The organism is Enterococcus faecalis (genome assembly GCF_029024925.1).
GTDB classification, from domain to species: Bacteria; Bacillota; Bacilli; order Lactobacillales; family Enterococcaceae; genus Enterococcus; species Enterococcus faecalis.
On record NZ_CP118962.1, the window covers coordinates 2,467,103 to 2,524,773 of the forward strand.

The 57,671-nt window shown below is 37.7% G+C and carries 59 protein-coding genes, 3 pseudogenes and 1 other annotated feature (2 of these 63 running past the window's edge); of the genes and pseudogenes, 8 read left to right on the forward strand and 54 right to left on the reverse strand.

The genetic code is table 11. From position 1 onward, the window contains the following. The 15 genes and pseudogenes from PYW42_RS12265 to PYW42_RS12335 form a co-directional block, all read right to left on the reverse strand. Positions 1 to 98, reverse strand: the 5' portion of a protein-coding gene (locus tag PYW42_RS12265) for an N-6 DNA methylase (protein WP_010816190.1). The gene continues 556 nt to the left of window position 1, outside the view; the window shows 98 of its 654 coding nt (coding positions 1-98); the start codon lies at positions 96 to 98; its stop codon lies off the left edge, out of view. Between the two features lie 53 nt (positions 99 to 151). Next, positions 152 to 736, reverse strand: a pseudogene (locus PYW42_RS12270) (DNA methyltransferase); the annotation flags it as partial. A 9-nt stretch (positions 737 to 745) separates the two neighbouring features. Next, positions 746 to 1,705, reverse strand: coding sequence for an IS30-like element IS6770 family transposase (locus tag PYW42_RS12275; RefSeq protein WP_000221326.1), 960 nt, complete (start codon positions 1,703 to 1,705; stop codon positions 746 to 748). Positions 1,706 to 1,792: 87 nt separating this feature from the next. Further along, a pseudogene (locus PYW42_RS12280) lies at positions 1,793 to 1,963 on the reverse strand (DNA methyltransferase); the annotation flags it as partial. Positions 1,964 to 2,016: 53 nt separating this feature from the next. After that, a complete protein-coding gene (locus PYW42_RS12285; RefSeq protein ID WP_002385650.1) occupies positions 2,017 to 2,223 on the reverse strand; it encodes a hypothetical protein in 207 nt (68 codons plus the stop codon). A gap of 15 nt (positions 2,224 to 2,238) precedes the next feature. Continuing rightward, positions 2,239 to 2,844, reverse strand: a complete 606-nt coding sequence (locus tag PYW42_RS12290; protein ID WP_002410885.1) for a hypothetical protein — start codon at positions 2,842 to 2,844, stop codon at positions 2,239 to 2,241. 11 nt (positions 2,845 to 2,855) lie between these two features. Next, entirely contained in the window at positions 2,856 to 3,320 is a 465-nt protein-coding gene (locus PYW42_RS12295; protein WP_010708607.1) for a DUF1064 domain-containing protein, read from the reverse strand. Positions 3,321 to 3,605: 285 nt separating this feature from the next. Next, on the reverse strand, positions 3,606 to 4,445 hold the full coding sequence (locus PYW42_RS12300; protein WP_002410882.1) for an ATP-binding protein: 840 nt from the start codon (positions 4,443 to 4,445) through the stop codon (positions 3,606 to 3,608). A gap of 11 nt (positions 4,446 to 4,456) precedes the next feature. Beyond that, positions 4,457 to 5,233, reverse strand: a complete 777-nt coding sequence (locus PYW42_RS12305) for a DnaD domain protein (protein ID WP_010816191.1) — start codon at positions 5,231 to 5,233, stop codon at positions 4,457 to 4,459. Between the two features lie 15 nt (positions 5,234 to 5,248). Continuing rightward, the gene (locus PYW42_RS12310) at positions 5,249 to 6,064 is read right to left on the reverse strand and encodes a PD-(D/E)XK nuclease-like domain-containing protein (RefSeq protein ID WP_010816192.1); all 816 of its coding nucleotides are present in this window, start codon (positions 6,062 to 6,064) and stop codon (positions 5,249 to 5,251) included. After that, positions 6,027 to 6,992 carry a recombinase RecT gene (locus tag PYW42_RS12315; protein WP_010717378.1) on the reverse strand — a complete coding sequence of 322 codons (966 nt, stop codon included), beginning with the start codon at positions 6,990 to 6,992 and terminating at the stop codon, positions 6,027 to 6,029. Before PYW42_RS12315 ends, PYW42_RS12310 begins: the two co-directional genes overlap by 38 nt. Before the next feature lie 100 nt (positions 6,993 to 7,092). Further along, complete coding sequence (locus PYW42_RS12320; protein WP_002367281.1) at positions 7,093 to 7,317, reverse strand: hypothetical protein; 225 nt, start codon at positions 7,315 to 7,317, stop codon at positions 7,093 to 7,095. A 108-nt stretch (positions 7,318 to 7,425) separates the two neighbouring features. Then, a complete protein-coding gene (locus PYW42_RS12325) occupies positions 7,426 to 7,842 on the reverse strand; it encodes a hypothetical protein (protein ID WP_002370016.1) in 417 nt (138 codons plus the stop codon). Between the two features lie 193 nt (positions 7,843 to 8,035). Then, positions 8,036 to 8,179 (reverse strand): hypothetical protein, encoded by a 144-nt coding sequence (locus tag PYW42_RS12330; RefSeq protein WP_002393055.1) that lies wholly within the window; start codon positions 8,177 to 8,179, stop codon positions 8,036 to 8,038. A 10-nt stretch (positions 8,180 to 8,189) separates the two neighbouring features. Continuing rightward, on the reverse strand, positions 8,190 to 8,366 hold the full coding sequence (locus PYW42_RS12335) for a helix-turn-helix domain-containing protein (protein WP_002364354.1): 177 nt from the start codon (positions 8,364 to 8,366) through the stop codon (positions 8,190 to 8,192). A 320-nt stretch (positions 8,367 to 8,686) separates the two neighbouring features. On the opposite strand from PYW42_RS12335, the gene PYW42_RS12340 reads away from it, so the two are divergent. The 4 genes from PYW42_RS12340 to PYW42_RS12355 all read left to right on the forward strand — a co-directional run bounded on the left by PYW42_RS12340 (position 8,687) and on the right by PYW42_RS12355 (position 11,377). Next, on the forward strand, positions 8,687 to 9,019 hold the full coding sequence (locus PYW42_RS12340; RefSeq protein ID WP_002406160.1) for a helix-turn-helix domain-containing protein: 333 nt from the start codon (positions 8,687 to 8,689) through the stop codon (positions 9,017 to 9,019). Between the two features lie 17 nt (positions 9,020 to 9,036). Continuing rightward, the gene (locus tag PYW42_RS12345) at positions 9,037 to 9,381 is read left to right on the forward strand and encodes an ImmA/IrrE family metallo-endopeptidase (protein ID WP_002406159.1); all 345 of its coding nucleotides are present in this window, start codon (positions 9,037 to 9,039) and stop codon (positions 9,379 to 9,381) included. Between the two features lie 87 nt (positions 9,382 to 9,468). Next, complete coding sequence (locus PYW42_RS12350) at positions 9,469 to 9,900, forward strand: hypothetical protein (RefSeq protein WP_010784248.1); 432 nt, start codon at positions 9,469 to 9,471, stop codon at positions 9,898 to 9,900. 109 nt (positions 9,901 to 10,009) lie between these two features. Beyond that, positions 10,010 to 11,377 carry a recombinase family protein gene (locus PYW42_RS12355; RefSeq protein ID WP_002406157.1) on the forward strand — a complete coding sequence of 456 codons (1,368 nt, stop codon included), beginning with the start codon at positions 10,010 to 10,012 and terminating at the stop codon, positions 11,375 to 11,377. Between the two features lie 24 nt (positions 11,378 to 11,401). On the opposite strand, the pseudogene radC reads toward PYW42_RS12355, so the two are convergent. The 3 genes and pseudogenes from radC to PYW42_RS12370 form a co-directional block, all read right to left on the reverse strand. Next, positions 11,402 to 11,950, reverse strand: a pseudogene (gene radC, locus PYW42_RS12360) (RadC family protein); the annotation flags it as partial. A gap of 55 nt (positions 11,951 to 12,005) precedes the next feature. After that, positions 12,006 to 12,665, reverse strand: a complete 660-nt coding sequence (locus tag PYW42_RS12365) for an HAD family hydrolase (RefSeq protein WP_002398690.1) — start codon at positions 12,663 to 12,665, stop codon at positions 12,006 to 12,008. Continuing rightward, positions 12,649 to 13,971, reverse strand: a complete 1,323-nt coding sequence (locus PYW42_RS12370) for a bifunctional folylpolyglutamate synthase/dihydrofolate synthase (RefSeq protein ID WP_002410879.1) — start codon at positions 13,969 to 13,971, stop codon at positions 12,649 to 12,651. The genes PYW42_RS12365 and PYW42_RS12370 overlap by 17 nt, the downstream gene beginning before the upstream one ends. A gap of 248 nt (positions 13,972 to 14,219) precedes the next feature. Between PYW42_RS12370 and PYW42_RS12375 the strand changes: the two genes are divergently transcribed. Beyond that, a complete protein-coding gene (locus PYW42_RS12375) occupies positions 14,220 to 16,784 on the forward strand; it encodes a YfhO family protein (RefSeq protein WP_002396518.1) in 2,565 nt (854 codons plus the stop codon). Further along, the gene (locus PYW42_RS12380) at positions 16,777 to 17,376 is read left to right on the forward strand and encodes a TVP38/TMEM64 family protein (RefSeq protein ID WP_002361109.1); all 600 of its coding nucleotides are present in this window, start codon (positions 16,777 to 16,779) and stop codon (positions 17,374 to 17,376) included. Before PYW42_RS12375 ends, PYW42_RS12380 begins: the two co-directional genes overlap by 8 nt. 46 nt (positions 17,377 to 17,422) lie before the next feature. On the opposite strand, the gene PYW42_RS12385 is transcribed toward PYW42_RS12380, so the two are convergent. The 7 genes from PYW42_RS12385 to PYW42_RS12415 all read right to left on the reverse strand — a co-directional run bounded on the left by PYW42_RS12385 (position 17,423) and on the right by PYW42_RS12415 (position 25,971). Beyond that, on the reverse strand, positions 17,423 to 20,065 hold the full coding sequence (locus tag PYW42_RS12385) for a valine--tRNA ligase (RefSeq protein ID WP_002401043.1): 2,643 nt from the start codon (positions 20,063 to 20,065) through the stop codon (positions 17,423 to 17,425). 102 nt (positions 20,066 to 20,167) lie between these two features. Continuing rightward, positions 20,168 to 20,407, reverse strand: a binding site (T-box leader). 49 nt (positions 20,408 to 20,456) lie between these two features. Next, entirely contained in the window at positions 20,457 to 20,945 is a 489-nt protein-coding gene (tpx, locus tag PYW42_RS12390; RefSeq protein ID WP_010730870.1) for a thiol peroxidase, read from the reverse strand. A gap of 63 nt (positions 20,946 to 21,008) precedes the next feature. Continuing rightward, a complete protein-coding gene (locus PYW42_RS12395) occupies positions 21,009 to 21,656 on the reverse strand; it encodes a redox-sensing transcriptional repressor Rex (protein ID WP_002380866.1) in 648 nt (215 codons plus the stop codon). 129 nt (positions 21,657 to 21,785) lie between these two features. Beyond that, positions 21,786 to 23,000, reverse strand: coding sequence for a tRNA uracil 4-sulfurtransferase ThiI (gene thiI / locus PYW42_RS12400; protein WP_010709068.1), 1,215 nt, complete (start codon positions 22,998 to 23,000; stop codon positions 21,786 to 21,788). A 158-nt stretch (positions 23,001 to 23,158) separates the two neighbouring features. After that, complete coding sequence (locus tag PYW42_RS12405) at positions 23,159 to 24,472, reverse strand: NCS2 family permease (RefSeq protein WP_002410876.1); 1,314 nt, start codon at positions 24,470 to 24,472, stop codon at positions 23,159 to 23,161. A 180-nt stretch (positions 24,473 to 24,652) separates the two neighbouring features. Next, the gene (locus tag PYW42_RS12410; RefSeq protein ID WP_002359155.1) at positions 24,653 to 25,390 is read right to left on the reverse strand and encodes an SDR family oxidoreductase; all 738 of its coding nucleotides are present in this window, start codon (positions 25,388 to 25,390) and stop codon (positions 24,653 to 24,655) included. Next, complete coding sequence (locus PYW42_RS12415) at positions 25,390 to 25,971, reverse strand: DapH/DapD/GlmU-related protein (RefSeq protein WP_002355105.1); 582 nt, start codon at positions 25,969 to 25,971, stop codon at positions 25,390 to 25,392. The genes PYW42_RS12410 and PYW42_RS12415 overlap by 1 nt, the downstream gene beginning before the upstream one ends. Before the next feature lie 107 nt (positions 25,972 to 26,078). Here PYW42_RS12415 and PYW42_RS12420 point away from each other — a divergent pair, with 107 nt between their 5' ends. Continuing rightward, positions 26,079 to 26,963, forward strand: a complete 885-nt coding sequence (locus PYW42_RS12420) for a LysR family transcriptional regulator (protein WP_002410875.1) — start codon at positions 26,079 to 26,081, stop codon at positions 26,961 to 26,963. A 19-nt stretch (positions 26,964 to 26,982) separates the two neighbouring features. On the opposite strand, the gene rbsU is transcribed toward PYW42_RS12420, so the two are convergent. From rbsU to rbsR, 4 genes are all read right to left on the reverse strand, one after another. Beyond that, on the reverse strand, positions 26,983 to 27,870 hold the full coding sequence (gene rbsU / locus PYW42_RS12425) for a ribose/proton symporter RbsU (protein WP_002410874.1): 888 nt from the start codon (positions 27,868 to 27,870) through the stop codon (positions 26,983 to 26,985). A 20-nt stretch (positions 27,871 to 27,890) separates the two neighbouring features. Next, on the reverse strand, positions 27,891 to 28,286 hold the full coding sequence (gene rbsD / locus PYW42_RS12430) for a D-ribose pyranase (protein WP_002372966.1): 396 nt from the start codon (positions 28,284 to 28,286) through the stop codon (positions 27,891 to 27,893). 15 nt (positions 28,287 to 28,301) lie between these two features. Beyond that, the gene (gene rbsK, locus PYW42_RS12435) at positions 28,302 to 29,219 is read right to left on the reverse strand and encodes a ribokinase (protein ID WP_002381157.1); all 918 of its coding nucleotides are present in this window, start codon (positions 29,217 to 29,219) and stop codon (positions 28,302 to 28,304) included. Positions 29,220 to 29,310: 91 nt separating this feature from the next. Then, positions 29,311 to 30,306, reverse strand: coding sequence for a ribose utilization transcriptional repressor RbsR (gene rbsR / locus PYW42_RS12440; protein ID WP_010816193.1), 996 nt, complete (start codon positions 30,304 to 30,306; stop codon positions 29,311 to 29,313). 211 nt (positions 30,307 to 30,517) lie between these two features. On the opposite strand from rbsR, the gene PYW42_RS12445 reads away from it, so the two are divergent. Beyond that, positions 30,518 to 31,492, forward strand: coding sequence for an alpha/beta hydrolase (locus PYW42_RS12445; RefSeq protein WP_002406155.1), 975 nt, complete (start codon positions 30,518 to 30,520; stop codon positions 31,490 to 31,492). A 62-nt stretch (positions 31,493 to 31,554) separates the two neighbouring features. On the opposite strand, the gene PYW42_RS12450 is transcribed toward PYW42_RS12445, so the two are convergent. The 25 genes from PYW42_RS12450 to PYW42_RS12570 all read right to left on the reverse strand — a co-directional run. After that, complete coding sequence (locus PYW42_RS12450; protein ID WP_010816194.1) at positions 31,555 to 32,922, reverse strand: PTS ascorbate transporter subunit IIC; 1,368 nt, start codon at positions 32,920 to 32,922, stop codon at positions 31,555 to 31,557. A 14-nt stretch (positions 32,923 to 32,936) separates the two neighbouring features. Next, on the reverse strand, positions 32,937 to 33,236 hold the full coding sequence (locus PYW42_RS12455; RefSeq protein WP_002367331.1) for a PTS sugar transporter subunit IIB: 300 nt from the start codon (positions 33,234 to 33,236) through the stop codon (positions 32,937 to 32,939). A 1-nt stretch (position 33,237) separates the two neighbouring features. Then, complete coding sequence (locus tag PYW42_RS12460; protein WP_002410871.1) at positions 33,238 to 35,247, reverse strand: BglG family transcription antiterminator; 2,010 nt, start codon at positions 35,245 to 35,247, stop codon at positions 33,238 to 33,240. A 165-nt stretch (positions 35,248 to 35,412) separates the two neighbouring features. After that, a complete protein-coding gene (locus PYW42_RS12465; protein ID WP_002355093.1) occupies positions 35,413 to 35,637 on the reverse strand; it encodes a hypothetical protein in 225 nt (74 codons plus the stop codon). A gap of 45 nt (positions 35,638 to 35,682) precedes the next feature. Further along, positions 35,683 to 36,084 (reverse strand): LPXTG cell wall anchor domain-containing protein, encoded by a 402-nt coding sequence (locus PYW42_RS12470; RefSeq protein WP_002355092.1) that lies wholly within the window; start codon positions 36,082 to 36,084, stop codon positions 35,683 to 35,685. After that, positions 36,065 to 37,198, reverse strand: coding sequence for a DUF916 and DUF3324 domain-containing protein (locus tag PYW42_RS12475; RefSeq protein WP_002385299.1), 1,134 nt, complete (start codon positions 37,196 to 37,198; stop codon positions 36,065 to 36,067). The genes PYW42_RS12470 and PYW42_RS12475 overlap by 20 nt, the downstream gene beginning before the upstream one ends. 87 nt (positions 37,199 to 37,285) lie before the next feature. Continuing rightward, positions 37,286 to 37,975 (reverse strand): WxL domain-containing protein, encoded by a 690-nt coding sequence (locus tag PYW42_RS12480; protein WP_002410869.1) that lies wholly within the window; start codon positions 37,973 to 37,975, stop codon positions 37,286 to 37,288. 425 nt (positions 37,976 to 38,400) lie between these two features. After that, on the reverse strand, positions 38,401 to 39,372 hold the full coding sequence (locus PYW42_RS12485) for a dimethylarginine dimethylaminohydrolase family protein (RefSeq protein ID WP_002359145.1): 972 nt from the start codon (positions 39,370 to 39,372) through the stop codon (positions 38,401 to 38,403). 111 nt (positions 39,373 to 39,483) lie between these two features. Continuing rightward, positions 39,484 to 40,929: an alkaline phosphatase gene (locus tag PYW42_RS12490; RefSeq protein ID WP_002387323.1), complete on the reverse strand. Its 1,446-nt coding sequence runs from the start codon at positions 40,927 to 40,929 to the stop codon at positions 39,484 to 39,486. Between the two features lie 87 nt (positions 40,930 to 41,016). Next, positions 41,017 to 42,930, reverse strand: coding sequence for an endonuclease MutS2 (locus tag PYW42_RS12495; RefSeq protein WP_010709066.1), 1,914 nt, complete (start codon positions 42,928 to 42,930; stop codon positions 41,017 to 41,019). Positions 42,931 to 43,276: 346 nt separating this feature from the next. Further along, positions 43,277 to 44,020: a 2-dehydro-3-deoxy-phosphogluconate aldolase gene (gene dagF / locus PYW42_RS12500; protein WP_002361094.1), complete on the reverse strand. Its 744-nt coding sequence runs from the start codon at positions 44,018 to 44,020 to the stop codon at positions 43,277 to 43,279. Positions 44,021 to 44,023: 3 nt separating this feature from the next. Continuing rightward, on the reverse strand, positions 44,024 to 45,127 hold the full coding sequence (locus PYW42_RS12505; protein WP_010816195.1) for a DgaE family pyridoxal phosphate-dependent ammonia lyase: 1,104 nt from the start codon (positions 45,125 to 45,127) through the stop codon (positions 44,024 to 44,026). An 11-nt stretch (positions 45,128 to 45,138) separates the two neighbouring features. Next, positions 45,139 to 45,990, reverse strand: coding sequence for a PTS system mannose/fructose/sorbose family transporter subunit IID (locus tag PYW42_RS12510; protein ID WP_002359140.1), 852 nt, complete (start codon positions 45,988 to 45,990; stop codon positions 45,139 to 45,141). Then, complete coding sequence (locus PYW42_RS12515; protein WP_002355079.1) at positions 45,990 to 46,739, reverse strand: PTS mannose/fructose/sorbose/N-acetylgalactosamine transporter subunit IIC; 750 nt, start codon at positions 46,737 to 46,739, stop codon at positions 45,990 to 45,992. Before PYW42_RS12515 ends, PYW42_RS12510 begins: the two co-directional genes overlap by 1 nt. Before the next feature lie 23 nt (positions 46,740 to 46,762). Next, positions 46,763 to 47,257 carry a PTS system mannose/fructose/N-acetylgalactosamine-transporter subunit IIB gene (locus PYW42_RS12520; protein WP_002355078.1) on the reverse strand — a complete coding sequence of 165 codons (495 nt, stop codon included), beginning with the start codon at positions 47,255 to 47,257 and terminating at the stop codon, positions 46,763 to 46,765. 19 nt (positions 47,258 to 47,276) lie between these two features. Then, positions 47,277 to 47,678, reverse strand: a complete 402-nt coding sequence (locus PYW42_RS12525) for a PTS sugar transporter subunit IIA (RefSeq protein ID WP_002410934.1) — start codon at positions 47,676 to 47,678, stop codon at positions 47,277 to 47,279. Positions 47,679 to 47,749: 71 nt separating this feature from the next. Beyond that, positions 47,750 to 50,563: a sigma 54-interacting transcriptional regulator gene (locus PYW42_RS12530; protein WP_010709064.1), complete on the reverse strand. Its 2,814-nt coding sequence runs from the start codon at positions 50,561 to 50,563 to the stop codon at positions 47,750 to 47,752. Positions 50,564 to 50,684: 121 nt separating this feature from the next. Next, positions 50,685 to 51,212 (reverse strand): histidine phosphatase family protein, encoded by a 528-nt coding sequence (locus tag PYW42_RS12535; protein WP_002359138.1) that lies wholly within the window; start codon positions 51,210 to 51,212, stop codon positions 50,685 to 50,687. A gap of 65 nt (positions 51,213 to 51,277) precedes the next feature. Next, positions 51,278 to 52,726, reverse strand: a complete 1,449-nt coding sequence (locus tag PYW42_RS12540; protein ID WP_002410932.1) for an amidase — start codon at positions 52,724 to 52,726, stop codon at positions 51,278 to 51,280. A gap of 96 nt (positions 52,727 to 52,822) precedes the next feature. Beyond that, entirely contained in the window at positions 52,823 to 53,488 is a 666-nt protein-coding gene (locus tag PYW42_RS12545) for a helix-turn-helix domain-containing protein (protein WP_002359135.1), read from the reverse strand. 380 nt (positions 53,489 to 53,868) lie between these two features. Further along, positions 53,869 to 55,077: an ABC transporter permease gene (locus tag PYW42_RS12550; RefSeq protein WP_010709063.1), complete on the reverse strand. Its 1,209-nt coding sequence runs from the start codon at positions 55,075 to 55,077 to the stop codon at positions 53,869 to 53,871. After that, positions 55,074 to 55,748, reverse strand: coding sequence for an ABC transporter ATP-binding protein (locus PYW42_RS12555; protein ID WP_002365285.1), 675 nt, complete (start codon positions 55,746 to 55,748; stop codon positions 55,074 to 55,076). Before PYW42_RS12555 ends, PYW42_RS12550 begins: the two co-directional genes overlap by 4 nt. Continuing rightward, positions 55,741 to 56,907 carry an efflux RND transporter periplasmic adaptor subunit gene (locus PYW42_RS12560; RefSeq protein ID WP_002410929.1) on the reverse strand — a complete coding sequence of 389 codons (1,167 nt, stop codon included), beginning with the start codon at positions 56,905 to 56,907 and terminating at the stop codon, positions 55,741 to 55,743. Before PYW42_RS12560 ends, PYW42_RS12555 begins: the two co-directional genes overlap by 8 nt. Before the next feature lie 171 nt (positions 56,908 to 57,078). Next, complete coding sequence (locus PYW42_RS12565) at positions 57,079 to 57,378, reverse strand: rhodanese-like domain-containing protein (protein WP_002355066.1); 300 nt, start codon at positions 57,376 to 57,378, stop codon at positions 57,079 to 57,081. Beyond that, on the reverse strand, positions 57,371 to 57,671 hold the end of the coding sequence (locus tag PYW42_RS12570; protein ID WP_002410928.1) for an FAD-dependent oxidoreductase. The gene runs 1,349 nt beyond the window's last position; 301 of the gene's 1,650 nt are visible here — the last part of the coding sequence; the start codon falls outside the window, past its right edge; its stop codon occupies positions 57,371 to 57,373. Before PYW42_RS12570 ends, PYW42_RS12565 begins: the two co-directional genes overlap by 8 nt.

Below are 57,671 nucleotides of genomic sequence, written 5' to 3' on the forward strand. Positions count from 1 at the left end.
TTATCGCGACTTAGTAATATATTCATGAGCGCTTCTGGCGCTTTGTAGGCATCATCAACACCTAGCAGTTCATTTATTTTTTCTGTTGTTAATTTCATAATTCCAAAGGAGCAAAAAGCTTTTTATGCGGCCGCAAATCTCCCACTCCTTTCTATTTATTTTTCTCTAAAACTTTTTTAAATATGTCATCGACTAATTTTTCTGGAATATTTGATCGTTCATTATAGCTTTTGGAAAAATTGCCCCAGGCAATTTCTTGTTTAATAACTTTATTTTTCAATCCCAAATGAATATTACTGGCAAATTTCGTGGGCTTCTGTAATGGATAATCATAATTGTTATACCTGGTTAAATTTTTAAATGGTAGTTTAAAATTCAAGACATCTTCAATATATTCCCAAATTTTACCATTAGCCGGGTTCTCAATAATGAAATATCTGGGTTGGTACTTTTTTATAATTTTTATAGTATTAAAAACCGTTAACTCACCATTCACTCTTTTTAAAAATTGTCGTTCATAAACATAATTAGTATCTTCGTAATCTTTTGTGGTTCTTATAGTAAACGGGCTTGGTAATATCTGTGGTGCAAATAAATTATCTGTTACATCTTCTCTTTTCCAACAAGCATTACCATTTTTCATTGCACTAGCTACTGACCAGCTTTCGCACGGTGGGCTTGCAATGATTAAATCTGGCTTAGGTAATTTGTCTAAAACTTTGAATAATTTATTATCTATGATTTGTCAAATTAAGTTAGAATAAAATGCTTCTTGTACATAGCTCAAAAATATCTCAATTGGTGTTCTGTAATTCAATGATTTTCTTGGAATATGATTACGTTGATTGCTGACACTGGAAATAAATGTCTGATTCACTTCTCTAAAATCCATTGATTTCGGCAGTCCATTACGACGCAGAATCCCGTTAGAATTCTCGTTTAATGGGCGTTGAGAAGGTGTTCCAGGGTCCGCAAAATATATATCAATATCGTGTTGGTTACTAATGGCTTTCCAGTTAGAAAATTCTTTTCCACAGTCAAACGTAATAGATTTAAAGAAGTTTTTAGGGAAGCGAGAAAACCATTGATTAAGGGCGGTTTCAATATCTAATGCCTTACGGCCGTTGGGTTTAATCGTGATAATGACTTTAGATAATCTTTCAACTAAAGTAATGACGGCACTTTTATGATGAATGCCAACGATCGTATCACCTTCAAGGTGACCAAACTCAGAATTGAAATCAGGATAATTATCAGGTCGATCATGGATTGAGCGCTGATATTGTTGTTTTCCCCGTTTTTCCTGATGGCCATTGGGTTTTCTTTTACCTTTCATCGGTAGTGTGTCAATATCAAATATCCCTTTAGAAAATAAACGATAAAGTGTTCTCATACCGCATGAAACAGGCCTTTCTTTTCGCCCGATAATGACGTCAGGCGTCCAACCAAGAGTGACTTTCTCTTTAATGTAATCTACTTCATGAGCAGGTAATTGAATGACTTTTCTACCACATTTTTTCTTATTTTCTTTATACTGGTGCCAATAATCAAGAGCAGTCTTGCCTTGCTTGAACTTATTGACTACATTATAAATAGTTTGTATAGCACGTCCCATTCGGTTAGCGATTTCAACCGGTTTATTATGTTGAAGATAATATGATTCTATCATTGTCAGTTCGTCTATGGTAAGATGTTTGTAGGTCATTTATGGTTACACTCCTTTGTTTTCTTTCGTCGGAAATACAATTTGAGTGTACCATAAATGCCTTTTTATTTTTCTAACTTAATTTTACAATTCGCGATCATTAAACATATAAGAATAGTCCGCTAAATTCAGATGAATAAAATGGTCATTCTTGTTTTCAATATCCAAACCTATGCTGTATATTTCTATATCTTCAAACTTTTGTGCAGAACGTTTATAACACCCGTTCCCACTATCAAATAGTGCCCATACTATCATAATTTCAAAGGAGTAAAGAATTCTTTGTGGTCGACCAAACCTCCACTCCTTCCTCACAAATTCACTGGCTCTTTTTTATAACCAGCATCAATCAAAATTCCCTCAATCACATAAAGGTCAGTTTTCTGCTTTAAACTAGCCTTAAATTTCTTGGCAATATTTCTAGCTTTGTCTAAAGAAACGACCTCATATGTTTTAGCCAATGCATCCGCAATTATTGCGGATGTTGGCGTATAATAAATCTCAAGCAAAATGAACACTCACTTTCTACGAGATTATTCTTCGATTTCTTCTTCATCATCTTCAACTGTCTTTTCAGGGAAAATGATGTTCTCTTTGTTTTTGCTCCAAGAATCTGCAAACGGTGCAAAATGTTGGCGTGCGATTTCTACTTGATTGATTAGATTATCAACTGAAACATCATGATCAGCTGCAATTTCTTCTAGCGCTTCCCCTTCATCGATTCGATGCAACACGCCACGAACGTTGATTGTTACTGATTCTGGCCATTCGATAGTCGTTGCCTTCTTGATGAATTCGTCAATAGTTTCTTTCGATACTTGCACAGCAACTTCTTCGACTTCTTGCACATCATCGCCCATTTCTAAAGAAGTTTGTTCCTCTTTTAGAACTTCAACTGTTCCGTCGTTATTTACAACGTATTCGACATTTGGTTTATTGGTCTGTTTGTTAACTGGTATCTTGTATTCTACTGTTTCTGGTTCGATGGTTGTTGATACTGTTTTGCCTAAAAATTCGTTTAAACTCTCATATTTCCCTTTTAATGAAGCGTTGCTAACCACTAATAGCACTTCGATATTTCCGTTTGATTTAGATGTCACTTTCTTTACTTCTGGTCTGAAATTTACTTGTTTTGTCATGGTAAAACCTCCTAGTAGTTTGTGGCTTGTCGCCAGTGATAATTAAAATTATTTGTGATGAATGGTTTTTTCTCATTAAGCGGCTTAGTTACGCCTTGTGTAATGACTTTAAAATCATTTGACCTAATAACAACCGCCTCGACTGGATGACCATATTTCATGGCAAACAGTCTAAATCTAAGCTTATTTGATTGATCAATGCCATAGGCACCAAAACTATTTTTTATATCGATCACATGTAGCCAATTGCCATCGTGATCCTTGATGATAAAATCTGGTGAATAGGCAATGCTCGAAATGTTCCCTCCTGGTATTTCGCACTTCTCGTGCATTATAAATCTTGGGTGTACTTCAAAAGGCAGACCACACGTTTTGACAAATCGCTGATAAAACTTTGCTTCTTTTTCCGAGTCAAATATATATCCATCAAGTGTGACTTTATTTCCTCGCTTATTCAGGGCTGTTGGTGATTGCATTGTTTTAACTCCCTTTCCTTGGTTGCGGTTTCCGCTCGAACTGCTTTTCCATCTTTGTTGCATCCTGGACATGGAATAGGTGTTGCATAATTAAATCTGTCTTTGCCCCAAATCACACGCTGATCTTGACATCTAACACACTTCATTCTTATTTAGCCCCTTTCTATCGATTTATTTTTAAGGCTTTAAAATGCGTTTTAAGCCGTTTTTCTTTCTTTACATCTATTTATATTCGCTTGATTGTAAAACTTCCCTACGCTGAATATATTCGCTAAAAATAACATTTTAGATACCTGATACTCGCTTATCCGATGTTCCCTCAATTTTCATCACAAAACCTTGTGAATTACTCATGATGCGAGAAAGGATTCTCTCCCCATAAGCTTGGCTCATTTCTTTACCTGTTAAGTTCGTTGTAAATACTGTTGCTTTATTCTGCCGAGCTTCTACAATGCGATTTAAGGTGTCATTATTAAAGTTGGTACTGTCATTCCCTTTAACGCCTAACTCGGCCCCTAAGTCGTCCAAAACAACTAAATCAGCGCTTTTAATCTCTGCCATTAAGGTTCCTGTTATTGTCTTTCTGACTTGTTCATCTTTCATCGCAAATTTTAGCTGTTCTAAGAGTTCCGCATAACTAATAAATAAGCAGCGTTTATCATAGTTTGATTTCTCCAACACTTCCCAAGCAGTTGACATAGCCAAATGACTTTTACCAACACCGCTTTTGCCTGAAAGAATCATATGAATTGGTTTATTCAAAAGAATTTCAGTTGTAGCTCGTTTAGCAATTTCAAAAGCAAGCTTGGTTTCTGTGTCTACTGTTTTGTAAGTTTTAAAGCGACAATTAATTAAATTTTTGTCGGTATAAAGAGAGCTGTACTTCAAGTAATTAATCGCTCTGGCTTTCAAACTATCGTTAAACATTTTCTCTGTTTCAAGGTCTTCTGCTTTTTTGCGTGCTTTATAGCCACATTCCATGCAAGTTGGCGGACACCTATCGGACCCATCTTTGTTTTTTGCACGCCAAGCATAAAGATTTCCTCCGCACTCTGGACATGGATCAGGTGTAATATAAAGCAACGTTTTAATCATTTTTGAAAATCCATCTGATGCTGACTGCATTCTTTCACTTCCTAAAATCCAAGATCATCGTAATCCGAATGACCTGTATTTGATTTCTGTTGCTTGATCGTTTTCTTTTGCTTCCTTGCCGCTTCTCGATCATCAACAGATTTGAACCCTCTTTGTTCCCAATCTTTCAATATGGCATTGATATAGTTATAGTTTCTTGCGTTTGCATCAATAGCAATTTCAATAGCTTTAACAATTAATTGTTCAGCATCTTTTTGACTAGCTCCGATTTTTTCAAAATCAGAAATCCAATAATCAAAATCGGTCATAGTTTTAGACGACATCAATCCAAATCCGTTATTTTCCCAAATTGAACGAATGGACGACCCTTTATTGTTATTATTATTACTTCTTAGGTTCTTAGGTTCTTTAGGTTCTTGTTTATGTTCAGTTCGTTGTTCAGTTTGATGTGCAGCTTGTTGTTCACTTCGTTGTTTTTTCATTTCAGAAAAGCTTTGATATTCTGCGTAGTTACTGACTTTGTACCATGTCCCGTTTTGTCTACTTCTGCTTAATTCAATCATGTCATCTTTAACAAGCAAATCTAAAAATTTTCTGACGGTGTTTCGGCTTACTTCCCACCTTTCAGAAAGTTTTTTTTCGGATGTAATTCTTTCTCCGACTTTCACCGTTTTTAACTCTCCATCAAAAAGAATCTTTCTGTCTTGGTGATTGGCCATGAATATTAAATCAAGCCACCATTTAAGGTATTGAGGATTTTCCCAAATCCAGTGATCTTGAATGGTCCTATAAAGTTTTATCCAACCTCCAATGGCCAACCTGCTCGCCTCCTTTTATAAATCGTCCATACTGGTAAAATTTGTAATTTTGTTGTGTCCTCTACAATATTCACAAGTTCCACAACTGATTGGTTCTTCTTCGCCTTTTTTCACTCGCACAACATGCTCGATGTTTTCTTTTAATTCTTCTAATTCGTAAATCATTTTTTCTTCGCTAATAGTGATTAGTTTTGCTTCACTAGGTGTTTGTTTCGAAACGGCTGCAATGAGAGGAAGAAAATTTTTGTCATATTGTTGGCGAAGCAGTTCACAATAAACTGCCATTTGTAACACGTAACCGAAGCGTTCAATGAAGTTTGCTTTTCTGTTTAAACGTTCATCCCATTTCTTCTCATGCATATCTTTGGTTGTTTTGATGTCTACAAAATACTTTTCTTCTAAATTTAAACAATCGATTTTCCCTTTCCACATTGCACCGCCAATTTCACCTGTGACGATCACTTCTTTTTCGCCTTGATAAATATTTAAAAAGGCTTCTTCTTGTTTTAATCTTTCAATCATCTGCTCCGCAATTTGGAAATCTTTCAGTAGACCAAACGGTTTTCTTGAAGAAAACATCTTGCTTTTGTTTTCTTCTTTAAATGCTTCATGAATTTCTGGTGATTCAAAGTAAGAATGAACATAATTACCAACAAGCAATGCTTTTGGATCGTTTTCTGGTGTCCATTCGCCTTTTAACTTGGCAAGAGCTGCAGCTTCACATTCAAGAAATTTTTTATATTGAGAGACAGACATATAAGCTAGGTCCGCTTCTTGTGAATAATAATTTTCATCAGAAAGGATAATCGTCTTCTTCAATCGTTGAGACATCAGCTTCACTCTCTTTCTGATTGGTTTCATAACCAGCCATCACATCTAAAGTTTCCTGAACTGGTTCTTCTAAAATTTGTTCAGCCGTTTTCGTTAAATCTTCTTTTTCAATTGGGTTTGCTTGTTCAATATCGTTTTCTTGCTCAATAACTTTTTTATTGTTGGCAAATAATTTTTCTTCAAGTGCTATTGCTGTATCTGCAACTGGTTCTGCTTCCTTACGTCTGTTTTCATCATATTCGTATTCTGTTGTTCTATTAATCGCATCTGTCAGTAAATCACTATCATCGCTTGTATTGATAAATGTTTTAGCGGCTCGATTGATTACTGTACGTTTAGCCATTTCTCCTGGAAAATCATTTTGAACATTTTTTGTTTTCGCTTTGCTCCAAGATTTGTCAATTTCTTTTTTTGTCATAACGGTATAAACACGTTCACCATCGTTTTTTTCAATTACTGCAAAAGCACCAATAATTTCATTGTCTTGATTTGCGAAGTCTGGCTCAAATTCTTTAACGACTGTTCTGCCTTTTTCACTGCCAATCCTAAACACATCACCTTTGTGAACAACTTCCGCCCAAATATCTTTAACATTTGATAAACGTTTCAAAACGGCTTGTGTTCCAAAATATGATCGTTGCATTTGTAACTCTTTTCCATAAACAACAAAATAACATTGGGTTTTTGCTGGACTTAGGCCTTGAACAACCATATCTAATAAAGTGTTAGCAACAGATTCTTTTGTAACAACTTCTAAAGCAGGTCTTTTATTTCGATCTTGTACTTTTTGAATTGCAAACCATGCTGATTTTAGAGCATTCGATGCATTGTAATTAGCTGGCAATTGTAACCCATCCTGCTCTAAACCTTTAATTCTGTTAGAAACTGCATCAGTAACGTCTTTTTGTAAAATAATTTCCCCCATCATTGATTCTCCTCTTCTTCGTCATATTCCCATGTTGGCTCTAATGCTTCTTTTTCTTCTAGCGGCTCTTGTCTAGCTCCTAATGAATCAAATTCAGGCATTTTCACCACTCCCAAAATATTTTCGTTTTGTTTTCTTCAAGTTCAACGTGATCAAATCCTTCTGTTTCTAATTGAGATAAAAACGTTGATGTAAGACCTTTACTATTCACTACGCAACTTGTGTTACCATTTGCTGCTGCAGTTCGAATTGATTGAACAATCCTATTTTGAGCATTCGCTAACATTAATTCGTAAACATCATCACTTAAACCTCTTACTTCAATCATTGTTTTTCCTCCGTTTTGATTTGTGTTATACTTTTGTAAACATTTATTTTTGTAATTGACCTACTTTGATGGCCGTCGAAGTAGGTCTTTATTTGTTGTTCCATCTTTTCATTCCTCATCATCAGACATCTTTTTGTAAATTCTTTCATACAGAGTCAATTGTCTTTCAAGCTGATTTAATGTATAAACGCTATTGTGTTTACGTTGATTAGATTGCATAAATTGCAAATTATTCTTCAATACATCGATTTTTTCTAGTACTACTTCTTTAACCATTTCAGTTTCATGTTCATTCAAAACCGATTTAGTCTTAGTTTTCATATGTGGTGGTATAGCTTGTTGTCGAGTTGGTAAAACAGCTCCTGTCCTACTATCTTGAAATGTTGGTCGTGAGTTCATTTGTTGAATGGTTAAACTATTTATTCGGTTTTCAGCTTCACTTAATCGTTCACTAATTACCCAATTATGAAAACACAAGATAGCTAATGGAATTGCGACTATTCCTATTACGTCGAATACATTCATTTACTTCACCTCGCGATTCTGTTTCCTCTTGTAATGTTCACCAGCGTTATCGGCGATCCAACTATTAAATGAACATAATTCAATGACAAGGTTATAAGTCATCAACACCAGTGCATAAATCAGTAAAATCTTTCCGTCTGCTTTAGTGCCGATTAATAAACCCACTCCGAATATATATAATCCGTAGGTTAACCTATTTAGGTTTCTGTACATTTTTTTCATTTTGTTTTTTATCGTCCTTTCCTTTAATAGTGTACGTATGCGTGATGCCTGTTTTACGTGTCATAACGTTACAATATGCTTGACCTAATAAATCAATATTTACTTGATCTGCCATTTTATTCACCTCACTTGATATTTAAGATTTTTTTGATTTTCTGAACTTGCTCTTCTGAACGTCTACGACCATGAAGAATATCTGACAAGTAAGGGCTTGAAATCCCCAGTTGTTTTGCTAACCAAGATTGGTTTTTGCCTGCACGAATTAGAGCTGCTCTAACATCAATCGCTAAGTCTTGTGACATATTTATTACTCACTCCCTTTTATTTTTAATTTGTAAGCTAAAAAATTAGCTAATTTAATAAAACCTGTTGACACATTTTAACCTATAGATTAAAATGTAATCATAGTTAAATAAGCCTTTTAAAGACTAGTAAATAAACACTATTACCGTTCCCCAACGATTTTTACATTTTATTTATTGGTTTTATTTGAGAACTTATTAGCTAATAAATTAGCTTACGGACATAGTATATTATTCTAAAGTTTAAAAGTCAACCATTTTCGACAAAAAATTAATCTTTAGAATAAAAATAGGTCTGTAAAGCTTTAAGGAGCTTTGATATGACAGCATTTGATAGAATAAAAAAAATTACAGACCGTAGAGGTATTTCCATTAATGAGTTAGAAAATCGAGTTGGAATTAGTCAAAATGTATTATATGGATGGAAGAAAAAAACTCCTGGCGGTGAAAATTTGACTAAAGTTGCTAAATATTTAAATATTTCCACTGATTATATTTTAGGAATAGTTGATAATCCAGAACCTTTTGTCGAAAAAAAAACTGATGATTTAGACGATGTACTAGATAACGTCATGAGCTTTGATGGTGAACCACTTGATGATCATGACAGAGAAGTTATTCGTGCTTACTTGAAAGGAAGATTCGGAAAATAATTTAAAGGTTGTGCTATATGAAAAGTATCAAAGAGTTGGTTGAAGAATATAATGTGGAGTTGGTCTTTACTACATTACACAAAAAAGCTTGCTTCGAATCAGAACATGGTGTGATTTTTGTTAATCAAAATTTATCTACTGAAGAACAAGAAGAAGCAATTTATCATGAATTTAAGCACGTGAAAGATCATGCTGATTTGATGGCACTATACAACATCCCTATTTTTAGATCAAAAATGGAAGCAGAAGCTGAACATTATATGTTCGAATGTTTGATTGAAAAAAACGATGGTCAGTTTAATTATTCTAACGTAATTACACATTATAATTTAAAAATGGGGCAAGAAACTTATCTAAAATAAAAAAGCCCGTGCGACAACACGGACTTATACCTCATTTCGAGATTTGCTGATAAAAATATTATAACAGAAATGAGGATTAATTTAAAAATGAAAAAAATAGCAATGCTAGGATTAGTGGTTATTAGTATTATTTCATTAGCTGCGTGTACTGATTCTGAAGTAACTAAGGTTGATTATGACAAGACTAATAATAGTATAGTTGAAACAGATAGTCATGCGAAAGCTGAGTTTGCAACCATCGCTGAAAAACAAATAACTAAAAACTATGCAATTGATAATTTTAAAATTGATTTATCTAGCATCAAAGTTAACCAGTTTCCTGATGAAATTAACGCCGATACTGGTGAAGTATACAAGAATGTTATGAATGGTGGAGGAAAATTCACTTTTCAAGACAAAATTTATGATTTTTCGCTTATTTATTCAAAAAAAGACGAATCGAAATATACTGTTCTTTATTTATATAGCCCATTAGATAAAACAAAAACTATGGAAATACCATTAAAGAGCGATCAATAATCTATAAAAAAATAACGCACCCTCCGACCAAGAAGTTGTGCGTTAAAAATAGAACCAAAATAGGCTTATTTTGTTACGCCTATTTTACCAAAAATAATGAGGTGAAACAATGGCAAATGAAATAAAACAAGTAGCGTTATACATACGTGTGTCTACAGATCAACAAGCTAAACATGGTGATAGTTTGGATGAACAACAACACACTTTAAATGAATACGTAAGACAACAAGGAAATATGAGAGTATTCAAAACTTATATAGATGATGGCATTTCAGGTCAGAAACTATATCGTGATGAATTTCAAAAATTATTGGATGATGTTAAAAAAGGAAGAATCGATACGATCTTATTTACAAAATTAGATAGATGGTTTAGAAATTTACGTCATTATTTAAATATTCAAGAAATACTAGACAAAAACAATGTTACTTGGTTAGCCGTTACACAACCTTTCTTTAACACAGAAACAGCAATGGGCCGTTCATTTGTAAATCAATCAATGGGTTTTGCTGAGCTTGAAGCACAGATGACTTCTGAAAGAATACGTGCTGTTTTTGATAACAAAATACGAAAAGGTGAAGTCGTTAGTGGAAAAGTTCCCCTTGGCTACGAAATCAAAGACAAACATCTTGTTCCAAATGAAAAAGCTGAAATAGTAAAAGAAATTTTCCAGTACTATTTAGAAACTGGTAGCATGCGTGCCACCGTTAGACATTTAGAAAATCATTTCAGCATGACAAGAGATTATCAAAGCGTTCGGCAAATGCTTACTAATAGAAAATACATTGGTGAATTACGAGATAATAAAAATTTTTGTGAACCTATTATTGATCGTGACGTATTCGAAAGGGTACAATTACAACTTTCAAAAAATATTCGTATGAATAAAAAACGCGACTATATGTTTACTGGATTGTTAGTTTGTAGTGAATGTGGTTGTAATTATTCCGCCACGGCGGTTATTAGCCGATATGTACGCAAAGACGGTACGACAAACCCGAATGAAAGACATTTATATAGATGCACCAAAAACCGTAATAACGTAAAAAAATGTAGTAATAAAAAAGGTATATATGAAACTACACTAGAAAATTTCCTTCTGGAAAATATTGAAAAACAAGCAGAAGAGCTGTCTGTAAAAATGCAACAAGAACCCGAAGTAAAAAAAACTAAGAATACTAACGATAAAATAAAAAAGAAAATAGATAGACTAAAAAAAGCTTATCTAAATGAGGTTATAACATTAGAGGAATATAAAAAAGACAGAGAAGAATTAGAAGCACTTTTAATACCTGAAAGAGATAATAAAATTGCTAAAATTGATTTGAACTCACTGCATAACTACTCTACTGCTGAATTTAGAGATGGATATAAACAGCTAACTATTTCGGAAAAAAGTTCTTTATGGCGGCAAGTGATTAAAAATATTGTGGTTTATCCAGATGGAAATTTGAAAATAAATTTTTTAGGATATTGATTTTATTTGCACTAATAAATACTAACCAGATGGATGATTATGAGCTAATAGTATGCGAGCAGAAGAATATTTAACCGCTTCCCGAAAAATTTCGCGTGGATGAGCAATACTTTGATTCAGTGAACCTTTGAAAATCGTTTTCTGTTGGATAATGTCATTCTTGGTATTCAAGTAAATACAAATTAAATGTTCTTGTTGCAGCCCCTTCATCTCTTGGAGTAATCGTTGAGCGACTTGTTGACTGGACGTAACTTTGCCAAATTTGATTTGACTACTTTGATAAATTCGACACCCCAATTCAATGGCCGCACGTAATTCAATGGCTTTCACTTGGCCAATGCCTTTAATAGCCATTAACTCGTTCAACGTGGCTTGCTGCAAATAAGAAAGCTGCTTAAACTGTTTTAACAGCGTTGCGGCAACAGTCATCACGTCTGCTTCTTTTGAGCCAGTGCGTAACAGAATCGCCAACAACTCTTGATTCGATAATGCTTTTTCTCCTATCGCCAAGAGCCGTTCTCGTGGTAAACAATCACTCGGCATCTCACGAATAAACAGATCCGATACTTGCATAAAAAAACCTCCTTTGCTAGTCATTAATAAACTACGCAAAGGAGTGTTGTTTTTATTATTTTAAATAATGTGGCGCTTGATGTAAACTCTCCAAGACATGTAATGTTTTCTCTTGGATAACTTCAGTTGGTTGCAATAAATCAGGTACCATGATCACTGGAATGCCCGCACTATGAGCCGCACTTACCCCATGAAATGAGTCTTCGAAAATCAAGGTTTTCGGGGCTTCTGTTCCTAAAAGTTGACGAGCTTTTTGAAAAATTTCTGGGTCTGGTTTTGCTCGTTTAACATCCTCTGCTGAAACGATCCCTACAAAACGATCCTGAATCCCAGCATGGCTTAATAACATTTCAATTGCTGGACGGACGTTACTTGAAGCAACTAATCGAGGAATTTTTTGATCATCTAAAAAGTCGAGAAATTCCACCACCCCTGGTTTTAAAGGTACATTACCAGATTGAAACTCTTGCAGGGTATCATCATAAGAACGGCGGATAAATTCTTCCACTGTGTCGTGACCATAGGATGCATAAATACGTCGGTAATTCTCTTGTACTTCTTCATCGGAAATCCCAACATAGTCTAAATAGACTTCTTTACTATATGGTAACCCCATTGCATCTGCTACTTTTTGAGTAGATGTATAGTAAATCAACTCCGTATCAAAAAGCAACCCATCCATATCAAAAATTACGCCATCAAATTTCTTCATCATTTCCTCCTATAGTTAAAAGTAATTCTCTTACTTGAGAAACAAAATATAATGAACCTGTTACTAATAATAAATCATCTGTCGACATTTTTTCTAAAATTTCGCCTAAGCCAAATTGCCATAAAGACACAATTTCTGTTAAATCGTCTTCATATTTTTCCATTTCTGTAAGTGCAATAGCTTTAGGGTAATCAAAGCTAGTTAAGTAAAGATGCGCATTCGGTACTTGCTTTAAGTCCTGAATCATCTCATCCACATCTTTAGTTGCTAAAGCTGAAAATAAAATATGAATCGTGTGTTGTGGAAACTCTTTGCGCAAGTTTTCAACTAAGCGTTTTACTGCATGATCATTGTGGGCACCATCTAAAACAATCAACGGTTCATCACTAAGACGTTCCATTCGAGCTGGCCATTGCGCTTTAGCCAACCCTTGAGTAATGTCTCGTTCTTTAAACGGCAAATGTTGTAGTTGGCAATACTTGTCAAATAATTGAATAGCTACCGCCGCATTTTCTACTTGGTGACGCCCCAACAAGGGAACTTTAATCTTTGTCAGTTTGCCCATTTCTCCATAGAAATTAAATACTTCCCCCCATTGTGTATCAGGATGTAGATATTCCACTTGATACTCTTTGCCAAAACGAAAAATTGGACTCTGTTTTTCTTGTGCGACTTTTTCAATGACTGCTAGCGCATCAGCACAAATATTGCCTGTTACTACTGGGACTTTTTCTTTAATAATACCCGCTTTTTGATAGGCAATTTCAGCAATTGTTTCACCTAAAATTTCTGTGTGATCCTTCCCAATTGTCGTAATTCCCGTCAATAATGGCTTCACGACATTGGTGCTATCAAGTAATCCACCTAAGCCAACTTCAACAACGGCGATATCCACTTGTTCATTCACGAAATAGTCCAAGGCCATTCCTGTCAATGTTTCGAATTCTGTAATTCCAGTCACTTCAGTGATCTGGTCTAATTCTTGAATGATTGGTTGATACTTTTCCACATAGGTAATCAATTGTTCGTCTGAAATTGGTTGACCATTTATCGCAATTCTTTCATTAAATGATTCAATATAAGGAGAGGTAAAGGTTCCGACTTTCAAGCCCATTTCTTCTAATAGACAGCGTAAATATGTCACGGTTGAGCCTTTACCATTGGTTCCTGCGATATGAATCGTTGGCACTTTGTTTTCTGGATGATCAATTTTTTCTAATAACGCATTAATCCGATCCAAACCAGGTCTTGAACCAAAGGGTAACCGGCTATGAATCCATTCAATGGCTTCTTCTATTGTTAATTGCATCTTGTCCAACTCCTTGTCTTCTTCTACATTATAACTAAGTTAGGTGACTTTTTCACTAATAACCAATTGAAACTTTTTCTTGAAAACTTTTTGCATTTTTCATAATTTTGCGTTATTAGCGGATACATTAATGAACTTATGGTAAACTAACATTCTGGATGGTTCGTTCCAGCCAGCCAATTAAAAACTATTTTTAGAGCGTTCAACACGCTTATTCATGATTTTTTTATAAAGGTGGACTTATTTTGATGAAAAACAAATCGAAGCTTTTATGGTTAGGAAGTTTTTTCTTGCCGTTTTTACTTCTGTTGCTTGTATGGATGACATTACAACTTGCGCCTTTTGGTGACAACAACTTATTAGTTAGTGATTTAGGCACACAATACATGCCTTTCTTGAGTTTTTTAAAACGCTCTTTTCACGAGGGAATAACTACATTCTACTCTTTTTCCAATGAGATTGGTGAGTCGATTGTTCCTTTGGCAGCCTATTACTTACTGAGCCCTTTTAATGTGTTGGCTTTCTTTTTTCCTTATGAACAATTACCTATAGCAATTTTATGGATTATTACCTTAAAACTTGCCTTGATGGGCACGACGATGTTTAGCTATTTAAAATACACCTATCAAAAAGTTGATGGCACCACGTTACTTTTTTCAACGTCCTATAGTTTCTGTGGCTTTGTCACCGTCTATAGCCAAAACTTTATGTGGTTGGATGCACTGATTCTATTCCCGCTTATCTTATTGGGACTCCAACGTTTATGGGATCAACGCAAATGGGGCTTATACAGTATAACCCTGTTTTTAGCGATTGTGACGAATTACTACATGGGTTATATGATTTGTCTCTTTGCTGTTTTGTACAGTATCTATTGGTTCTTTAAAAAGAATACCCAAGCCCATGCTATTCGGCAATTTTTTAAACAAAGTCCGTTATTCATCCTCGTTTCTTTTTTAACAGGAACCGCAACTAGCTTTTTATTATTACCTGCAGCAGAAGGGATGCTCTATACAAAAAAAGCAGACTTTGATGTCTCGACGTTCTTTTTAACGCCTAAGTTCAACACTTCGTTCTTCTCGCAATTAGGCTTAGGTTCTATTAATTATGAGTTGCGTTTAGACCATTTACCAACCGTTTTTGCTGGATTATTTGTGACACTCCTCTGTGTTGCCTATTTTCAAACGAAACAAATTGCGTTAAAAGAAAGAATAGCTTCAGCAATTCTTTTATTCATTCTTTTTTTAAGCTTTTGGTTAGAAGCCTTTAATACTGTCTGGCACATGTTTCAAAGCCCAGCTGGTTTCCCTTACCGAAATGTCTTTATTTTTAGCTTTTTATTGATTGTCTTTGCCTATGAAGTTTGGCTTAAAAAAGTGACCATTCCTTGGACCGCACCTATTATTTTTAGTCTGCTGTTAGTCATTGGCTACGGATCTTTGTATTATGGTCCACAAAAGAATCTCTTAATTTCGATCAATTATTTATGGCTAAGTTTACTTTTTATTTGGTTGATTTTCTTTTGCTTGCGTTTAGCACACAAAAAGGCCTTAAGAAACTATGTAGTCGTTGCTTTATTCTTACTGGTCAGCACAGAATTAACAACGAATTTCTGGATTTCTTTTAAACACATGCCCTTTGGTAGCCAAGCAACATTTGCCCAAGATTACCGAAAACACAGCCAATTAATCGATGAAAAAATGGCCTCAGCACCAGAACTTTATCGCATGAAACAAGTCATTCCTTCCAAAGAAACAGGGTTCCGTGAAATCAATAACGGCTACAACAATCCTTTACTTTATGGCTATGCTGGCGTTTCTAGCTATACTTCGACTTTAACTGCCACTACCCAAGACACATTAAGTGCGCTAGGTTTATATCGAAAAAATGATCGCCGGATTGCTTATGTGGATAATTCACAACTAACCAATTTACTTTTAAATGTGAAATATGACTTTTTACCAATTGAAAAACCTACGAGTGAAAAATTGCTAAAAACAGTTGGTTCCACGAAAATCATGGAAAATGATGAAGCGATCGGTATGGGCTTTTTGGCGCCAACCGCATTAACCAAGTTAAAATTAGCAAAAAATAATCCTTTAGATGCCCAAGAAGAACTCCTGCAAACGCTCGTGCCGACGGATAAACCTTACTTTAAAACAGCTTCGTTGATAAATGAACCTCATCATACCAACGAAACAATTGAAGCAACATTTAAAGTGAATAGCACTGGTGACTTGCATCTTTATATTCCGAATTTAAAATGGAAAAAGGTTACACAATTGAAGGTAAACCAACAAGTTATCTCGACGCCGATTTATATTGCAACCAATCAACTGTTCAATTTAGGGCATTTTGAAAAAGGAACTACCGTGACCCTGTCACTAACTGCTGAACAAGTGGTTGATTTAACCAATTGGCAACTTCAAACTTTAGACCAAACAGCCTTTAATCGTGCGGTTGACAAATTACGCCAACAAGCTCTTCACGTGAATGCAACTAAAAAAGGCCATTTAAATGGCGCACTGAATGTACCTGGAAATGACACTCAGTTACTGTATACGTCCATTCCTTATGACCAAGATTGGCAAGTCAAATCGTCGCTACAAAAAGAACCCTTAAAAACACAACGCATTCTAGGTGGCTTTTTAGCTGTTGAAGTCCCAGCTGGCAAACAGCAGTTAACCTTTGCCTATCATCCAAGAATGATTTATCTCGGCACTGCCGTCAGCGGAACGATTTTACTGGGAACGGCTGGTTATCTTGGCTTTAAAAAATACCGTCGAAAACGTCAGGAGGCCACTCATGACTAATCAGAAAAAATTTTTAAATGGACTCATTCGGTGGTTACCCCTAGTTGGACTGGTGCTTTTCTTCGGCTTAATTTTATGGGGATATTCCAGAGGGATTTTTCATTCTGTTGCTTCCTTGCAAGCTTTTATTAAACAGTTTGGTAACTATGCGGTTCTGTGTTTCGTTCTTTTACAAATCGTCCAAGTGATTATCCCTATTCTACCTGGAGGAATCTCTTCTGTTGCAGGAATGTTGATGTTTGGCAATTTGCAAGGACTTTTGTATAGCTATCTTGGATTGATTATTGGTGAGTTTATTGGCTTTTTACTGGTTCGTTACTATGGACGTAGCTTTGTAAAAATAATCCTTTCACCCAATAAATACAAAAAATTTGAAGAGATTTTGGACAAAAATGAACACAATGTCAAAAAGCTCTTAATCTTTACTATGTTAGTCCCCTTCGCTCCAGATGATATTGTTTGTTTAGTGGCGGGAATTACAGATATTTCTTTAAAAGAATTCATGAAAATTGTTCTTTTATTGAAATTCTGGTCTGTGGCTACTTACAGCTACTTAATGTTGTATTTGTTTCAATTATTTGGCAAATTATAACAAAAAGACAACAAAACCAACGTTTGGTTTTGTTGTCTTTTCTTTTTTAGATTGAACGTAATTGGGCAATCCGTTCTTTGACAGCCTCTTGTTTTTCAAGGTAGTCTTTTTCTTTTGCACGTTCTGCTTCCACGACCTCATCTGGTGCATTTGACACAAAACGTTCATTTGAAAGTTTGCCTTGCACACGTTTGACTTCTTTTGTCCATTTGTCTAATTCTTTTTCTAAGCGAGCAATTTCTTCCTCGATATTAATCAACCCAGCTAATGGTAGGAATAGTTCTGCGCCTGTTAAAACAGCGGACATGGCTAATTCTGGCGCTTCTATTTCACGACTGATGACTAATTCCTCTGGGTTACAGAAGCGTTCCAAGTAGCTAGTATTAGCTGTTAAAAATTCTTCTACTTCTGTATCGTTTGTTTTAATTAACAAGGTAATTGGTTTAGAAAGTGGTGTATTCACTTCTGCTCGAATATTCCGAACCGAACGAATAACTTCTTTCAGAACTTCCATTCCTCGAGCTGCTGCTTCATCGTTAAATTCTTCATGAACAACTGGGTACTCTGCCACAACCAATGACTCACCTTGATGCGGAATTTTTTCCCAAATTTCTTCTGTTACAAACGGCATAATTGGATGCAATAAGCGTAAGATTTGATCCAATGTGTACACCAAGATGCTCCGTGTTGTTTGTTTAGCTGCTTCATTTTCTCCGTAAAGAATTTCTTTACTCATTTCAATATACCAATCACAGAAATCATCCCAGATGAAGTTGTATAATTGGCGACCTGCTTCACCAAATTCAAAACGATCAAATAATTCTGTCACACGGGCGACTGTTTCGTTTAAGCGCGTTAAAATCCAACGATCAGCGACAGTCTTTTCACCACTAAAGTCAATATCTGCAGCAGTCATACCTTCTACATTCATGATAACGAAGCGACTTGCATTCCAGATCTTATTGATAAAGTTCCAAGAAGCATCCATTTTTTCATAACTAAAACGAACATCTTGACCTGGAGCTGAACCATTTGATAAGAACCAACGCAATGCATCTGCGCCATATTTTTCGATGACATCCATTGGATCAATCCCATTCCCCAATGATTTACTCATTTTGCGTCCTTGCTCATCACGAATTAAGCCGTGAATTAAGACATTTTGGAAGGGACGTTCGCCTGTAAACTCTAAGCTTTGGAAAATCATACGACTTACCCAAAAGGCAATAATATCATAGCCAGTAACTAATGTGCTTGTTGGGAAGTAACGTTGATAATCTTCGCTTGCTTCATCTGGCCAACCCATCGTTGAAAATGGCCATAAAGCAGAACTAAACCATGTATCTAAGACGTCACTATCTTGAACCCAGTTTTCACTGTCGGCTGGTGCTTCCATCCCAACATACATCTCGCCCGTTTCTTTGTGATACCAAGCAGGAATTTGATGGCCCCACCATAATTGTCGCGAAATAACCCAGTCATGAATATTTTCCATCCAACGTAAAAATGTTTGATTGAAGCGTGGTGGATAAAATTCAACAGCGTCTTCTGTTTCTTGATTTTCTATTGCTTTTTCAGCTAATGGTCCCATTTTTACAAACCATTGGGTCGATAAACGAGGTTCCACGACAACGCCTGTTCGTTCTGAATGGCCCACGCTGTGATTCATTGTTTCGATCTTAATTAAGCGACCTAATTCTTTCAAGTCAGAGACAATCGCTTTACGTGCGGCAAAACGATCCATTCCTTCGTATTTTCCAGCCAGTTCATTCATCGTGCCGTCTTCGTTCATAACATTTACTCGAGGTAAGTCATGACGATTACCGACTTCAAAGTCATTTGGATCATGGGCAGGTGTGATTTTTACAACCCCTGTTCCAAATTCCATATCTACATAGTCATCCGCAATAATTGGAATTTCTTTATCTACTAATGGCAAGACAACTGTCTTACCAATAAGTTCCTGATACCGTTCATCTTCTGGATGGACCGCAATCGCCGTATCTCCCAACATTGTTTCAGGACGCGTTGTCGCAATTTCAACAACGCCAGAACCATCTGATAATGGGTAGCTCATGTGGTAAAAAGCTCCTTCAATATCTTTATGGATTACTTCAATATCAGACAATGCTGTTTTCGCTTTCGGATCCCAGTTAATGATATACTCACCACGGTAAATCAAATCTTTCTCGTAAAGAGAGACAAACACTTTACGAACAGCCTCAGATAGCCCTTCATCTAAAGTGAAACGTTCACGGCTGTAATCTAAAGAAAGACCCATTTTTGCCCACTGTTCACGAATGTGAGAAGCATATTCTTCTTTCCATTCCCACACTTGATCAACAAATTTTTCACGACCTAAGTCGTAACGTGAAATTCCTTGTTGTGCTAGTTTCTCTTCTACTTTTGCTTGCGTGGCAATTCCGGCATGGTCCATTCCTGGCAGCCATAACGTATCAAAGCCTTGCATTCTTTTTTGGCGGATAATCATATCTTGTAATGTTGTATCCCAAGCATGCCCTAAGTGTAGCTTCCCTGTTACATTAGGTGGTGGAATAACAATTGAATAGGGCTTCGCTTTTTTGTCGCCACTTGGTTTAAATAAATCTTGATCTAGCCATTTTTGATAACGGCCAGCTTCGATTTCTGTCGGTTGATATTTCGTTGGTAAGTTTTTTTCTTCTGACATTTTTTCCCCTTCTTTCTTAAAATACGCGATTTGGAGCGGTAATTATTTTACAAATGAGTTTTTTGGGCTAAACACTAAAATACGCCCTAAAATACTTTCGTATTTTAGGGCGTAGATTCATCTTATTTACGCGGTACCACCTAAATTGCATTTGAATTGAATTCATTCAAATGCCACTCATTCGTGAGATAACGTTCACGAAACGAATCGTTCTACTAACGTACTGTGTTCAAACCATTGACTCACAAGCTACCTTCTCACTGGTTGTGTAAAAGTCTTGCACCTGAACGACTTTTTCTCTAAAACGACGCCAATGATACTCCTCTTGTTCGCTGTCTTTGCTTCATTCTACAATGAAGCGCAAACAAAGTCAATTTGTAATCTAGAGGGATTACACTTTTTTTGTAGCTTCTAACGCTTGTTGATAATCGGGTTCCGACGAAACTTCTGAGACGATTTCTTCATAAACTAACGTTCCTTCTGGGTCAATCACAAAAATAGCACGTGCTAAACGGCCCATTTCTGGAATATACAAACCATAAGCTGCACCAAATGAGTCTTCAGTATCATGAAGCATTTCCATTTCGACACCCTCAGCGGCACACCAATTTGCTTGTTCTTCAACTGTGTTATTGGAAATCGTGATAATCTGAACACCGTCTAATTTCGCCGCTTCTTGATTGAAACGTTTCGTTTGCAGTGAACAAACACGTGTGTCGATATCAGGAACCACACTAATTAAAACCGTTTTACCTTTATAATCTGCCAAGTTGATTTCTTGGTTGTTTAAATTTTTCAAAGAAAAGACGGGGGCTTTTGTGCCAACTTCGGGCTGTTCACCTGTCAATTCTAATACGTGCCCTTTTCTTGTAACATTCATTCTGAAATCCTCCTTTTCTACTTTCAATAATAAGTATAGTAGAGGATTTTTATGAAGACAATTTTATTGCTTTGGGCTATTTGCTAGTGAAAAAGTTTCATTAAAATAAATCAGTGTTTGCAGTTCCGTTGTTAAATCAATATACTGCACACTAACGTTGGCTGGCACACTGACACGGTCTGGCGCAAAATTTAAAATCGCAGTCACACCCGCTTGTACAATTTTGTCGATGGCTTTTTGAGCATGGTGACTTGGTACTGTAGAAATGGCTACCGTGACCCCTTCTTGTCGAACGAATGCTTCTAACTCAGACATATCATGAACTAATAACCCATTAATCGTGGTGCCAACTAAAGCCAAATCATTATCAAAAGCACAGACAATATTCAAATTCTCGTTGCGTCTAAAATTATTTTTTAATAATGCCTTGCCTAAATTGCCACAACCAATCAGAGCAATTCTTTTTTCTTCTTGCGTATTTAAAATATTACTAAATACCTCAATTAAATACGGCACATCGTAACCATAACCGCTTCGGCCCAGTTCACCAACGTGGGAAAAATCACGCCGAATCGTTGCAGAAGGAATCTGGATCATTTCACTAAACTCTCGTGATTTAATGCGTTTAACACCAGAATCCCCTAACATTTTTAAATAACGTAAATAAACCGGCAAACGTTTTGCCGTTGCTTTAGGCATTTTTTTCTCCATCCTCTGTCCTCCTTGTTACCTACTTCACATATTCAGTTTATCACGGTTCCCCTCTCCGAGCAACTTGTTTGTGAAATAAGTACAAAATAAATACAGTGACGTCTAAGCGACCGTCACTGTATTTATTTCTTATAGGAAATCTGCAAATTCGTCTTCTTGTTTATCTTTCGCTGTTTCTGCTGAAATCTCTGTAATTTTGAGTCCTTCTAAGGCCCGAGCCATTAAACCTTCCAAGTCTAAGCGCGCTTCATAATCTTGCGCTTTATCCAAGCGAGGTCGTGTTTTCGGTTGCGGTGGCGCAAAAATTGTACAACAATCTTCGAAGGGTTGGATGGCTAATTCAAACGTGTCAATTTTTTCGGCAATTTCGATAATTTCTGTCTTATCCATTGAAACAACGGGTCGAATTATCGGTGTTGAAGTAACCTCATTAATTGCTACCATACTTTGAAGTGTTTGCGAAGCCACTTGTCCTAACGATTCACCATTAATAATGACTAAACCTTTCCGCATTTCACGAATTGCATCTGTTAAGCGTAACATTAAACGTCGTGTAATGGTCATTAAGTAGCCTTGGGGAACAACTCGTTTTATTTCTTCTTGAATTTCTGTAAAGGGCACTTCAATAAATTGAATAGTTCCTACATAAGGGACTAATTTTTCAGCTAAATCTTTAGCCTTTTGTAACGCTTGTTCACTTGTATAAGGTGGACTAGCAAAATGGACAGCTTCCACTTCCACGCCACGTTTCATAGCTAAATAACCAGCAACTGGTGAATCAATGCCTCCTGACAACATCAACATACCACGACCACTGGTGCCCACTGGCAATCCACCCGCACCGCGAATCGTTTCATAAGATAAATACGCCGCATCTTTACGAATTTCAATTCTTAAGTTAATATCAGGCTTTTTCATTTGTACTTGAATTTCCGGAATGGCTTCAATAACGGCCCCACCTAATTCTTGATTCAAGCCATTTGAATCAAGTTCAAATGAATGGTCCGAGCGTTTAGCAGTAATTTTAAACGTCTTACCTGGCGTATAAACTTCCCGAACAACCTCTTGAACCATTGCACGAATCGCTGGCATTTCTTTTTCAATACGAATACTTGGCGAAAAATTTTGAATTCCAAACACTTTACTTAGTTTCGGAATCACTCCTTCACTATCTTCCCCATTTAATAAAATATGCATTCTATCTCGATCTGCATGGATTTTCAATGCTGGAAAATCAGCTAACGCACGTTTCACATTTTGTGCTAACTGCATGATAAACGTTTTACGATTTTTTCCTTTAGTTGATAATTCGCCATAGCGAACCATAATTTCTGTATACTTCACTCAATTAATTCCTCTCTGTTCCTGTATCTTCACAGGTCAATGTCTTTGCAAATTATACATCAAATAAGGGGCGTTTTTCTAGTGCTTAGTCGAAAAAAATAGTTGATTCATAAGTTCATTGTCTTATGAATCAACTATTTGATAACTTTCTCTCTTGCTTATTGCGCATTCAGGATCCACATGAATCCGACAAAAACAAAGAACAAGCCATACATAATTGGCGAAACTTCTTTCCCACGTTTTGCCGCAATCATTGTAATTGGATAGAAGATAAAGCCTAAGGCAATCCCATCTGAAATGCTATATGTCAATGGCATTCCTAACAAGATTAAGAAGGAAGGGATTGCAATTTCCATTTCGTTCCATTTAATTTTGCTTAAGGATTGTGCCATCAAAACGCCAACAATAATCAACGCTGGTGCTGTAACTTGCGAAGTGACAACTGCTAACAAAGGAGAAAATAGCAAACTGAAAATAAATAAAATCCCGGTTGTAATAGCTGTGATTCCTGAACGACCACCCACAGCAATCCCCGCAGATGATTCGACATATGCGCCAACTGGCGATGTCCCTAATAGAGAACCAGCTAACATCGCTGTTGAATCAGCGGCTAAAGCTTTCCCCACACGCGGCATTTTATTGTCCTTCATAAAACCTGCTTGATTGGCTAAGCCCACCAACGTACCAGCGGTATCAAAGAATGTTACTAATAGGAACGTTAAAACCACGACCCACATTTGAATCGTATTGATATCTTTCACATGTCCTAACGCCACTAAAAATGTTGGTTCTAAACTTGGCGCGCTTGAAATAATCTTATCAGGCATTGGAATAACGCCTGTCGCTAAACCAACAATCGTTGAAATCGCCATCCCAATAAAAATACCACCCGGTACTCGACGAACTAACAAAATTGCAGTTACGACTAAGCCGACAATGGTAACCCACGTTGAACCAACATTCAAAGGTCCTAAGCCAACGAGTGTCGCATCATTAGCCACAATTAAGCCACCTTGGCTTAAACCAAGAAAAGCAATAAACAACCCGATCCCACCTGAAATGGCAAATTTCAAGTCTGCAGGAATTGCATCAATAATTAGCTCGCGTAATTTAAAAATTGTAATAAAAATAAATATCAATGAAGCCACAAAAACGCCTGCTAATGTCGTTTGCCAAGGAATCCCCATACCAACAGAGACTGAATAAGCAAAGAATGCATTAATTCCTAAAGCTGGTGCTGTCGCAATCGGATATTTCGCCAACACACCCATTAAAATACAACCTAAGGCACTCGCTAAAGCGGTGGCAGTAAAAACAGCGCCTTCGTCCATGCCAGAAGCACCAAGTACGGTTGGATTAACGAACAAAATATACGCCATCGAGATAAACGTGGTGAAACCAGCTAACATTTCTCGTTTCATATTCGTATTCAATTGTTCAAGTTCAAAATATGAACTTATTTTTTCTTTCATGTTCCGTCCTCCTAAAATCTAAACATTTTACAATGTTCGTAAAATATTCAATTTATTAATGAAACAACGTGTTTAATCATATAATAAACCAACAAATAAGTAAATATCAAATTCTAAATTCTGTAAAAAACGAACAATCACGATTAAAAAAAGTATTCCTTTCTAGGAATACTTTTTAAATTAAATCGTTTGTGTGGTCGGGCGAACAACCATTTCACTGATTGACATACGATCTGGCGTGTCTATGGCAAAGACCACTGCTTGCGCAATGTCTTCCGCCTTTAAGCCCCAACTTAACTGTTCTAGATGTAACGTTTCAGCTACTACTCGATTAGAAATTGTTTGATAAAGTTCTGTTTGTACAGCACCTGGTGAAATAATCGTTGATTTAATGTTATTCTCTCTTTGTTCTTGTCGCAATCCTTCCATAATTGCTCGAACAGCAAACTTTGTTCCACAGTAGACAGCCGAATCTGGATAAACGACATGTCCTGCCACAGAATCAGTAGCAATAATCTGCCCTGATTTTTGTTCAACCATAATTGGAAGAACTGCCGCAATGCCATTTAAAACACCCATAATATTAATATCTAGCATTTGACGCCATTCTCCTTTTGGTGCTTCAATAAGAGGCGCCGTTGGCATAACTCCTGCATTGTTAAAAAGAACATCAATTCGTCCATATTTTTCCATTGTAAGCTTGATTACACGCTGAACTTCCTCTTCTTTCGTTACATCTGCTTGTTGCACGAGAATCGTTGCTTCAGGAAGTTCTTTTTTTATAGCAATTAAACGTTCTTGTCGACGTGCTGCAATGACTAACTTCGCTCCTTTTCTGGCAAGTAAACGGGCTGTTGCCTCACCGATGCCACTGGAAGCGCCCATGATAACAATAACTTTTTCTGATAATGATTTCATTATATTTCCTCCTTATCTTCCTGAATCCAACGAATAATTTTAGCTGGTGTTCCTGCAACAATAGCGTTAGCTGGCACATCTTTAGTTACAGTCGCATTAGCTGCTACGATAGCATTTTCACCAATCGTAATACCTGGTAAAACAGTGACACCCGCGCCTAACCACGCAAATTTTTTAATGGTAATCGGTGCTAGCAATACACCTCGCCGTTTCATTGGCAGTTCCGGATGATTGACACTTAAGAGATTAACGCGCGGACCAATTAAAACATTGTCTTCAATTATAATGCCCCCTAAATCAACAAACATAGCTGCCCGATTAATAAAAATATTTTTACCAAAATGTATATTGCGTCCAAAATCTGTATAAAAAGGCAATAAAATCGTAACGGTTTCGTCAATTTTGTCTTGGATAATCGTGGCAAGAAGATTCCTTACTTCATTATGTGTATAGGCTTGTTGATTTAATTCTATTAAATAGCGACTATTTTCCTCTTGAATCTGATGAATAAGTTGAAATAGTGGTTCATCTTTATCAATGCTACCTGTTGCAATTAGTTCTTGGAGATTTTTTGTAAGCATTCCTAATCGCCTCCTTTTGCTAAATTTATCGTAATACGTGACAACTCCTCTGTCTAATACTTATAATAAATAGATAAGTATGCGTTTTAGTTATAGGAGGGAAAGTAATGGAATTACGAGTGATTCACTATTTCTTAGCAGTGGTCCAAGAAAAAACGATTAGTGGCGCAGCCAAACAATTGCATGTATCACAACCAACGTTATCTAAGCAATTAAAAGAATTAGAGGAAGAATTAGGCGTGACATTATTTATACGAGGAAATCGACAAATACAACTAACACCTGAAGGAGAATATTTAGCTAAACAAGGGCAAGATATTTTAAGCTTAGCGAATAAAACAGTCACCAACTTGTCGCAAAATGAATTCATTAATGGCGAAATCACGATTGGTGGCGGCGAAACAAAAGCTATGTCTTTTTTAGCGAATGCACTACAACAAATAACAAGCCAGCACTCAGCTGATATTCACCTTCATTTATACAGTGGGAATGCAGATGATGTAATAGAACGGCTAGACAAAGGATTATTAGATTTTGGTTTAATTATTGAGCCTGCACCTAAACAAAAATATAGCTATTTAACATTACCAGTTGTAGATACATGGGGCTTAATTACTGTAAAGGACCATCCCTTAGCCACTAAAAATGTTATTACTGCAGCCGATTTAAAAGAAGAACCTTTATTTATTTCTCGACAAGCACAAGTTCCGAGCCAACTCTCTGATTGGCTCGAAGCAAGTCTAGATCAGTTCCGAATCGTTGGGACCTACAACTTACTTTACAACGCTTCACTGATGGTAGAAGCTGGGCTAGGTAGCGCCCTAAGCATTGATGGTATTCTAGAAACAAAGCAAACAAATTTACGTTTTATCCCGCTATATCCTGCTTTAACAGCCAAAATTAGTTTAATTTGGTGCAAAAATACGGTTCTTTCCACAGCTGCTGCATTATTTTTAGAACAAATAAAAAAAAGTATTCAACGCCCTGAATAATAGGTCGTTGAATACTTTTTTAAATCATCACTGTGATCGTAGCTGCTGCCAAAATCAAAACTAAGCCTATAATCGTTACGGTCATTTCCTTGGCTGTTTTCTTTTGACCTAAGAACCAAATACCTGTCAACGTTGCAAGCACAACTGATGTTTGGGATAGAATAAAGCCAGTTGCCAAGCCGTTCATATCTGGCTGCGCTGAAATTAAATAAGTTAACGCTGCAAAGGCGAAGAAAAAGCCTGAAAAAATTTGTTTGTAAGAAACAGCTTCTATAAATGGGGATGTTTCCCCACCCTTAATAGTGACAACTGCTGAGTAAATAACTGCCACAATTACCATGCCTATTGCTTGTGGTAAAAAGGCATGCATGCCATCAATTGCCGTCGCTTGGGGTGCTGCAGAGTACGCCCAATAGCCGATTTCACCAACGGCTAATAGAAGAACTGCTTTTTTCATAATCCCAGCACTCTCAGCGGACTCCGTTTCCGACCAGACCGTCATTTTGGCACCAATCATGATTAGCACTAAGGCAAATGCGCCTAACAATTTAGCTGTCGCACCTGGCCAGTTTCCTAAGAAAAAGACACCCCAGAGAGAAGCACCTAAAAGTTGGAACGCGGTCGTTACTGGCATGGCACGTGATGAACCAATCATCGTGAAGCATTTAAACGTAATGATTTGCGCACAGGCCCAACCGACACCAGATAAAATTGAAAAGAATAAATCCATGCCCGCTGGAAAAACCAAACCATTAATCATTGAAAAAATAGCGGCAAAAATCAATGTTCCTAAACTGGTACCGAGAATTTGATTCACCGGACGTCCACCAATTTTTGAAGCAATTGTTGGAAAAAGCCCCCAACCTAGAAGCGGTCCTAAACCGATTAACAATGCAGTCGCATTCATCTCTATTTCCCCTCTCTCGTTTAAAAGACAACGTTACTTTCTAATAAAATATTTGCGTATGGGGTCATTTCCCCTGTCCGAATAAAGGCATGGCAGTTGTTTAATTCTTGTTTCATTTCTGTATGAGGAATAAAACTGATGGGAGTTTCTGGTAAACGAGTTTTAATTGCTGCCAACATGTCAGGATTTTCTGTTTTAATTTCTTCTGCTAAATAAATTCGTTGAACTGCCAATTCCTCAAGAACATTGTTTAAAACTTCCATAAAGCTAGGGACACCATTAGTAACTGCTAAATCAATTTTTTCTGTAGTCCGAGGCACTGGCATGCCTGCATCACCAATACTTAATTTATCAAAATGACCCATTTGTGCGATGACGCGGGAAATATCTGAATTAATAACTTTTGTTTTTTTCATGTCGCTCGCTCCTTTTTATTTGTCTGCCAATTCGTGTTGATAAGGAATCGAAGGTTGGGCTCCAAAACGTTGAACAGTCAACGAAGACGCCTTGTTTCCATAACGAATAGCTTCTTCCAAATTGCTAAAATCTTTTTCTAATATACTACTTAATGCGCCAATAAAAGTATCGCCAGCAGCCGTTGTATCAACCGCTTTCACTTTAAAAGCAGGCACAATACCACTTCGTCCATTGACGTCATAAAAGGCTCCTTTACTACCTACTGTAATAATTACTGCTTCAATCCCTAATTGATGAAGTGCTTCTGCGGCTTTACGCATACTCGCTTCATCTGTGATTTTAATGCCTGTTAAAATTTCGGTTTCTGTTTCATTTGGTACAATCATATCTGTCACGTTTAGTAATTCTTCAGGAACTTGTTCTAACGCAGGTGCGGGATTTAAAATCGTTTTGACGCCTGCTTTTTTAGCAATTTTAAACGCTGCAATCGTACTATCAATCGCACTTTCAAATTGGGCAATCACAAAATCACTTTTTTCAATAATTTCTTGATGTTCCTGGACTTGTTTTGGCGTAAAGGCGTTATTGGCTCCTGCGTAAATCATAATGCTATTTTCACCAGCGTTATCTACCATAATAAAGGCTTGGCCAGTAGCTGTTTTCTCTAACGTGGTGACCCCAGTTAAATTAATTTCATCTTGACTCATTAAATCAGTCATCATAGCTCCAGCGCCATCATTTCCCACAGCACCAATAAAATATGTTTCTGCGCCTGAACGTTTCGCTGCAACTGCTTGGTTTGCTCCTTTACCACCACCTGCTGTAAAATGTTCAATGGCGTGAATTGTTTCGCCTGGTTTTGGCATTTCTTTGACTCTTAATGTTGTGTCTAAATTGATACTTCCGATAATTGTAACCGCGTTCATTTTCATCCACCTCAATAAAATTTATTTTTTCATTCTAATTAAAACGTTTTAGTAAAACGTTTTAATTCCACAACAAAAATATAGCACACCTTGAAAGCTATTTCAAGGGTGCTGTCGAAAATCGTTCAATCAGTTGGACAGGCAAGGTTTGCTCCTCCCAATCTTTTGCAGGCTGATGGATTCTTTCCAATAATAAAGTCGCCGTAGTTTGCCCCAATTGAAAAACAGGTTGAGCAATTGTTGTTAGCGGCGGCGAAACATACTCGCACATATCAACATTGTCATAACCAATAATACTATAATCCTCAGGAATTTTTTTGCCCGCTTCTGCTAATCCTCGATATAAACCAAAAGCAATTTCATCATTGATAGCAAAAATTCCGGTGCTCTCTGTTTTTAAAATTTCGGGGACAGCTTGGTAGCCGCCAGTTTTTGATAATTCTGTTTCGATCAACTGGACCTTTTCCGTATAAACAGAACAAAAACCTTTTAACCGTTGCTGAATATTGACTGGCGCATGTGGCGGCATTACCACGATGACTTGTTCATGTCGTTGCTCTTGTAAATGCTTTGCTGCTAGTTGCCCACCTCTATAATCGTCTGTCAAAACAGCGTCGCTAAAGCCTTCTGCTTTTTTTTGGTCAAGTACAATAAACGGAATCTTTTTCGCACGTAGCGTTTCATTAATCGTTTGATTGGAAATTTCAGAACTTGCAATCACAAAGCCATCGACACTACGACGAATCAACTCTGTTAAATATTCATGTTCTCTTGTAACATCTTGTTCTGCATTGCATAACATCAGTATAAAATTTTCTTTGTATAAAACACTTTCAATTCCTCGAATCAATTGCGCGAAAAATGGATTGGTAATGTCAGGTACGATTACGCCAATCGTCTTATTTTTTTTCATCACCATACGTTGCGCAAAATAGTCGGGCTGATAGTTTAATCGCTCTTTTGCAGCCAATACTTTTTCGACCGTTTTCCCACTAAACCGTGCCCCATTCCCGTTTAAAATTTGTGAAACGGTAGTAATGGAGACACCTGAGTCATTGGCAACATCTTTAATTGTAACCTTTTTATTTGTCATCCTACTTCTCTCCTTGCCGTGAACGCGCCCATTCACCGGACCTCTTAATCTCATTTAATTTACTACAATCATTTACTTTACGCAACCACAAATAAATACGTACATTCGTTTAAGCCGTCCTTTCATCCCTTCAACAAATTTCGTTGTTCTACTTTTAAAATGTTATACTGTAGAAAAAATGATTTACTTTTTGCTGAATGGAGGGCCTTAATTGAAAAAGAAATCGATTGGTTTGTTGTTAGCTAGCGCATATTTATTTCACGCACGTTCTCGTCAAAAATCCTTAAAAGCCTGTCTTTTTGAAGATTCTTTACGTCTTTCCCAAATTGCTCGACTTGAACGAAATCCGAAAGTCACCAAGGCTTTTTATCATTGGCAACGATCATTAAATGAACAAGTAACTTTGCCAAAACATTTACGTCATCTTTTTCCTCTTCAAGAAATGACTCAATTTCCTACGATGTATCGCATGGCAAACTCCGTTATTGCGCCTACCAAGAAAGCTGTACTGTACCTGCATGGTGGGGGCTTTACATTGAATCTCGCCTATAGCCAATTAGACTTTAGTTATAAACTAATTGAAGATCTCTCTTTTGCAACAGATTATTTTATCCCTGTATATCCATTAGCACCAAATAAGTCTTTTGCTGATATTTATAATCATTGCTATGCTGCTTACCAAGAAATTTTACAGCATTATGATCCCGAAGATGTTATTTTATTAGGTGATTCTGCTGGTGGTACATTGGTTTTAAACGTATTGCAGAATTTAGCCATCGATTTTCCTGAACGCTTACCCAAAGCTGCTGTTTTAATTTCTCCTTGGTTAGATGGACATTTAGACATTCCTGTTGCCAAAAGTTATCAAAAAAAGGACAAAATGATTGGCATGAACTATTTACAATTAATTGCCCAAGAGATTGACGACACGGCCAATCACTCCACGCTTTCTTTAAATTGCTTGTCCTTTGATTATCAAAAATTTCCGCCACTTTTTTTCGTGGGCGGCACACATGAAGTTTTTTGCCCTTCCTATCACCAATTTTTAAAACAATTAGGGCCACGACCACAAGATACTTGCCGATTGGTGCCTGGCATGCAACACGTTTTCGCAATGAAACAGTACTTGCCAGAAGGACAACAAGCGCGGAAACAAATTGCACAATTTATCCAAGAACAATGGTAAAAGGCAAATGGGACAGAAGTCAAAACGACTTCTGTCCCACTTGCCTTTTTAGAACAAAACACTTAGTTTTCTTCGGCGACTTTTTTCTCCCGCATAGTCAAAACAGCGCTAGCCAAAAGAACAAACACTACAAAAGCAATGATTCCTCCTACTAAAAGACTCGGACCTGCCTCACCTAATTTGCCTAAAAATAGGCCTGGGATTAAATAATCTGTATCCGCAAACGTTGAGGATGCTAACTGTAGATCACCCAAGACTGGTAAAATGAATAACGGTAACCAACTAATTAATAAGCCATTAAACGCAGCCCCTAAAATCGCTCCCCGACGTCCCCCTGTGGAATTTCCAAAAACGCCTGCCGCGGCACCACAGAAAAAGTGCCCGACAACGCCTGGTATAATCACGGTGGTATTCAGACCAACCATCGCTAACATTGAAATAGTTCCCACAATAAAGCTCACAAAGAACCCAATCAAGACAGCATTTGGCGCATAAGGAAAGATAATGGGAACATCAAGTGCTGGTTTAGAATTAGGCACTAATTTTTTAGCAATTCCTTGGAAAGCTGGCACAATTTCTCCTAAAACCATCCGCACACCCTGTAAAACCACTACGAAACCAGCCGTAAAGGTTCCTGCTTGAATTAATGAAAAGATGATCGCATTTTCGCCATTGCTTAACTCATGCTCGACATAGCCTGTCCCAGCCAGCAAAGCCAAAATCACATAGACAATCGACATCAAAATCATAATTGAGATGGTTGAGTCTCTTAAAAAACCAAAACTTTTAGGAATTTTAATATCTTCCGTTGACTTTTCTTTATTCCCAAAGACTTTTCCAATAAAGCCACTTGCCGCATAACCAATATTCCCTGTATGCCCCATTGCTACTTTATCATTTCCAGTAATTTGTTTCATAAAGGGCTGACAAAGAGCAGGTGTCACTGTTAATAAAGTTCCTTCAAATAAACCACCTAAAAGAATCATTGGCAAACTAACGCTAAAACCGGCCCCCACTAAAATAACGGCTGTCAAACACGAAACGTACATCATCGCTTGACCTGTCAAAAAGATATATTTAAAACGTGTAAAACGCGCCAACAGAATATTAACAACCATGCCCACCAACATAATCAGAGCAGTTGGTGTCCCATATTGTTGCAAGGCAATCGCTACAACTGCTTCATTACTAGGCACCACGCCTTGTGTATTTAACGCGGTTTGGAACATCTCCGCAAAGGGCGTTAACGAATTCGCTAATAGCCCTGCGCCACCAATTAAAACTAAAAAGCCGACGAATGTTTTCAACGTTCCTTGAACAACATCAGAAAATTTCTTTTTCTGTAAAACTAATCCCAACAAAGCAATTAATGAAACCAGAATCGCTGGCTGGCTAACAATTGAAACAAATAAATTCAATAAAGTTTCCATGTTTTTCCTCCTTCTTATTGATGTGCAATGCCATTGTCATCTAAAACTTTCAAGACTTTCTCCTTCGTTTCATCGTAATCAATAATCGCATTTAAAGGAATGATTTTTTCAGCAGGAATTGACCCTAAAGCATCTTGCAATGTTTTTTCGACAAAGAAGTAATCAGCCATATCGCCACTGGCACTCCCGACATCTGTGTGATCAATTTGAAAATTATCTGTATCAACACCGACTTCCTCTAAAATTTGTTGGATATTCATTTGCACCATAAAACTTGTTCCTAAACCACTTTGACAAACTGTAAAAATCTTCATCTTATTTCTCTCCTTCTTGGATAATTGATAGTATTTCTGGGACGGTTTCAGCCGCCACTAAGCGATGTAATGATTCTTTTTTTGATAGAATTTTTGTCAGACTAGATAAGGCCCGTAAATGTGTTTCGTTATCTGAAGCAGCTAAACAAATAAAAAGGTGAATTTCATGCTTAGGATCTTCTAATAAATCGACACTTTTTTGGATTTTTAGTAATGACATGCCTAACTGATTAACGCCATCTTCTGGTCGCGCATGAGGCAATGCTACGTCTGGACAGATATGGATAAATGGCCCAAACGATTCGACTTTTTGAATCATTGCATCAATGTACTTTTCCGTAATACTGCCATTTTTTAATAACGGCTTGGCAGCTTCTGTAATTCCCGCTCGCCAGTCTGCAACTTCAGGCAGGACTTGGACTGTTTCTGTTGTTAATAATTCCGATAACATTGGACGCAGATCCTCCTCTTTTTCTAAAATTTTGTTCATTTTACGATGCAAGACACGATATAACTGCGCTTCTGTGACTCCTTTTTTTAAGGAAATGTAAGGTTTTAAGGCATCTAAAATATCTTTAACATCTGGCATGGAAATACCTGGCAATAGCCAATCTGATTGAACTTGGTGCATCAATTGATTTTTCTCCAAAGAGCTCATAATGGGCTTGGTAAGATAAACCTTTTTGGCTGTTTCAATAGGGACCGTTGAGAAAATGATGTCATAGCTTTTTTCAGATACATTCTCTATTTCCCTCACCGCATTCGTTTCTTTAAATTCAATCATTGGAAATAGCCGACGCAATTCCGATTGCAAAATCAACGAAGAACTGATGCCACTGGGACAAACAATTAGCGCTTTTAGCTTTTCTTGCCGTTGCTCATTTTTTTGGCCGAAAATTTCTCCACCAAATAATATGGTAAAAAAACCGATTTCCTCTGACGGGATTGACCGTTTCGTTAATTTTTCTAAAGGAGCTAACGCTTGTTCACAAAGATGATAAAGCGACCGATACGATTGTCGAATATCCTTGATTAAAACATTCGGCAAGTAAAAGCCATAGTTAATCCGAAAATAGGCAGGAACCAGATGATAATACACATTCATGAGCAATTCACGAGGCTGTTCAAATTGAACAACGGCCAACAATTCCATTTTCCGAATAATTTCACCAGAAATATCTAATAAAAACTCTAACTTCGTATCTCGCAATTCTCCTTGCAAAGCTGTCATTAAACAAATCGTGAAAAAAAGACTCTCAGTTTCTATATTCGCCACAGGCCCGACTAAATCACTTAAAATACGACGACTGACGGGATAAGCGCGTAAGGACTGAATTAACTGGTTCTCAGGCCAGACGACTGTTCCATATTTGCCTAATCTTTTTTGAGAGAAAGCAAGAAAGTAACTAATTTCATCCAATCTGCTGGGTACTAGTTGAAGCTGCGCTTCCTGGACGGCTAATTGAATGCCGTCACGCATTTTTGCGTATTGGCTCATTTGATGCTGACTGAGCCAGCAAAATAAAGCGAAGGTGCCCGACTTTTGTTGTAAGAGGCAGGCAAGCCAATTTTTCCCGAAACGACGAATCCGAAATTCATCTCCTTCTAGGTAAAACCCTCGTTTTCGTTCGTAGGATAAAGCAATGTTTTCAGTTGCTAGTTGGTGTCGTACTTTTTTGATATCCGCTAAAATAGTGCCTTTCGAAACGTCTAAAAAATTTTGGTAATGATACACCGATAGTTCTTCGATTTCTGAATAAGTGAGCAAAAAAATAAGTGCTTGTCTTTCTGTTTCGCTATAGATCACTTGACGTTGTTGAAAAAGTTGTTTTCCCCATTCATTTGCGGAAAGGTTTGGAATGCTGACGGTATTCTGTTGAACTTCTCCGCCTATTGTCGAAAGTTGTGTCACTAATTCTCGTTGCGAAAGATCGGTTATTTGTTGAGCCAAAGAGAGCGCAATTTTTTGCCCTGCATACTCGTCAAGGAGATAACTTATTTTATAATTCACAGCTGTGTCCTCCTCCTGTAATCATCATATAATGATAGCGCTTTATTTTCTATCTAAGTTGGGTACAAATGTCTACTGTACTTTTTTGATAAATTGTACCGTTCTTTATTTTAAAGTTAACAAAAACCCGTTGCAAGTTTCTTAAAAACTTACAACGGGTTTTCTTTATGTTAATTGTGTTTGTAATGCGATATTCAGCAAAATAGCCACCGCCACCCAGCCGCCACACATCACCAGAAGCAGCCAACTAAACATTGATTGTTTTACTAAAGACTGCTTAGGCTTTGCCAGATGTACAAAATTCATGCTATTTACTAAGAACAGTAAAAATAAAGCAAAACAAAGGACGGCCAAGCCAGCACAAATCCAAATCCACATCGTAATCTCCATCTATATTCCTCCTTCTACATTAACTCTATTTATAAAAACAGCACATTATTTTTCCTTTTTCCTTTTTTTATTCAAATAATAGAAACTTGTTAGTACTACGAGTAAACATGCAATACCAAGGCTGTAAAGCCACGTGCTATTTCGTTCACCTGTCCTTGGTAATGACGTCTGTGCATTAGTCGGATTCGTTTTAGCAGTGGTTTTTCTGCTCACTTTGTCTTGTTGTTGTGACGTTTTTTTATCTTTATCAGTGACTGGTTGCTCTATTGGCTTAATGACACCTTCCGTTTTTAGTGGCTCTTTCCCTCCATAGAACGTTACACCGATATTCGTTTGCCCTACTTCTTCTGCAAAACTCTCAGAAGAAACAATTAGACTCGCAATGCCAACGGTTAAAAGTATTCCCAACGTCACCAGAAGTGACCCTTTACTTTTCATTGTCATCATAGCGTGCTCCTTGTCTATTTTTCAAGGCTGCCTGTTTTTCTTGTTGTAAATAGGCTTGTTGTTTCAGTGTTGCTTTCTGTTGCGTAAAACGCCAAATAGCTAGAATTAGACTCACAATTGTTGCAGCTAACAAGCCATAAAAAGCTTGATTCCACCAAGTCGGTAGGACCAATTTCACTACTGCTTCTTTATTTAATTTTTTGGCTTCTTGACTACTGATGGTAAATTCTTGCTTAAACGGCCACACTTGTTGTTCATCTTCTTTCAAGACCGCTTTTCCTTCAAAAATATAGGTTCCTGGACGAACATCTTCTTTCCCGAAATCTAAATGGAAGTTCATCGTCGAATTTGGCGCAAAACGAACACTTGGTAAAATCCGTTTGGCATATTCTTTCGTTTCGCCTTTTTTCGTTACTTTTCCTTCTAAACGCACTTCAGGAAAAATAGCGGATGTCGGATTCTGAATAACCGCTTGGACCGATTTATTTCCTAAAGCAATGGTCGGAACTAATTTAACTAATTGAAGAGTCTCTGCTAGATACATCGGTGTATCTTCTGACATTCGTAAAGCAATTGCTACATTAAATCCATATCGACTGGTTAAACCCGTTGATTTTCCTTTTTCTTCCTTTTCATCTTCTGCAAGCGAAGCATAAACACCACCCAAAACTAATCCTTGGAAACCATTCGCTGGAATTTCGACAGTCATTTTGGCTGTTACGGTTTTCTTAGCGGGAACTTTTACATGTTCCTCAGGTAATTTAATTAATGTTGTCAAGGGTACTTTTAAACTTGAATCTGGTTTTTTCTCGAAATCATTGTACACAATTAAACCATTGTCATTCGTCACAGCATTCGCTAAATTTAAATCAATCGTCAATTCTTCATCTGTTTTATTAATTAAAGATAATTCGACTTCTTGTTTCTGTCCTGGTTTTACAATGAGATCGTAGTAGGATTGCGTATTTTTCGCTTGATTCTCAGGAATATTGGGTTTAACTGTAAATTTTGTATTCATGTTGTCATCCGCTTCTTCTGCTTGTACAGCAGAAGGGATGCTTAATGCCATCACACAAATAAAAACTGTGACGATTAGCCAACGCATTGTCTTCATTATTTGTTCCTCCTATGTATCGAAAAGGAGCCGTGCACCACTGCGCAGCTCCTTTTCTAGTAATGCAGTATTCTCGTTAGTAACTTTTTATGGCGCAGCCACTAATGTCCAAGTTACGTTACCTGTATACGCACCATTTGTAATTTGTGAACTAGGTGTTGTAATGTTTAATTTTACATTTGATAATTCAGAATCCCATGTACCTTGACCTTTACCAACTGCTGCTGTAGCAATTGATACAGCTGCTCCACCTACTGGAATAGTTGTTCCAGCAAATTCAGGACTTCCTGGATCTGCTGCAAAGGCAGCTACATCACGTGAGTATGTTTTTGCTGTTTCATCGTATTTCGCTACTGCTCCTGTTTGTGCAAAGGTAATTGAGCCTTCTAAAGTAGCAGTGCCATTTTTCATTTCAGCAACGCCGGCAGTAACTGACCAACCCGCTTGTGTTCCACGAACATCCCCAACGGCATAACGTTTTGTTTGGGTACCTGTCGCATCTAACGAAATCGCTGATAAATCAGAACTAACTTCTGTCGAAGTAAATTTGAATTCTGTTGGAACATATAACAAATCAAAATTTGTATTCGAGCCTGGTTCTGGTTCTTGTGTGCTTCCGTCATCTCCATCACCCGTACCGCCTGGTAATGAACCACTTGTCATCTCTACGTTTGCTGGTGTTGTACCAGTCGTTGTTGCATGTGCTGCTGCAGGAGCGATGCTTGCCCCTAAAATTGCCGTTCCTGCAAATAAAGTTACCAATGTTTTTTTCTTCATTTTACTCTCTCCTTTATATCTTGGTTAATTAATGAATAAAAAAGTGAAAAACTTTTCTATCTCAGTAGAACGTAAACTAAGTATAGCGAAAAAAAGACTGCTTGTGATTTCAAATTTTAAACACCTCATGCAAAAAAAATGAATTTACTATAACAGCAAGGTTCCAACGACTTTTTGTGTCTTTGAAAACGTAATTTTCAAAAAAGATATTGTTTTTTTTCACATATAAAGTAGTAATTTTATAAAAAAACAGCGAGAAAACGTCAAAACATTAGTAACAAACACTAACATTTTGACGTTTTCTCGCATTTATTAAATCGAAATTTCCTCAATATTTTTAAAAAAAATAGTGAAAACTAAAATTATATCGTTTTCATAGACAAAACGTACATTTTTTCTTACGAAAATTGATAATCACTCGCTGACTATTCTCTAATCAAAGCTTGCGTTGTACAACGGAAAGAACCACCTAACATTCTAGAAACATGGTAATCAATTGCCTCAACTTTGATACCTTTTGCTTCTATTTGAGGAATTAAGGTTGTAAACGATTGGTCTGTTATATACGTTTCTTCGTTAAGCGGCAGACCATTTGTCACTAAATACGCTGCTTCTTGCAAAGTAACGTGAATTTTTTCCCAGTTTGCTAATTGCGCAGGAAGTCCATCCAAAAAGGCCTCTTCACAAACAATCATCAAGCCTTCTCTCAACAAGCTTAACGCACAATCTAAGTGGAGAATATGCGGATGTAACCGAACCGGCACCACTTCATAACCAAAATGACCAATCATATTGGCTAACCACTGAATTCCTGCTAGGTTACTTGCCAAGCCAGAGTAGCCCACAAAAATTGTTTTTCCTAGAACTAAAACATCGCCGCCTTCAATAAAGGGACCTGCTTCACTTAAAGCCCCTTCAGAAATGTCAGGTTGTGGCGCAGCAAAATAATAGCCTTCTGCTTCTTGTGTCCACTGCTGAATAATCGGACGAATTGGTAAAATTTCTTGTCGACGGTGTTGAAATCTTAAGTTTCCTTCTATTAAGAGATTGCCAATTGTAAAAAAAGGGTCTCGTGAAAAGAAGTTACTATATCCTACGCCCAATTCCTTGCCATGTTCTTTTTCATAGGTTGTCAATAAACGTGGACGAAATACTTCTACGCCATAAGATTCTAATACTCCTTGCATGACTTCTTTTTCTTTTTCCCAACGCACTTGTTGTTCTGGTGCAAAGTCTGCTAAATCACGCCCTTCATTATTCTGTGTTAAACGGGCATTTTCCTCTGTTAAAAAAGTCGTATCCGCTTCATCAAATTTATCTGGTAAACAAAATTGCGATTGTGCTAAAACAACTGAACGCAATGGTGCAAATTCACTTTCAACATGCATTTTTTTCATTATTTGACCTCACTTTTATCTGGTTACCTTCATTATAACAGAGATAAAATTTTTATGCCTTCAATGAAGAAAAAGCAGAACTTCTATACGTTCTGCTTTTTCTTCATTTTGTTATTTGCCAATACCTTTATCTTTAATCTCAGCTTTTTGCCCGGTGCCATCTACTAAGCCAAAAATAATCTTCGCTTGGTCTGTATTATCAATTTGTCCTGAAAAAGCTTCTGCTTGTGGGCCATAAGCATAGACATTTACATCTTCTCCTGTGTGTCCGCCAGTAGTCCAACCAGTATTCGAACGTTCATCAAAAATCTTTCTTAATGCCTGAGCGATTTTTTCAACATCTTTTGACTCCGACGCTGTTTTCACTGCTTTCAATTCAGCCTCACTTAATTGAAAATCAATATACTCAGTCACTGTTTTTTCCACATTACCATTTTTAATAATTTCTTCTGCCATGAAATCAGGCGTGCGTTTTGCCGCATGTAAAGGCTCCGTCAACCAGTTGTATTGATCTCCTTTGCCTAAAGACAAGCCCCCTGTTGAATGATCTGCAGTTGTAACCACCAATGTTTCACCATCTTTTTTGGCAAAATCGATGGCCTTTTCAAACGCCGCTTCGAAGTCTTGCATTTCGCTCATCGCGCCAACAATATCATTGCTATGCCCGGCCCAATCAATTTGACTACCTTCAACCATTAAAAAGAAACCTTTTTCATTTTTATCTAACCGTTGAAGAGCCGCTTCTGTCATATCAGCTAATGAAGGGACTTCTTCCGTTCGGTCAATCATTTTAGGTAGCCCGCCTGGTGCAAACAAGCCTAAAATTTTGTCGTCTTGGTTCTCATTTAACGACTTTTTGTCTGTGACATGACCATAACCCGCTTGGGAAAATTCTTTGACTAAATCACGATCTTTCCGGGCAAATAATTCGGAGCCTCCGCCAAGTAACACATCGACTTTGTGTTGTCCGTCGATTTGATCATCAAAATAGTCATCGGCGATTTCTGCCATATTTTTGCGTGAAACATTATGTGCGCCATATGCAGCAGGGGTTGCATGTGTTATTTCAGATGTTGCTACAAGACCCGTTGATTTCCCCACTTTTTTCGCACGTTCGAGCACTGTTTCTGTTTTGGACTTGTCATTATCGAGTGCAATAGCATTATTATAGGTTTTCACTCCGGCAGCCATCGCTGTCGCTGCGGAAGCTGAATCGGTGACATTCTCTTCTTCATCTTCTGGATAAGTGGCTTGCTGTCCGACCAAATAGGTATCAAAAGCTGTTTGGGGAACACGCTTGTCTGAGTGATTGGCTTTGAAATAGCGATAGCCCGTTGTATACGGATTCCCCATGCCATCTCCAATCATAAAAATAACATTTTTTACTGATGCTTTTTCAGATTCAGTTGCCTTCGCTTCAGCAACCTCTGTTTGTTTTTCGCCGCTTTTCTGTTCAGATAAATTTGTACAACCCGCTAATGTTGTGAATGTTAATAAGGTAACCCCTAGCAAAGCTCTTTTCTTCATTTCCTTGTTTCCTCCTTCATATCTACCCATACATTGACTATAACAAGTCTTAGTTGATTTCTGATAAATAACAAGTAAACAAAGTGTTAAGTTGTTGTATTGCTTCTGTTAAGTTCCTTATTTATCGCGTCTTGCTGCTCTTTTTTCGGCCTCTTTGCGTAATTGTTTCTGCGCTTTTTTTGAGCCGCGTTCAATATCTTTGAGTTTCTTTCGTTCATGGAAATCTGTAAATAAACTTTCTAAATCATAGTCTTGCGGATATAGATCTTGTGCTTTCGCTTGTAATTTCAACCGTCTTCGTGGTACATTTTCAATTTTATCATTCACAAATACTTGGATTTCTTGTTCACCCTCATCTGTAAAAACCAACCCAATTTGTTGTGTTTCTGTCAATAGGACACGATCACCTTTTTGATAACGGTGTGTTTCTTCTACAAACGTGGCAAAGGTCGTTTCTTTTGCTTTCAGGGGTTTAAATAGACTTCGATTAGTAGGGTATTCTTTCCGCTGAATATAATGAGCCGCCTTTTCAATGAGCTGTGGCTCCATCTTCATTTTACGTGCAATCCAAAGCGCCTGACTATCGCCAACTTCACCAATTTTCAATTGATATTTGGGCGTTAATGTTTCACGATCGAAGGCCATTGCGGCGGACACAAAATCGTCATGCTCTTGGGCAAAACGTTTAATTTCACCATAATGGGTCGTTGCAACTACCAAGGCTCCCTTTTGATACATCGTTTCCATGATAGCAATCGCTAAGCCAGCTCCTTCGTTCGGCTCGGTACCACTGCCAATTTCATCTAATAAAACAAGCGTGTGTCGCTTAACATTACGCAACATTTCCGCAATATTTTTCATGTGCCCAGAAAAAGTGCTTAACGCATTTTCCAGATTTTGCTGATCACCAATATCGACAAAAATTTCATCTAATACTGGAATCTCTGTGCCCGCTTGTGCTGGAATTTGCAACCCAAATTGTGTCATGACAGTCAATAAGCCAACTGTTTTCAAGACAACCGTTTTACCACCAGCATTGGCACCTGTAATGACAAGTCCTCGATACTCTGCTCCTAAAGAAAACGTCAATGGTACTGCGTGTTCTAATAAAAGAGGGTGTTTTCCTTGAACAATGCGCAAGCGTTCTTCTTTGTTTACTTTTGGCGTAATCCCACCAATTTCGCGACTATACTTTCCTCGTGCAAAAATAATATCTAAGGTGGTCATTGTATCGACGGCTTGATCGACTAGTCGTTCTTGCTCATTGATTAACCCTGTTAGTTCTGCCAAAATTTGATATTCTTCCGCTGTTTCTTCCGCTTTTAAGAGTGTCAATTGTTCATTTAATTTACTAATTGCTACAGGTTCAATGAAGACCGTTTGTCCTTTATTGGATTGCTCAATGATTGTGCCTGAAACCTTATTTTTATAGCTAGCTTTGATTGGTACCGTGTAATGTTCCCCTTTTTTCACCATCATATTTTCTTGAATATACAGTTGATTATTTTTATTACGTAAAAATTTGGTGACTTTTGTTTCAATTTCTTGTTGGCATTCATTGATTTGACGCCGGATTTTCCGAAGTTGTCGAGAAGCATCGGTGGCAACTTTTTGATTATGGATTTTCGTATAAATTTGTTCTTCAATTGCTCTGAAATCAGCTAAGTGCTGGCTGTAACTAAATAGGCGTGGTGTTTGGTATTGATTTTTTTCAAAAAACTTCTGGATTCGCTGACTACTTCTTAAAAAGTCAGCGACCTCAATCAATTCGTTTGGTGTAAGGATTAAGCCTTTTTTCACTTGTTGAAGCAAGCGGGTAATTTGGCTCAAGCCCATGAAAGGGACGTGTTGTCCGCTATCAATAATTAAGCGGGCCTCGGTTGTTTCCGTTAAGCGGGACTGCACTGTTTCTAAACGTGTTGCAAGGACCATTTTCGCCAACCGTTCTTTACTATACTCGCCAATCGCACGTGTTTGAACTTCTTTAAGAATTGTTGTAAATTGTAATTTTTGAATGGTTTCATGATTCATTTGTTTTTTCTTCCTTTCTATCACGAAAAGAATACCTGGCGCCTTTAAATAAAAACCAGTTTCTACAGAAAAAAGAGGACAGCGTTCTACCGCTGTCCTCTTTATCATTGGATAAAGGTTACTAAAGAAACCTCTTTTAAAGGAGGTATTTAGTAATTGAGATGACTGACAGGTATCACTTTCTAAGCACACCAAATAAACCTTGCTTGGTTCACTGGTTATTCAACTTATCAATTAGATACCTACGACACTCACCAAAATACCCCACATTCATTTGTTGGTTTTTATTTATTCTCCACTTGAGAGTAGCAAATCTGGCGAAGAAAGTCAAATAAAGATTGGCCCTTTACTTATTCAATGTGTTTTTCATCATGGTTAGTAACGTTTTCACGTCTTCTGTTCTAGTGTCCCCTGTTTCTTGATCGATAATTGAGCTGTAGACATGAGGAATGATTTTTTTAACGCCGGCATCCACCGCAATTTGAACAATTTCTTCAAAGTTTTCTAAATCAATGCCCCCTGTTGGCTCTAAATAAAAGTCATACTTGGCACAAGCTGCTGCTACTGCTTGGTATTCTTCTTTGTGAGCCAAGCCTTTCATCGGGAAATATTTAATGGAACTGCCTCCCATGTCTTTCAACAATTTGATGGCGGTTTCGATAGGTACTTCCGCCGCTGGCGCACCCGAGCTTAACGGACCTGTCGCAATGTTAACATAGCCAACTTTGCCTGTGGGTGAAACCAAGCCATTAATTACTGTTTCGTCTTGACGAAGTAAGGCCCGCGAAGCGCCGACACCTGTGAAGACTTGGTTCACGTGTTGCGGTTGTAGAACTTCTGATAAGCGAGCCACCATTTGACTTTGATTAGGATCGCCAGCCCCCAAGCCGACAGATAAAGCGTTGTTGGTTGCTGCTTGGTATTTTTTCATATCGTCAATGGCTGCTTCATCGGTTTCATAGTTTTTTGAAAGGACGCCTAACACAACATGCCCTTCTGCTGCTTCATAACAGGCTTGGGCATTTTCTACTGAATTGGCTAAGACGTTTAAACAAATGCGTTCTTCTAAATAATTAGGTTTTAATGACATGGCTTATTTCTCCTTTGTGTCCATAATTTCTTGTAATCGTTGCACGATTTTGTTCATTTCTTCTTGATTGACAGAACGAATGTCAAACTCAATGATGCCATTGTTGGCTTGATATTCTCGCGTATAAATAGCTGGACTTTCTGCTTTTAACGCTTGGATGACTTCCTTGGCGGTTTTTCTGCCGTCCACTTTGACACTGGCGCGATAAATGTCTCGTCCGGCGCCATCTTGGACGATTTTAGCGGTTAAATCTGACAGGTTGTTGATGGCTTCAACAAACGGTTTTAAGCGTTCTTGCATCGAAGCCTCTGATTCACTGCCATGCGCCAAGTATTCTTCCACTGCTTGCGTAAAGCCTAGGATATTGTCTTTGCCAATTTTCATTGCTCGACCAATGCCTTTGCCTTGTAGGCGCACCCAGTCAATGTATTCTTTTTTCCCGACCACTAAACCGGCACTTGGCCCTTCGATGGCTTTGGCGCCGCTGTAAATCACCAAATCAGCGCCTGCTTCAGTGTATTTGAAAAGATCTTCTTCTGCTGCCGCGTCAACAATTAGCGGCACCTTGTGGCGTTGCGCCACTTTGGCCGCTTCGGCCACCGTCAGCATACTTTTTTGCACGGTATGATGGCTTTTGATGTATAGAATGGCCGCTGTTTTTTCGGAAATCATCATTTCCACGTGTTCTGGACTGCACATGTTGGCGTAGCCAGCTTCCACCACTTGGCCGCCGCCTTGCGCTACCATGACTTCTACAGGCGTACCGTAGTCCACGTTGTGCCCTTTAGGTAAAATAATCTCTCGCTGTTCGATTTTTTCTGTATAGGGATGATACGCGTGGTACAAGCTGCCTTTTCCAATCAAGGCAGCCACCGATTGGGCAATCCCCGCCGAAGCCGAGGAAACGATTTGGGCATCTTCTACCTTCAACAAGTTGGCTAAAAAAGCTCCTGTTTGCACACTAAGTTCACTCATTTCAAAGAAATGTTCGCCGCCGAATCGTTGAGCCGCTAGGACTGCCTCCGAAACTTTGGAGACACCTAGAATGGTCATTTTGCCAGAAGCATTGATGACTTCTTTCAAGTGGAATTTTTCGTAACTATTCATTATTTTCTCCTTTATAACAAACCAAAGAATGAAGTGACCAAACTAACTAAGACAATCGTGCCGATAATGATACCGTAACGTGGGCCTTTTTTTACCATGAAGAAATAAATAGCCATGACTGCTGCTAAAGGAAGTAACCCTTTCATAATTTGATCTAGGATATCTTGTAAAACAATCGTGGCACCGCCAGTAACTTTAAACGTCATCGGGCTAGCAATTTTAACATAACTCGCACTTAAAGCGCCCATCATCATCATTCCTAAAACATTTGCTGAATAAATGACTTGCTTAATTTTGCCGTCTTTTAACAAACTTAAGATTGAATTACGCCCTAATGTATAGGACTTATTTACTAACGTCCAACTGATGTATAACGTAATGGCTGTGTACAGAACCAACGGACCGATACTTCCAATCACGTTACCTCCTTTAGCCATTGGAATAAAAATGGAAATGATTAACGGCATTAATGCTGCCCAAATAATCGAATCACCAATCCCAGCCAGCGGACCCATCAGCCCAGTTTTAATCGATGTGATCGCCGTATCAGAGATCGCTGCGCCATTGGATTTTTCTTCCTCCATAGCAATTGCAATCCCTTGAATGGAAGCCCCTACTGTTCCTTCAGTATTAAAAAAATTCAAATGACGTTTCAGAGCTTCTCTTTGTTGTTCTTCATCGTCTGCGTAAAGTTTTTTAATTGCAGGAATCATCGATGCACAAAAAACTAAACTTTGAAGACGTTCATAAGAATTGGATAATTCACAGCCTAGTTGATAAATCCAAAAGGCTTTGGATAATTCTTTTTTTGTAATTTTTTTCTGTTCCAATTGTTGTTCATTTGCTTGTGTCATTTGTTCCATTATGCTGCCTCCTCACTCAATGCCTTGTTTCTAACTAAAAAGGCAATACAGATTCCTAAAATAGCGACGGCCATAACTTCTGCGCCAAAATATACTACTGCAACAAAACCAATTAAAAAATAAGGAATCAAATTTTTCTTGCCAATTACCATAATTGTTAAGGCGAAGCCTAACGCTGGTAAAATACCACCCATTACTTCAAAGCCGTGCATCAACCATGCTGGGATAACTTCTAAGACTTTATTCACCACGGATTGACCAAAAAAGTTCGCCGCAAAAACCAACGGAAAGCGAATTAAAAATCCTGCTAAAGCTGGATAAACAAACGCAGCTCGGTAAATCCCCCCATAATTTAACTCTTCCGCATATTTATCAGCCATATGCACCCACGTCGCATTGATGGTGCGCCGTAATTGATCCATAAAGACGCCTAACACACCAAAAGGAACAGCTAGTGCAACAGCCGCCTCGGCATTCATTCCCACACCTAAAGCAATCGGAATCGCGATTGCTGAAGCTAAAGCCGGATCACTAGGCACATTGCCACCCGGTGTGGAGGTGACTCCGAGATAAACAAGTTGAATCCCCGCCCCCACAACCATTGCTTCACTAAGTTTTCCTGTTGCTAAACCAGCCACCAACGCTGCACCTAATGGCTGAGACAGCATGCCTGAAAATGTGTACCCAAAACGCAAACGTGCAAACCAATAATAAAGTCCCATAATAATTGAAACACCTAAAACGCCCATATGATTCTCTCCTTTTTCTCTGATTATAGTGATTGATATTTTTCAATTAATTTTTGAATTGGTAGGGGATTTTCTTCGGGAATCGCTTGGAAGAAAACATGGATGCCCTTCGTTAAAAGTTCAGTCAAAATTGCAACATCTTCTTCAGATAAATTGATATTTTTTAAAACATTTTTCCGATTTGGTCCGCCACCTAAGCCACCAACTTGAATCTCCTCTTTAATAATTTCTTGGTCCACCATCGCTTTTAAGGTCGTTAAATCTGGCACTAAAAATAACACCTTTTTCTCTTCCTTTTCTTGCGATTCCCAATATTCTTTGGCACTTTCAATCCCTTTAATTACTACAGAAACCCCTGGAGGCGCCGCCATTAAATAAATACTTTGTAAAAATTCATCTTGCTCTAGTTCATCACTCACTACCAAAATTTCATTTGCACCTGATTGTTGTAACCATTTAGTCACTACTTGTCCATGGATTAAACGGCTATCGACTCTTGTTAATACGATTTTTGACATTCTGTTCACCTGTACTTTCTTATTTTGGAATTTCTAAAATTTGACAACTGTCTACTGCTGCTTGTTGAATCATCTCTGCATCTTGTAAACGAAATCCAGGACCACTTTGTTTCATGACGGATTCTAATAATAACGATGTGCATAATCCTGACACAATCAGGAGGTCATAATCTTTTGATAAACGTAATGCAACGTTACTAGGTGTGCCGCCTTTAACATCTGTTAAAATTAGCAACTGGTTGTGCCACGTTAATTGGTCAATTGTTTCTGTGACTCGTTCTAAATAATCCCCCAGTGAATCCTCTGCTTGTAATGCAACTTCATGTACATTTGTGACTTCTCCAACAATCATCTGGACGCTTTTGACTAATTCCAAGCCCCAACCATTGTGTGTTAAAAGTAAAATTGGTTCATTTTCCATAAACAAACTCCTTTGCTAATTAATCATTTTATTAAAAGCAATAAGTGTGCCAACTTTCATTTCCGTTTGAATTAAGCCTTTTCAAAGAGCAATTCATAAATATAGCGCACTTCCAAAGGTGGAATCAACAGATTATAGGACACTTCAAGCGGTCGAAACGCCATTTTTATGACAGATACAGCTTCTGGCAACTCTCGATATGACACTTCATAAGCTGTCGGGTCATATTCTGGATTCAACAATTGCCGTTCTAACATACAAGCACAATGAATGATAAAACGAAGTAAAATCTTTTCGTCACTTTTTATTTTAGTTTGCAAGCAAATGTCTGAATAAATCTTAGCTAATTCGATTGAAATGGTTGTAGGATTCAAAACCGTTAGTAAGTCTGTAATAGCTTCGATTGATAATCCTTGAATATATTTAGCTGAAACTTTTTTTAGTAACTCTTGGTTTTGTTTTTCTTCTAAATGATGGCCTAATAATTCGAAAACTAGCTGAATGCCCCGCTTCGATAGTAAATCTTGTAAAGAAATAAACGGAATATCTGGCACTTCTGTCTTTACGGTGCCAATGATACCAACGATTTTCTCTTCTTTCCGAACAAAAGAATGCAAGCGATCAATGTCTTCCACTTCTCTTTTCTCTAAAGTAATGATGCGTACATTCGTTAGTAATTCATTGGGAAAAGTTTTTAGTAACAATTGTTCAATTTTAATAGCAGTCCCCATGCCAGTTAGACAGGAAATAATGAGAACTTTTGCCTCGTTGAAGCGACCTTTACTGCAAATCAAGGCGCGATGATTTTTTTCTTTTAAGACTGGTAATAGATACTCAAACGCCGTCGATTCATAAATGACTTCTCGGGCCACTTCTAGCAATGTTAAGAGATTGATATTGCTAATTAGCAGCACTTCCATTTGAAACGTTTGACTGATAGCATTACCAAAGTAAACCAGGGAACCGATGTCCACCATTAAAATAATTTTTTTATACTGATTTTGCTTTACAATTGCACGGACTTTTTCTAATGTTTCTTCCACGGATTGATTAATCGGCATATCAACTGCACGCATGACCGTTGTTGAAAACAGAAGGTTGGTGTACTCAACCATACTGCTGGCCGTCGCGGTACCATGAGCAACGACGATAACGCCACAGTTTTCTTCGACTGAGTGCGCTCTTTTTTTAGCTGTGACTTTACGAATAAATAGATCAAAAAAGAGAATTTCCGTATCAGCAAAAGAAATCCCAAACAATGTTTGTAGAAAGTCCACCATGGTCTTAGCAGCTTGATACTGGGTTACTTTGCCAGAATAGATATTTTTGGTATCTGAATAAAACGTTTCATTCATTTGTGCAGAATAAAAAACAGCAGAATAAAGGTGGACAATTAAAATATTCTGGAAATCCTCTGTCAATTTTTCTTGGATTAATTGTTCAAAAAAGACAATGGCTTCTTGAATTTTTGGCTGCAATGTTTCGTCAATGGCCTCTATGGCTAGCGGTTCTTGAGCAAAAATATCCATATCATAAAGTTGCTCGACTTTGTTTTGCATGATTGCTAGCGCATCCTCTGTCGAAAGAGTTAATTTTTTCAAATCCGCATATTCTTTCAATAGAAAATTATAAAAACGATCATTTTTCAGACTTTCCGATTTGAGTAACTCTTGACTGCTTAAATAAAAATGGTTGTATTGAATCGTGAGGCCATCGTTAGGTATCCACTCATTAAAAGCCAGCAGACTTTCTACATCAGGTTGCTCTTTGACTGTCCCCTCGTTTGCTTCAATGCAAATAGTTTCCGTTAATTGATCGAATACTTCTAAATAGGCTTGTGCGCTCATAAATTGAATCGCCGCTTTCAATTCGCCAACGTTGGCTTCAAAATGAGTAAACGTTAATTGTTTCAACGCCTCATAACGAATATGGATATTCTTTTGAATCCGTTGACTTTCTTCTAAGAAAAAGGACAAAATCAATTGAATTTTTTCTTTCAAAGAGCGCTCGGCTAAAGCTGGAATGGCTAATGTCACAGGGATCCTTCTTAAAAACGTTTTCAAAAAATGTTGATTGACGGCTTCGGTTGTTGCAAAAATAAATTTTATCGATACATTTCTTTGTTTTTCGGCTTCACCCATCCGTGTAAAATACCCTTTATCCAAAACTGTAAACAATTTTTCTTGGCCTTCGCTCGTTAATCGATGGACTTCATCTAAAAATAAAAAACCGCCATCTGCCAACTCCACTAAGCCTTTTTGGTCATTGACGGCACCAGTAAAACTGCCTTTTTTATAGCCAAACAGATGCGAAGTTAATAATTCTGGATTGTTGAAATATTCTGCACAATTAAAATAAATAAACGGAACTTCTTGGTTCATTTTAACTTGATAAAATTGGTGTAATTGTTCCGCAATTAAGGTTTTCCCCACCCCAGATTCTCCAGTAAGTAAAATATTCAAGCCATTAGGCGGATATAAAATAGCGGCTTTCAACTTCTTGATGGCGTCTGCTAAGCTCCCATCAAAACCAATTACGTTCGCAAATGGATTCATTTTCAGTAGCTGCTTTTTCTTATGTATCTGTTCTGTCTGTTGATAAATGTCCTCTTGCAGCGAAGCGAGGGAATCATAGCACGTGCTACTTTTAAAAAAAGGAAACTGTTCCTCTAAGTAGTCTTTATCAAAAAATAACACCGGTCTTGATTTAACTTTAACGACTTGGTCTTTTCTCACTAATTCTGAAAGCTCTTCACTAACAGCGGTTCGGGTATAGCCAGAGGCCTGACTTAATTGCGAAGCCGTTGCGGGCAACAAGGTTTCTTTGCTACTTGGATTTTGTACGTGAAACTGTTTTAACGCTTGATGAATATTATCAATTCTCATAGTCTTTTCCCCATTTCTTTTTTGATCCAAAAGTTAATTTATTATACATTAAAACGGAAGCGGTTTCTTATTTACCATAAAAAAAATCAAGTCTTTAACCAAAAGATTAAAGACTTGATTTTTATTCTCCGTATTGTACAAGTTGTGTATTTTCACAATGAAAGTCCAAGAAATCTTGGATTTTTTTACCATTGAAGTAGTTATCAATGACTCGCATGACCGCATTGTGGCAAACAAATAGGTAAGTTTCCTCTGAAGCCAAGGCTTCCTCAATCAGGGGATAAATTCGACCCGCGACATCTAGGACTGATTCCCCTTCTGGAAACGGCAAGGAAATCTCAGAACGATTTTCTTGGAAAGCCGTTGTTTCAATCGGTTCACCATCATAAATGCCAAAATTCATCTCAATTAAACGAGGTTCTGTTTCAATCGTCAATTGATTTCGTTCTGCAATTTTACGGGCTGTTTCTTGCGCCCTTTTTAAAGGCGACGCCAGTAAACGGTCGATTTGAATTCCTTGTTTGGCAATTTTTTCAGCTACCAATTCCGCTTGTTGATAGCCTTTTTCGGTCAATTGCGCTTCCGCATGACCACAAATTCTACGGGCCACATTATAATCTGTTTCACCATGTCTCACTACGTACAGCATTTTTCCACCTCAGTTTTTTGTCTTGTGTCTATTTTATCTGAAATTTGGTCACAATAACACCCTATTTAGCGGTAACTTTCTGGTAATTTAAATTTGCCTTCTTGCTCAAACTGTTCGCCTACTTGGAATAAGAGATCTTCACGTCCACGAGCAGCCAGCAATTGAATGCCTAAGGGTAACCCCGTTGCCGTAACATGTGTGGGCAAGCTGATGGCTGGTTGTCCTGTCAAGTTAGCTAGTTGAGTATACGGTGTTAGCTGTAAACTTTTATCAAAATAATCATAGATTAATTCAGCTAATTCTGCTTCTGTTAATTCTGCTGCTTGCGCCATTCGTTGACGAATGTGCTCACTTTGCAAATCTTCGTTAATTTTTGGTGCTGAAAAAGCCGTTGTTGGTGATAAAAACAGATCAAATTTTTGAAAAAGTTCTTCCATCGTTACTGCTGCTTGATCCCACAACTGTAATGAATGAACATAGGTGGCTGCTGGAATCTTTTGGCCAAATTGATGCATGGTCCATGAAAAAGATTCGATTTCTTCTTTACGAATTGGGCGCCCGAGCCCCTGTTGAATGCTGTTCATCATTGCTGTAGTTTCTGCGCCGTTCATTTGATAATAGGAGCGAATCAGCGCTGCACCATCGACTGGATAAGGAATCTCAATGATTTCATGGCCAGCGGCTGCCAGAAAATCAGCCGCTTGTTTCGCCGCTTGTGTTGCTTCTGGCGAAATCATTGAGCCGATAGGCGAAGCGGTACACAGAGCAATTTTTAGCCGTTGTTTTTTAGGGTGTGTTTGCCATTCTGCCAAGGGCGCTTGGTAGGGGGCGCCACTGTGGCTACCACGTAGGCCATAGAATAACGCTTTGGTGTCTCTCATAGAAATAGTCAACGCAAAGTCAATCGAGGCACCTTGCCAGCCTCGCCAGCCTTCAGGGCCGACAGGCATGGAGCCACGGCTAGGTTTTAAGCCAATTAAGCCACTAAAAGAGGCGGGAATTCGGATGGAGCCACCGCCATCGCTAGCGCCGGCTATAGGAACAATCCCGCTAGCGACAACTGCGGCAGCGCCGCCACTGGAACCGCCTGGCGAATGTTCCAGGTTCCAAGGATTGCGGGCTGGCCCGTAAAGCGCAGGATCCGTAATATTTTTAAAGCCAAACTCTGGGGCGTTGGTTTGTCCTAAAGGCATCAAGCCAATCGTTTCTGCTTGTTTGACAAAGTTAGAAGTCGTTGTTGCAGTACTATTTTTAAAAAGTTGCGAGCCAGCCGTTGCTGACCACCCCGCTTTTTCTTGGCCTAACATTTTCAAAGGAAATGGCAAACCAGCAAATAGTGTGTCCTGCTGTTTATTTTTTTGATAAGTTGCTTCTGCTTTTTGGCTGTCAAAGGTTACAAAGCCATTGATCTTTGGATTTAACTTTTGGACTTTTTTCTCAATATCCTTTAAGAGTTCTGTGTGACTTACTTTCTGTTCTTTTAATTGTTGTACCCAATATAGTCCGTCTTTCATACAGACCCACCTCCTATACTATTCCTTATTAGTATAGCATGGTTTTTAGGGGTCATCCTGTGATGGTGATTTTCATTCGTCAAGAGTTTCTTTATTTTAAGTAAATAATTCGCCAATGTAAGGAAGCAACTGCGGATGCAGTTTGTAGCCTTTATACCGTGTATTTTGGATACCTTGTTTTTTAAAGCCCCCTACTTGAATTTTTTTATTTAATTTTGTCAGCTGTTTGGTCATTTTTTTTCGATTATTGGCTGTTTCTTCTGTGTCATATATTAATTTACAAAGGCGCTCCATTGGTAAGTGTTCTTTTGGCGTACTATACAAGACAGCCAGTAGTGCACGTTCTGCGGCTGTTAGCTTTATCCCCTCTACATCTAACTTTTCATCTTCTCGTTGGATGGGTTTATTTAATTCTGCCAAAAGGAGATTTTCTCTTAATGTATCCAAAGTCGCATCCAATCGTAACCAATTGAGAATGCCATATTGATAGCTAATGCTCAATTCTTCCGAGGTAGGAATGTCTTCCGAGCGAAGAAACAACGGCGTTTTAACTCTGGCTAATTCCTTTAGATATAAATATTGTTCTTTGCGAGGAATCGTTTCGCTGAGAATGATGGCATCAAATTTTCGATAAAACAAATGACTTTCCTTAATTTCACCAATCAGACACGTCGTACAAAAAACTTGATGATCTAAATGCTGTAAGCGGTTTTGAAAAGCGGTTTCTGATAAAATATTTTTTGTGATGACCATTATTTTCATTCTTGATTCCTCCTTAATTCTTTTTTAGTTCAAAATTTTCTCAATTTTCGTGTTTTGTTTTGATATATTTAGTATACTGGAATTTTTTCGAATTAAAATTTAGAAATTTACAAGCAAATCAGTCATTAACAGTCATTCCTGTAATCCCCGATTTATAAAGGATTTCCAATAGTCTTATTTAAAAAATGTTTGTTATTTAATCCTCAACGTGCTATTTTTTTAATTTTTTTCTTTTTTATTTAGCTGACAAACGTCAAAAGGTTGGTAGCTAATATCAACCTTTTGACGTTTGTTAGCTACTTTCTCTTGAAATCTTTGTATTTTTTTCTACTTTCACTAAAAAAAACAGCCAAAAATGGCTGTTTCTTTGCTATTTATATTTATTTCATAATATCGATTAAGTCTTTTTTTGAAGCTGCCGAGGCAGGGAAATAGCTAAATACAACCCCGATAAAGACAGAAATCCCGATGGCTAATGAAACCGTCATTAAGTCTGGACGAACAGAAAACGGTAGTGCCATTGAGGCTAAGTAGGCAATAATCATTCCTAAAAGATAACCAGTAATTCCGCCGATTAAGGTCAAGGCAATCCCTTCTGTTAAGAATTGCTTTTTAATATCACTGGCTGTCCCGCCCAATGCACGTCGGATACCAATTTCCTTAACCCGTTCTGAGACCGAAATGTACATCATATTCATAACGCCGACCCCAGCAATTACCAGTGAAATAGCCGCAATTGCGGAAATAAACAAGGTTAAATTATTTAATAAAGAGCCCATTTCTTTGATGGTATCTTTAACATTATATTCTTGATACGTCCCACTGTTTTTCATGGTTCCTTGTTGAGAGAGAGTTTTTATTGTTTCTTTCAATACTTGATCTGGTTGATAGCCAGGTGCTACTGTTAGTTTCAACGTAGATGTATCTTTTAGCTTGCCGAAATAATGTTCATAGGTCTTTTTGGGAAAATAAAGCAATGAGTCATCATTACCTGGACCAATGGCACCGCTGGTATTGGTTGTCACGCCAACAATGGTAAAAAGTTGCTCTTTATATGGAAAAGTTCGATTAACTGCTGCAGTTGGGTCTTGGTAGAGTTCTTTGGCAACCAGTTCATCCACCACCACTGTTTTATCCATTTTTGCATTGTCTCCATCATTCAGTTGGCGTCCCGCCAACAATTCTTTGGTGGTTTTGTTAGCAAGTTCATAGGTTACGGAAAGATTTTTCGGTCCTGCTTGAAAATTCAGTGTACCTTTTTGGGCGCCATCAACTTCTCTTTGATCAAAATCAATTTTTTCTACGCCAGGAACCATGCGCACGACCCCTAAATCATTGTCGGTAAACATCGCTTGGTCACTAAACATATCCGAAGTGTTGTAGGCCGAAAAAGAAATCTTTTTCACATTTTCTTTTTGTTTTTCAGCAGATAATTTATCGACCATGTCTTCTTTAAAGCCGTTACCGATAGCCACGATGGTAATCACCGAAGCGATCCCGATGACAATCCCTAGCATCGTTAACAAGCTGCGTCGCTTATTTTTCAAAATGGAACGGAAGGCGGTTTTCCAAATAATTGAACGTTTCATGTCAGCACCTCCTCTAAAATCTTTCCATCACGAACTTTAATCAAACGATTGCAGTATTCAATTGTTTCTTCATCATGTGTCACTAAAATAATGGTAACACCTTCATTGTTTAATTGCTGAAAGAGCGTTAAAATTTCTTCCGATGTTTTACTATCTAAAGCCCCAGTTGGTTCATCTGCAATAATAAAACTTGGCCGATTGACAATCGCACGCGCAATGGCAACACGTTGTTGTTGTCCGCCCGAAAGTTGTTTTGGATGCTTCTTGCCTTTATCTGGCAAGCCGACTTTTGTCAGAACTTCGTGGACACGATCTTTGGCTTCTTTTGGGGTTAACCCACTATATAAAAGAGGTAATTCAATGTTTTCTTCAACTGTTAGTGTTTCAATTAAACTAAAATTCTGAAAGACAAAGCCGACTGCTTCATTTCTAATTCGGGATAGTTCCTTATCAGAAAAGTCGCCAATTTCACGGTCTTCAAATAAATACGTTCCTTCAAACTTTTTATCAATAAAGCCTAGCAAATTAATCAAAGTCGATTTCCCAGAACCAGAAGGACCCATAATCGCTAAAAATTCTCCAGCGTCTACTTGGAGGTTAATATCATCTAACACATGCAGTGTTTCTTCTTCGGAATAATAATATTTATGAATATGGGCTAGCTTAATCATTGGCAGCTACCTGAACATCTTGATTATCTTTTAATTCTTTATTGGGATTGGCAATCACTTGGTCTTTCCAATTCAAGCCACTTTTGACAACTTTACGACCTAAATTTGTTTCTGTTTCAATCGGTGTTTTTTTCGCTTTGCCCGCTTTGTAAACATAGACAAATTCTTTTTGGCCTTCTTTTTGGATTGCTGCTGTCGGTATAATCATTTGCTTTTGTGGCACAGCGATACTAGTAGACAAGCCTTCTGCCCAAGGAAAATCACCTTCTACTGTAAATTGATAACTCACTACTGGATTGCCTTCATTTTTAGCTATTGGGGTTTGCGCAATGGAAACAATTTTGCCTGGCGCTGATTTGCCTGAACCAACGGTCGTCACTGTTACTTCTTCCCCTGTCTGTAATTTATCGTAATCATATTCGGTTACTTTTCCTTGAATATTTTTCTTTTGTGTTGCAATTTTAATGACTGGTTTGTCGGTACTACTCATAGCACTAGCATCGACAGTGACTTGGCCATCAATTGGTGCTGTAACGACTGTGTTGACTTTGCCACGTGTTTGTTCAAGCGTGTTTGCTGCTCCGACGGCATCACTGTTGACTAATTGAAGGGCTTGGTTAGCTTGGGCGACTTCACTATTCGCAGCACTAACAGCTTCATTCAATTGCTGAATTTCCGCATTTAGTGTTTCTTTCTCTTCAGCCTCTTTTGCGGTGTTTAATTTTTGCTTGGCTGCAGCAACTTTGTTTAAGGCTTCATTGTATTTTTGAGTTGCTAAGTTAACGTTCTCTTGTGCTTGTTGGACTTGAAGATTGTTTCGATTAACAGCATTCGCTTGTTCTGTTTCTGTGGCTTGGATGTCTGAGTTATTGTACGTTAACAATGGACTATCTTTCTTGACTTCTTTACCATTTTCAACATTTATTTCGGCAATTTTTCCTAAAGAAGGATCAAAGAAAATATCCCGAGTATCTAAAAAACTCACTTGACCATCTAATTTTAATGAGGCCATTTCTGTAATGGTATACGTTGTGTATTCAGGTTCAACTTCTTTTGAAGAAAAAACTGTTTTTGCTCCGATAAATCCGACGACGACCACTGCGGCACCAATACCGAACCACACTTTTTTATTTCGCTTCTTCTGGCCTGACTTTTTCATTTATTTGTTCCTCCTTGATTTCTGTTGACGAGTTTGTCATTTTATTTAGTATATAATGAATAAAAAAACTGGTCCCTTCATCTTCCTATCATTCCTCTTACAGTTTTGACACATCTTTATCTAACAAAAAAACGTTTATCCTGTGTAAAAGGATAAACGTTTTTTGTTATTTTATTGTTCTAATTGACCCAACCAGCCAGATGTACCACCTAGAACATTGGTTACTTGATACCCTTGTTGACTGAGAAACGCACACGCTTGTGCGGAGCGCGATCCCATTTGACAAATCAGATAATAGGGTTGGTTTTTATCTAATTGCTGATAATTTTCGGTTAAAGTACTTAAAGGTAAGTTGATGGCCTGAGGGACATGCCCCAGTTGGTATTCCATTTCTTCTCGTACATCAATAATCGGTAATTTTTTTCGTTTTGCTTCCTGATAAAATTCAGGCATGCCAATCGTGTTATACATTTTCTAGTTCCTCCGGTTTTACCATTCGATATAGCGCAAAAGCACCATCTAAATTTTTGGCTGAGATGCCTGCTTGTTTTAGCATCCGTTCTGCAATATAACTACGCAAACCGCTGTGACAACTAACAATGTACTCCGTTGACTTGTCTAATTCCTCCAAACGTTCTCTTAACTCATTTAAAGGAATAGACACAGCATTTTTAAATTGACCATTGGCTCGTTCGGCGGGATTACGGACATCTAATAAAACAGCCCCCTTAGCTAATTCGTTGGATAACTCATACCATTGAACG

Coding starts and splice junctions, on each gene's coding strand:
- PYW42_RS12275 (WP_000221326.1), bottom strand. CDS start 1,705: ATGACCTACAAACATCTTACCATAGACGAACTGACAATGATAGAATCA.
- PYW42_RS12290 (WP_002410885.1), bottom strand. CDS start 2,844: ATGACAAAACAAGTAAATTTCAGACCAGAAGTAAAGAAAGTGACATCT.
- PYW42_RS12295 (WP_010708607.1), bottom strand. CDS start 3,320: ATGCAATCACCAACAGCCCTGAATAAGCGAGGAAATAAAGTCACACTT.
- PYW42_RS12300 (WP_002410882.1), bottom strand. CDS start 4,445: ATGCAGTCAGCATCAGATGGATTTTCAAAAATGATTAAAACGTTGCTT.
- PYW42_RS12310 (WP_010816192.1), bottom strand. CDS start 6,064: ATGTCTCAACGATTGAAGAAGACGATTATCCTTTCTGATGAAAATTAT.
- PYW42_RS12315 (WP_010717378.1), bottom strand. CDS start 6,992: ATGATGGGGGAAATTATTTTACAAAAAGACGTTACTGATGCAGTTTCT.
- PYW42_RS12320 (WP_002367281.1), bottom strand. CDS start 7,317: ATGATTGAAGTAAGAGGTTTAAGTGATGATGTTTACGAATTAATGTTA.
- PYW42_RS12325 (WP_002370016.1), bottom strand. CDS start 7,842: ATGAATGTATTCGACGTAATAGGAATAGTCGCAATTCCATTAGCTATC.
- PYW42_RS12330 (WP_002393055.1), bottom strand. CDS start 8,179: ATGGCAGATCAAGTAAATATTGATTTATTAGGTCAAGCATATTGTAAC.
- PYW42_RS12335 (WP_002364354.1), bottom strand. CDS start 8,366: ATGTCACAAGACTTAGCGATTGATGTTAGAGCAGCTCTAATTCGTGCA.
- PYW42_RS12340 (WP_002406160.1), top strand. CDS start 8,687: ATGACAGCATTTGATAGAATAAAAAAAATTACAGACCGTAGAGGTATT.
- PYW42_RS12345 (WP_002406159.1), top strand. CDS start 9,037: ATGAAAAGTATCAAAGAGTTGGTTGAAGAATATAATGTGGAGTTGGTC.
- PYW42_RS12350 (WP_010784248.1), top strand. CDS start 9,469: ATGAAAAAAATAGCAATGCTAGGATTAGTGGTTATTAGTATTATTTCA.
- PYW42_RS12355 (WP_002406157.1), top strand. CDS start 10,010: ATGGCAAATGAAATAAAACAAGTAGCGTTATACATACGTGTGTCTACA.
- PYW42_RS12365 (WP_002398690.1), bottom strand. CDS start 12,665: ATGATGAAGAAATTTGATGGCGTAATTTTTGATATGGATGGGTTGCTT.
- PYW42_RS12370 (WP_002410879.1), bottom strand. CDS start 13,971: ATGCAATTAACAATAGAAGAAGCCATTGAATGGATTCATAGCCGGTTA.
- PYW42_RS12375 (WP_002396518.1), top strand. CDS start 14,220: ATGAAAAACAAATCGAAGCTTTTATGGTTAGGAAGTTTTTTCTTGCCG.
- PYW42_RS12380 (WP_002361109.1), top strand. CDS start 16,777: ATGACTAATCAGAAAAAATTTTTAAATGGACTCATTCGGTGGTTACCC.
- PYW42_RS12385 (WP_002401043.1), bottom strand. CDS start 20,065: ATGTCAGAAGAAAAAAACTTACCAACGAAATATCAACCGACAGAAATC.
- tpx (WP_010730870.1), bottom strand. CDS start 20,945: ATGAATGTTACAAGAAAAGGGCACGTATTAGAATTGACAGGTGAACAG.
- PYW42_RS12395 (WP_002380866.1), bottom strand. CDS start 21,656: ATGGAGAAAAAAATGCCTAAAGCAACGGCAAAACGTTTGCCGGTTTAT.
- PYW42_RS12405 (WP_002410876.1), bottom strand. CDS start 24,472: ATGAAAGAAAAAATAAGTTCATATTTTGAACTTGAACAATTGAATACG.
- PYW42_RS12410 (WP_002359155.1), bottom strand. CDS start 25,390: ATGAAATCATTATCAGAAAAAGTTATTGTTATCATGGGCGCTTCCAGT.
- PYW42_RS12415 (WP_002355105.1), bottom strand. CDS start 25,971: ATGCTTACAAAAAATCTCCAAGAACTAATTGCAACAGGTAGCATTGAT.
- PYW42_RS12420 (WP_002410875.1), top strand. CDS start 26,079: ATGGAATTACGAGTGATTCACTATTTCTTAGCAGTGGTCCAAGAAAAA.
- rbsU (WP_002410874.1), bottom strand. CDS start 27,870: ATGAATGCGACTGCATTGTTAATCGGTTTAGGACCGCTTCTAGGTTGG.
- rbsD (WP_002372966.1), bottom strand. CDS start 28,286: ATGAAAAAAACAAAAGTTATTAATTCAGATATTTCCCGCGTCATCGCA.
- rbsK (WP_002381157.1), bottom strand. CDS start 29,219: ATGAAAATGAACGCGGTTACAATTATCGGAAGTATCAATTTAGACACA.
- rbsR (WP_010816193.1), bottom strand. CDS start 30,306: ATGACAAATAAAAAGGTTACAATTAAAGATGTTGCCAATGACTCAGGT.
- PYW42_RS12450 (WP_010816194.1), bottom strand. CDS start 32,922: ATGGAAACTTTATTGAATTTATTTGTTTCAATTGTTAGCCAGCCAGCG.
- PYW42_RS12455 (WP_002367331.1), bottom strand. CDS start 33,236: ATGAAGATTTTTACAGTTTGTCAAAGTGGTTTAGGAACAAGTTTTATG.
- PYW42_RS12465 (WP_002355093.1), bottom strand. CDS start 35,637: ATGGAGATTACGATGTGGATTTGGATTTGTGCTGGCTTGGCCGTCCTT.
- PYW42_RS12470 (WP_002355092.1), bottom strand. CDS start 36,084: ATGATGACAATGAAAAGTAAAGGGTCACTTCTGGTGACGTTGGGAATA.
- PYW42_RS12475 (WP_002385299.1), bottom strand. CDS start 37,198: ATGAAGACAATGCGTTGGCTAATCGTCACAGTTTTTATTTGTGTGATG.
- PYW42_RS12480 (WP_002410869.1), bottom strand. CDS start 37,975: ATGAAGAAAAAAACATTGGTAACTTTATTTGCAGGAACGGCAATTTTA.
- PYW42_RS12485 (WP_002359145.1), bottom strand. CDS start 39,372: ATGAAAAAAATGCATGTTGAAAGTGAATTTGCACCATTGCGTTCAGTT.
- PYW42_RS12490 (WP_002387323.1), bottom strand. CDS start 40,929: ATGGGTAGATATGAAGGAGGAAACAAGGAAATGAAGAAAAGAGCTTTG.
- PYW42_RS12495 (WP_010709066.1), bottom strand. CDS start 42,930: ATGAATCATGAAACCATTCAAAAATTACAATTTACAACAATTCTTAAA.
- dagF (WP_002361094.1), bottom strand. CDS start 44,020: ATGTCATTAAAACCTAATTATTTAGAAGAACGCATTTGTTTAAACGTC.
- PYW42_RS12505 (WP_010816195.1), bottom strand. CDS start 45,127: ATGAATAGTTACGAAAAATTCCACTTGAAAGAAGTCATCAATGCTTCT.
- PYW42_RS12510 (WP_002359140.1), bottom strand. CDS start 45,990: ATGGAACAAATGACACAAGCAAATGAACAACAATTGGAACAGAAAAAA.
- PYW42_RS12515 (WP_002355079.1), bottom strand. CDS start 46,739: ATGGGCGTTTTAGGTGTTTCAATTATTATGGGACTTTATTATTGGTTT.
- PYW42_RS12520 (WP_002355078.1), bottom strand. CDS start 47,257: ATGTCAAAAATCGTATTAACAAGAGTCGATAGCCGTTTAATCCATGGA.
- PYW42_RS12525 (WP_002410934.1), bottom strand. CDS start 47,678: ATGGAAAATGAACCAATTTTACTTTTAACACACAATGGTTGGGGCTTG.
- PYW42_RS12530 (WP_010709064.1), bottom strand. CDS start 50,563: ATGAGAATTGATAATATTCATCAAGCGTTAAAACAGTTTCACGTACAA.
- PYW42_RS12535 (WP_002359138.1), bottom strand. CDS start 51,212: ATGCTGTACGTAGTGAGACATGGTGAAACAGATTATAATGTGGCCCGT.
- PYW42_RS12540 (WP_002410932.1), bottom strand. CDS start 52,726: ATGAAAGACGGACTATATTGGGTACAACAATTAAAAGAACAGAAAGTA.
- PYW42_RS12545 (WP_002359135.1), bottom strand. CDS start 53,488: ATGAAAATAATGGTCATCACAAAAAATATTTTATCAGAAACCGCTTTT.
- PYW42_RS12550 (WP_010709063.1), bottom strand. CDS start 55,077: ATGAAACGTTCAATTATTTGGAAAACCGCCTTCCGTTCCATTTTGAAA.
- PYW42_RS12555 (WP_002365285.1), bottom strand. CDS start 55,748: ATGATTAAGCTAGCCCATATTCATAAATATTATTATTCCGAAGAAGAA.
- PYW42_RS12560 (WP_002410929.1), bottom strand. CDS start 56,907: ATGAAAAAGTCAGGCCAGAAGAAGCGAAATAAAAAAGTGTGGTTCGGT.
- PYW42_RS12565 (WP_002355066.1), bottom strand. CDS start 57,378: ATGTATAACACGATTGGCATGCCTGAATTTTATCAGGAAGCAAAACGA.